Source organism: Nostoc sp. MS1, from assembly GCF_019976755.1.
Lineage (GTDB): Bacteria > Cyanobacteriota > Cyanobacteriia > Cyanobacteriales > Nostocaceae > Trichormus.
The window spans coordinates 3,991,347-4,049,017 of the sequence record NZ_AP023441.1; the positions used below are offsets into that span (position 1 = coordinate 3,991,347).

Sequence of the window (57,671 nt, forward strand, 5' to 3'; positions counted from 1 at the left end):
TGGAATTGGTGCGAGTAGATAGAGTCCGCTATGGTACTCCTCAGTTACAAATCAAGGTAAGCGATACAGGTATTGGTATTCCCACCGACGCATTACCAAAATTGTTTGACCGCTTTTACCGAGTTGATCCTGCACGCACTCATAAAAGTGGCAATGTAGGTAAAGATAGTACGACAGGTTCAGGATTAGGACTAGCGATCGCTCACGCTATAGTAGAACATCACCAGGGTAGCATTCAAGTCGAAAGCACTCTAGGCAAAGGTACTACCTTTATTGTCACATTACCAATAACTCTAGAGTCTTAATTTAGTAATTGCTATTTGTTTCCTGTGACAGATGAATTATCGTAATTTCTCATACTAATTTATCTAATAAAGCTTGCATTTTTTAAGCATAAATATCTAAAGCAAGCAGTTATTCGGCTAGTTATGAGCCTTATAGACTGCTGTTTTCCTGTTAGCGAAATGCAGTTATAACTAAACTTTTGGAGGGCTTGATGACAACTTCCATACCAGAGAAGAATCTACCTTTTTTAGAAAAAGTAAAAGAACAGAGTGGTCTAAGCGATATTTACGATGCTAGAGACATAACTGAAGTTGTTTATCGTGTTATGCGCGATTTGATGACAACGGAAGCTGCTGATAGAGTTGAAGGAGAATTACATAAACCCGCAGAACAAAGTGATGATAAATCTCTGCAAATGGAAATTGCGGATTTATGGCATGATAGCAATCCGCTTGTGAGATTTTTAAGTCGGGTTCGTCCACCCTGGCAAGGCCCTGGTATCTTTAAAATTGATAGCGATCGCTTCCTATTCCGGGTGGCTAATGAAGGGGGAATGCAGCCAAATGTAGACCGGGAAAGAGTGGTTAAGGCTGTCTTTGCTGCTACAAAAGATGAATTATCTCCAGAACGGATAGAAGAAATTGCTAGTTGGTTGCCAGATCACGTTCGTCAACTTTGGCAAGAAGCTTAATATATAGAAGGGGACAGTTATAAATACCCAGCTTATCAATAAAGTTGGGTATTTCGTTTATCAGGTATTTATTTGATTGAAGACAATTTCTATTAAACTTCTGGCTGACTTAAAGCTTTAATATATTTTATTATTTGATATACATCACACTAAAGATATAAATCTATAATAATATTTTTTTAGTTTATTTTCAAGCCTAAAGTTAGATAAAAAAGCGAAAAATAGTTGTTAAATTATAAATACTTTAATACGCTTTGTAATTGCTCAGTCTAGTTTTAATTTAATTAATTTAATAACCAAATACATAATATTTAAGCTTCTCTTAAGTTTGAGTTATCCCAGGAGTAAACAATGAGTAATTCTTCCAAGTTTCGCAAATCTGCTGAATTATTAAGTGCTGTTTGTGGCAGCTTATTGATGGGTGCATCAGTGATTCCACAAGCAGTCTTGGCACAACAACCAACTAATCAGCAACAAATTAATCAAACTACCTCTCAAGTCAATCCTTGTCCGAGAATTTTTTACGAAGCACCCCATAATAATCAGGTTGCAGTTCCACAAGGTTGCCCACCTAATGCCTATACTCAACAATTAATAGACCAAGGTCAACTTAATCAAAGTAATGTTCCCGCTAATCCAACAGCCGAACAAATAAGATTAGGTGTGGGTGGCGAAGCAGGTTCAGCAACCAACCCCAATCCCACCATTTTGAATGAAGCACCTTACAATCGCTCTCAAAGTGGATTGCAACCCCAAGGTTCTGTACAACCAGAAACTACGCAACCAAGTGTGACACCAGCAAGCCAGACTCCAACTGATCAAAGTGTGACACCTTATCCCAGCCAGCAGCAAAGTCCCAGCGCTCGGATTGCCACAGTAAACGGTAGAGTAAACATCAGATTGGTTAATGACACAGCCGCTACAGTAACCTATCAAGTAATTGGTGACACCGCACCGCGATCGCTCCCAGGCAAATCTAATGTTACACTCCAAGGTTTAGCCGCACCAGTTACAGTTACCTTCCAACGCGAAGACGGAGGATTGTTACAAGCAACCCCCCAAACTTCCAGCCAATCAGGACAGTTAGAAGTCAGATTAAAGGAAACTACTAGCCAAGGGCAAGATAGACGCGCCTTAAGGATTGAAAACAACGGTTCGGTATTTTTAAATTAGTCATTAGTCAACAGTCAATAATTTCTGGACTTTTGACTATGGACTGTGGACTATTGACTCTTCACTTTTTACTTCTTAACATTTGCGTCATGCGATCGCGTAGTAAGGCTTCCTCTTTGTTGTCTTCTAGGCTTTGAGAAAGGATAATGGCTCTTTCGTAGAAATTACGGGCAGTTGGGTAGTTACCTAGCTGCTCGTATAATTTTGCGTAGGAGGCGAAGGAATTTAATTCTTCTCGCGGATTTTGTAATTCTTGGGCGATGGTTAAACGCTCTTGGAGTAAGTCAAAGGCGCGTTCATAACGTCCGCCTGCGCTGTGCGCTGTGACTAAGCCGTCAATGGCTCGTAATTGATTAGAGCGATCACCTATACTTTTAGCCATCCTCATAGCTGCGCCATAGCTGCTAATCGTATCCTGATAATTACCAGCCGCTAAGTAAGCATCACCTAAATTATTTAAAGTATTTATCTCACCTTGCGTATCACCAGTACGACGGCGGAAAATTAAAGCTGTTTCATAAAGTTTAATCGCTTTGTTGTAATCACCTAGCCTGGCTGCTACAAGACCTAAATTACTTAAGGATAATCCTTCACCTTCGATATTCTTCACATTGTCGGCGATAGTATATGCGTCTTCGATAGTCTCGCCGGCGATTTTGGGTTCACCATATTGCAATAGTAAAGTACCCAAATTATTTAGGGCAAAAATTTGTGATTGAAAATCTTTGGTGTCACGGGCGATCGCTAAATGTCGGCGTAATGCGTCTTCACCTTCTTTATAACGCCCCAATTGTATATAAGCTTTAGCTAACAAATTGTAAGTTTGACCTTTTGCTTTGACATCGCCAACCAAGTGAAAAATATCCAGCGCCTGCAAACCAGCGTCAATAGCCTTTTCGGGATATCCCGCAGCATATTGTTGTTCAGCCACCCGTAATAGTGAATCAGCATCATCCCTAGATGGTTGTCTAAAAAAACCATTTTTAGGACGATGGAGTTGTTGAGTAATATCAGCCGCGCCTGCTGTTACAGGATACAGCAGGGAAATGAGAATTAATAAGTAAAAACCAAACAACTTGTAGTTTTTAGCTTTAGTGCTAGAGAATAAATGCTGTTGTGTCATAAAACTTACCCATGAAATCGCGGATTTAAGTGTAAGCTGGCAAAAAAGTTTTATTATGTCAGCATGAAGACTAGCATTATACGGATATATACTTAAGCTAAGACTTAACTAAATCTTCACCCAAGTATATAGCGCGGATGTCTGCGGGTAATTTGTCCTCTAGCATACGATAGCCTTCCTGGAGAAAATTGGCTACCTCAGCAGGTGTCACTTTTTCCCCTTCCGCTTGTAAGTAAGCTGCAATGCGAGTCTCGCTCCAGTGAAAGGTTTGCGCCATTAAAAGCATTAAACGTAACATTGGGGGTAGTTGGTCTAAAGCTTGTTCTACATAACACCAAAGCGGTGGTGAAGTTGCTTGCAGAGAATAATGAATTGCTTCGGTGGGTGGTAGCTGAATTTCGTTGATACAGAAAGCTGTGATGTTGATTAGCCAATTTTGCAAAGTTAAACCTTCATGACCAGGGGAGGGATTTTTTAAATTGAGTCCACCGAGTTCATAATAGATGTGCCGCCAAGTGAGGGCGAAAAGATAATCTGCCTGTACAGGCGATCGCGCCGAATGTTGAATCAAGGTGTAGACTATAGGGCTATAACGGCAGAAAATCACAGTGAAATATTTGCCAGCATCGGGATGATGCTGAAACAGATCCAGCAACTCTTGGTCAGTGTGGTGGAATAGCGACTTTACCAATGGATGATTAGCTTCTGAAAAATGGGGAATTTGCATAAGGTCGTCCGTTGATACTGGTTAAAATAAAGTGGGCAATAAAACTTTGGTATTGTGTATCTAATTTGTAGTTTTCGTGTTGACAGTCGCCTGTTAACAGGTAATTGTCAACAAGCTTAGTTTAGTCTTGTACACTAGAACAAAGACCTCTTAACTGAAGTCTTTATAGAGAAAAATAAAAGCGGCTCCCTTATATAATTTTTGATTTGTTCATGGTTATAGCAGTTAGTGTCTTATCTTTCCGGCTTACCCCCTTTTTAGGCTCCTTCTTGCCCTCGCTACCCCTGGATAGCCTATTTTCTACCCAAGGCATCATGGTGATGCTCTTAGCAGCATATGCTGGCGCTATGTGGTTATTTCTCACTAGCGCTCCTAAAGTGCATACCGTGATGGTGTCCGACTTAGAAATTGCCCGACAATTATACGAAGGGCTGCTAGATTTGCCAGCCGCAGAAGTACCGTTACATTACTACTACAACTACGAACAAACTATAGGCGCAACGGGGATAGATCCGCTATATATGTCCACAAGCCCTAATTGGTCGGGTAAGTCTATGACCAATGCCAGCGATGGGTTGTGGTATCAACTGAAGAAAAATACTCAACTGCACGTTATTACAGGCGCGAGTTTGGGCGTAAAAAATCAGCAACGTCACGTTTGCTTCGACCGTGATTGCTTGGAAATGATTTTAATGCGGGTGGAAACACGCGGCTTGAAATTAAAGATACGTAACAATAAACCCCTAAATTTTCTAGTTAAGGATTATGAGGGGCGGATTATTGAAATAGCGGAAGTGGCAAATTAGTTATAGAGCATTGAATAAAAATAAGGTGCGTTTAGGTTTTCCTAGACGCACTTTATTTATGTTTATTTACCAAAACTGATGACTAGATACAGTTACTATCTCAACTCAACTGTTCAGACTTAAATTTCCCTTTGATAGACTTGTTGAAATATTGACCCTTGGATGGTGCATTGTCCCATTCTTCCTTAATACTAGGAGGTACTTTGAAATACTCATAAACACTTCCACTATCAAATTCAACAGTCAATGTTTGAGTTTTGGAATCATAGCGAAATTCCTTAACAAAGCTGCTTTCCGGCTTGAGTAAGGGGAATGCGATCACATCCCTAATACTAGGAGAATCAGTTAATAACATCACTAACCGATCAATGCCGATGCCTAAACCGCCAGTGGGTGGCATCCCGTATTCCAAAGCAGTGAGGAAATCTTCATCTACGCCTTGGGCTTCTAAGTCACCAGCTGCTTTTTTCGCGGCTTGGGCTTCCAACCGTTCTCTTTGGTCAATGGGGTCGGTTAATTCTGAGAAACTATTCGCAGTTTCGCGCCCAACTATGAATAACTCAAACCTTTCCACTAACCCTGGTTGAGAACGGTGAGGTTTAGCCAATGGAGAAATTTCTACAGGATAATCAATCACAAAAGTAGGCTGAATTAGGCTAGTTTCTACCTTTTCTTCAAATGCTAAATTCAGTAATTTACCTATAGATTGGGCTTCATCCACGCCAGGAATGCCAGCATTTTTACTTGCTGCTTTCGCTTCATCCAAACTGGAGAAAGCATGGAAATCTAAGCCTGTATGTTCCTTCACCAAATCGTGCATTGTCACCCGCCGCCAAGGTGGTGTTAAATCTACGGTTGCACCTTGGTAGGTAATTTGCAATGTGCCGAGTACATCTTTGGCAACGGTGGTAATAATACCTTCCGTTAGCTCCATCATGTCATTGTAGTCGGCGTAGGCTTGGTAAATTTCAATTGAGGTAAATTCGGGGTTGTGTCTGGTAGAGATTCCCTCATTGCGGAAAATTCGCCCCAATTCAAACACCTTTTCAAAACCACCCACAATTAACCGCTTGAGATGGAGTTCTGTAGCTATTCGCAGATACAACTCCATTTCCAAGGTGTTGTGGTAGGTAATGAAGGGACGCGCATCAGCACCACCAGCTTCACTTTGTAGAACTGGAGTTTCAATTTCTAAAAAATCACGTTGTTCTAAATAACGGCGAATACCTGCGGTAATTTGAGCGCGACGGCGGAACGTTTGCCGGACTTCGGGGTTAACAATTAAGTCAACATAGCGTTGACGGTAGCGCTTGGCAACATCCGTTAACCCATGCCACTTGTCGGGTAGGGGCAAAAGAGATTTAGTGAGGATGGTGTATTGTTTGACGTAAACTGATAATTCGCCCTTTTCAGTCCGTTTTACTGTTCCCTTAGCTCCCAGGATATCGCCTACATCTGTGAGTTGTTTGAGATGATTAAAAGCATCGGCATCAATTTCTGCCATGCTTTCTTGGATACGATTTTTATCTAAATAAAGCTGAATTGTGCCTGTTTCATCTTCTAAGGTGAAGAAAGCCAGCTTACCAAAAACCCGACGCGCCATAATGCGTCCAGCAATGGCGACTTCTAAATCAACTTCTTCACCACTGGGTAAATCGACAAATTGTTCTTGCAATTCGGCTGCGTGATGGGTAGACTCCCAACGGTAGGCGTAGGGGTTAGTTCCTATCTGCCTGAGTTGTTCTACTTTCTCCAGCCTAGCGGCACGGATATCTTCTTCCGACATGGTAACGAACTAAATAGGGCAAGATTAATTATAAATAGGGATTAGGGATTGGAGACTAGGAATAAATTAATTTAAAATTATAGAACGCCTGAAAACAAAGGATTTCGGATTAAGAGTGGCGAATAATTTTTATGATTTGTTCAGATTTAGATTTGCAGTAAGCGATCGCTCTCATTATATCCCCAGAGGCGATCGCATTTTTTCCCATGAGAGGCAGACAGGTTTTAATTAATAAAGCTTGATGATGAGTATCGGGATAACAGCGCCCTCAGCTTTAAATTTGTTAACTGTTCTATAGCTTTAATCAGACGTTCTTGTTCTGGTTGCAGTTCCAGTGCAGTCAAAGCTTGGTTCAAGCTATCGCCAGAGTGTAGTCGATGCCTGAGTTCGTCACGTTGCGAAATATCTAAAACTACTTGAATTTCTCTATTTCTGCGTTGCAGCACGGCTTGTAATCGTTGACGCTGCAAAGGAGTCAAATCCAAATCAGCAAAAGAAGGATACGTAGTAACCAAATTAGCAGCAGAAGCATGAATTGCTATTGATGGAGTATTCAGCCCAAATGATGCTGCCACAACTACTGGCATAAACAGGTTCAGGGCAAGAATAGTGACTAATACAGCCAGCCACTTCGGAAAGTTAATTGCCATATTCAGCAGTGTCCAGACAGAGTTTATTTATTGCTTACCTGTTGTGCAGGTATTGAGGTTCACATTTGAAATTCTCCCACTCTCCAAGGGAGATTTTATCTAAAATGATCACTCTCATTCTGAGGCTACACCTAAGCTAAAAGCAACGAAGTCTCTTATATGACTTTTTTGCGCAAATGAGATGAAAGACGTGAAAAATCATGCGATCGCTATCAAGGGATGAGATTAAAATAGCTCAGTTGGAAAGTTCGATAGAACATAAATCTTGTTTTTGCTGGGAAACCTAGTTAATGTAGCGATCGCAATTGAGCAAATTCAGCAGCTAATCTTAAAAGCAGTTTTACGGATAAGTAGAACAAGGTGAAAAAACCAAAGTGTGTAAAGATAAGTAAATACATAAATGTGTCTACCAAGGTAACAGGGATATGGGCAGCCGTTTAAGGGTATTTCTGACTCCTAAGCAAGATAAAATTTTGTTCAACCTGAGAACGGCAGATGTACCCCAGAAAGTGAAAGACCGAGCCGAAGTGATCAGATTAAGCGCACATGGTTGGTACGTAGAGAAGATAGCAGATCACTTTGACTGGACTGCCCAAACAGTAAGAGAAGTTTTGCATAGATGGGAAAAACAAGGTCTAGAAGGACTGTGGGAGAAAGCAGGGCGGGGAGGAAAATCAAGGTGGGCAGAAGCTGACATGGCGTTCTTAGAAAAATGCTTGGAGCAAGAACCACGTACATATAATAGTGTTCAATTAGCCCAAAAATTAGAGCAAGAACGCTCCGTGAAATTGAGTCCTGACTGGTTAAGGCAGGTACTCAAAAAAAGGGGGTCATTTGGAAGCGAACTAGAAAAAGCCACAAAGGAAAGCAAGACAAAGTATTGCAGCAAATCAAACAGGCAGACTTAGAGATGTTGGAATTATCTGCTGCTGCTGGAGAAATCGATTTAAAGTATATGGATGAATCAGGGTTTTGTGCCTGGAGTGAACCCAGTTACAGTTACTACTTCCGAGGTCAGCAAAAACGCCTGGAGCAGAGTAAGCGTCGGGGTCGAAGGTTAAGTATTATTGGGTTTCTTCAACCCCTAATTAGTTTTGTGTACGGTCTAGTGATTGGTGGCGTTTCACGCAAATCCTATATTCAAATGATGGAGCTTGAAGCACTTGAAGCCCAAAAAGCAGGTCGTATCAGAGTCATCGTTCAGGACAACGGCCCGATACATCGGTGCAAAGAAGTTCAGCAATTATGGACAAAGTGGGAAGAGATGGGTTTGTACATCTTCTTTTTACCTAAATATTGCTCAGAGATGAATCCAATTGAATTGGAGTGGCAACACCTGAAAAAAAATGAACTAGCTTCTCAAAGTTTTGAGGATGAATTAGACCTTGCCTATGCTGTCATTGATGGAGTTCAAAATAGAGGAGAAAAGGGAAACTACAGTACGCAACGTGTAAAATTTAACTCTTATTCTTCTGCTTAATTCTTTGTTACATACTTATAAATTTTCTCCACGACTTACTTACTTACAGTTTGCATGGTTATACATAGGACTATGTGGTCGCCTATTATTCTTTGATGCTGATCGCTTATTGCTAGGATTATGGTTATTATTTACAATTGTTTTCGCCATTACTATTGGCTACCTCTATGGCGGAAAAACTTGGTGTAATTATTTCTGCCCAATGGCTCCCGTAGAAAAAATCTATAGTCCATTTGGTGGATTATTCAATAATGGGACTAATGCAAGTAATCAACTAATAATTACTCAGTCGATGTGCCGTATTGTTTCGCCAGAAGGTATAGAAAGGGTTGCTTGTGTGGGTTGCAAAAATTTATGTATTGATATAGATCCTGAACGAGCGTATTGGCATGAACTCAAGAAACCAGAAGAAACTTTTGTACGTTATGGCTACGTTGGTTTAGTCATTGGTTTTTTTGTTTACTACTAAGCTGCTACGCAGCTTAATTGTATAATATAAACTTAAGTAAAAACTATTATCGGCCATATATGCCAGCAAAAAACCATCTTTCTCAAGAGCAGAAGGAAAGGCTACTGAAAACACTAAAAGAGCATGAAAATCCTTATGTAAGAGAGAAGATTCTGATTATTCTGTTGATAAATGATGGAAAAACATATCAAGAAATTAGCAATTTTTTAGAGATTGCATATCCGACAGTCGCATATTGGGCAGTTCACGGCGACCCGGATAATTTAGAAAGCTTTTTAGATGGAAGAAGAGAAGGTAACTGCCGCAAAGTTACCAAAGAATATGAAAATTTGTTATTAGAAATAATTGAGAAAGACCCAGTAGAAAATGGATATGAATTTGGTCGATGGACGGCGGCAAGATTAGCAACATATCTTGAAGAAACAACAGGAATTAAGTTAAGCGGCTCTCAAGTTAGGAGAATATTAGAGCGAAAAAAGTACGTTTACCTCTGGGCAAAATACAGCCTAGAGGACAAACAGAATCCTGAAAAGCGTAAGGCATTTCAAGAAAAGCTATCAGAATATTTAAGAATAACCAAAAAAACTCCAGAGCGTTTACAAGTATGCTTTTGGGACGAAAGTGGATTTAGTTTAAGAGTGATAAGAAGAAAAAGTTGGGGTAAGAAAGGTACAAGGAAAAAAGTTACAGGGCAAAGGAGAAGAGGAAGAGTAAATATTATGGGAGGGTTACGTTATCATGACAAGAAAAGAATAAATTTTGTCATAAAAAAAGGAAATGCAGATGTATTCTATGAACAGATTAAATCTCTAAATAATTTTCTGTTACAAGAATGGGTAGAACAAGGGAAATCAGTTGAAGAATTTAAAGATGGTTCAGCGAAAATAGTTATCATACTAGATAATGCTAGTTTCCATAAAAGGAAAGATATTTTATCTAAAATTGAGTCAGAAATGCCAAATATTATTCTAGAATTTCTTCCACCTTATAGTCCAGATTATAATTTAATTGAATTGCTTTGGCATTCAGCTAAAGAATATATAGCTCATAGATTGTTTGAGTCTGTATCACAGCTAGAAGAATTGTTAAATAAATTGCTCAATCAAGGTGGACTTATTATTAAATGGGAACGCAAGATTAAAAATAAAGGTAATGCTGTTTATTAACTTTAGCTGCGTAACAGCTTACCTTTATGCAGGTAATTGGGAGTATTACTTTTCAGGTGCTTGGGTAAGACAATATAACCAGCCTGCATCATTATTCAGTCCTGGATTTTATCTATTTGGAGAAGCAATTCATATACCTAAATTATTTGCCGTACCAATGGTATTGGCAGGGGCTACAGTATTTACTTATCTTTTAGGACTATTTGTGGAAAAACAAGCAAAAGTCTACAGTAGATTACGTCACCTCAATTTGTCACCAAATATCATTCGCCATCGCATTTATACTGTTTCCACCTTTGGAGTTTTCAACTTCTTTTTTGTCTTTGGTGGTCGTCCTTTAGTTTTACTACTTCCACTGTGGATACAGTACATTTATAGTTCACTATTAGTTTTACTCAGTATGCTATGGCTTTACAAAACTTGGTTACGTAGCCCTAATATTCTTTTATACAAAAGTACTACCAATATCTGTTAGCGTTAAGTCTGGTGCAAATTCCTATTGATATACTTTAAAAGTAGGATATGAAAAATATAGCCATAATTGGTATTGCTTATTTGTAGTTTATGTGTGTCGAAGATTATGAAACTTTTTTGCCTTAATATGAAGCTGTTTTAAAAAATTTCTTAAATACCTGTAATAAAAATTAGCGAGATTTAAAGTGATTAGCAGGCTAAATGAAATAATTTCTATCTTAAACTCAAAATTATCTATCATGTAATTAGTCCAAAGCTACTAACTAAAGTTATAAATAAGATAAATTTTCGTATTATCCATATCAAAACCTTAATTTCCTTAATTTTAAAAATAGCTCATTATATATAGCTGATAGTTTATTAATGGATGACTGACTATATCTATCTTCTGGCTTTCTCCATTTATTTCATTTGGGAGAAACAATTGTAAAGCAGACTTAGTAACCTGGATACAGAAGCAAGTAAATTTTTCGAGGTCATTATGAATATAATTGCTTGGGTAATCTTAGGTCTATTAGCTGGTGCGATCGCCAAAGCTATTTATCCAGGTACACAAGGTGGCGGTATTCTCTCTACAATCATTCTAGGTATTATAGGTGCCTTTATTGGGGGTAGCTTATATAGCCTGTTCTCCACGGGAAGCTTACAATTTGCAGCTACTACATTAAGTCTTCCTGGTCTTTTGATTGCTGTTCTTGGTGCAATCGTTGCTATCTATCTTTGGGGACTACTCAGCAGAAGCAGAAGCGTTTAAACTTGCGTTACTACAATGCGTAAGACGTAAGAAGCCAGTTATTTTTATCTCGATAATTACAATACTGGCTTCTAAGAAAACATTCAGAAATAGCAGTGTTTTAATTTAAGAATCAATAGTCGTATTCTTTATCTATTGTAAGCGTTTAAAAATTAAATACTAAGCAAATGCTTAGTATTTAATTGTCGAACTTAATCGAAGAGGCAGTTCATGTTTTATCATAAGAAAGAGCCGATTCATGTTGTCAACATTGATGAAGCTAATCCTCGTTTTGCTCAATTACTTCTAGAGCAATTTGGCGGAGCAACAGGTGAATTATCGGCAGCATTACAATATTGGGTGCAATCATTCCATGTTGAAAATGCAGGAATTAAAGATATGCTGCAAGATATCGCCATCGAAGAGTTTAGCCATTTAGAGATGGTTGGTAAACTCATCGAAGCGCATACAAAGAACGTAGATCAAACAGAGGCTTATAAAAGTACCCTCTTCGCCGTAAGGGGTATGGGGCCTCACTTCTTAGATAGTCAAGGTAATGCCTGGACAGCAAATTATCTGAATGAAGGTGGAGATGTAGTTCGAGATTTAAGAGCTAACATTGCATCTGAGGCGGGAGCGCGGCAAACCTACGAAGCACTAATTAAGCTATCACCAGACGAAGGTACTAAGGAAACATTGGTTCATCTTCTCACACGTGAAATCTCTCATACCCAGATGTTTATGAAAGCTTTAGAGTCACTGGGTAAACTAACAGATCCCTTCTTTGGTAACATTCAACTTGACGAAACCGTAGCACTCTATTACAATTTATCAACTAATGGCAACGGTCATGATGAACGTGGCCCTTGGAACTCAGAGCCAACATTTGAATATGTGGCTAACCCCTTGGAAAAACACTCTTAATTCAAGATATTGGGGTTAAATCTCAGTTAGGTATTGTTTGCTGGAGCATCTATCAATTAGTTACCTAACAATGAGTCTGTTGGGTAACTAATTGGAGAAAAATTTAGAAGCAATTAATTATCTATCTTACCTATACAGTGTTGAAAGTTATTTTTTAATTCCTATGTTTGGTGGGCATTGCCCACCAATTAAATAATCAAATTAATTTTATTTTAGTAATTTATTTTAATAATCACAATTTAAAGCAGAGGAGATTAATTTGTGATTGTAAACGCAACATCAACGGGATGGGAAGTTATTTACCACCGCGCTCATGCCTTATTGGCAGCTCAATTAGCAGGACAATGGAAACGTAAAAACTCCCCGCCTAGAATCTATGAAACTTTAGCTGCAATTTCTCACCATGATGATTTAGAAAAAGAATGGGAAGAGGATAATCTGACAGAAGCTGGTGCGCCTAAAGACTTCTTAATGACTGATGATACTTTAACGAAAGATAGCTCAGAAGAATCATTTCAGAAACTAGCTGATTTGGCTAAGAACGCCCGTTATCGTGGGCGTTGGGTAGCTATGTTAATTTCTATGCACATTAGTCGTTTGAATGAGTCTAAAAGAGGACAATCACCCGCATTCGATAAATTTCTAGATGAACAACTAGAGAATCAAAAGCATTTTCGTCAAGAACTTGGCATAGAGAAGGATGATGCAGATGCAGCTTATGCTTTTATGCAGTGGTGCGATCGCTTATCTCTCATTCTCTGCCAACAAGAATTACCAGCTGATGAACGTTTTCTCGAAATCAGCAAAGGCCCAGATGGTAAACGTTATGACATTATGCAACGTAGCGATCGCCTAGTCACTGTCGAACCTTGGCCTTTTGAAGACGATAAATTTACTGTCAATGTCGAGGCTTGTGACTTACATCATGTTAAGTTTAAGAGTAATTCCGAACTTACTCAAGCACTACAAACCGCTCCAATTAAGGTACTAGAGTGGACTTTCATCAAAAGTTAACTGACTAGCCTATCCATATTTCACCATAAATAAAAAGCACCTGGGAGTGTTACCGTGTTTCCACCCCAGATGCTTTTTACGTTTCAACTTGCTCCTCACACACCAATAAAAAATAGCACTTTTGATTTTGAAAGGCAAGTATATTGTGTGACACTTCGCCAACTGTACAAAAAATACTACACTCAAATAAAAAGCGCCTGGGAGTGTTGCCGTGTTTCCACCCCAGACGCTTTTTATTTCTAACATTGCTCCTCACACACAAATATAAAATAGCACTTGTGACTATAAAAAGTAAATCTATCCTGTGACAGTTTGTTTTCTGCACAAAATAGAGTGATGTTTTCTCGAATCATAAAAAAACGCCTGGGAGTGTTACCGTGTTTCCACCCCAGACGTTTTTTATTTTTAACTTGCTCCTCACACACAAATGAAATATATCATTTACGCTATGAGATGACAAGTATAATCTATAACTCTTTATAAATTCTTTAAATAAAGTCTAAGAATCATTATTAGTAATTAACGTTTCTTAAAAAACTTAGGTAAGAGCTTGACTATTTATTTATAAATCTATAAAGCTATAATTTAAAAGCAATGCTCACTTGACAACAAAAATTTAGTCGAGGTATTAAGTTAGCGCTGCAAACTATACCAAACACTGAAGAACAAAAGTGCTATGTTGCCTCCGTCTCCCTTTCAATTAAAAAATAAAATTTTTTATAGCAATAAAATATATCTTTAGATTGTTGACTTTTATAAAAAGAAAACTATATGTCTTATAAACAGGTTACTGCAAAGGATTGAACGCAGTATGACATTTATCCAGCGCTCTCATCTACAGCGTTACTGTATTTCTATCATGTCGGTATTATTAGCGCTGTTACTAGGCATAATGCTGGAAAAATCTTCACAAATGGAAATTTCGTCCCTGTTATTGGCGGCTGTGGTTTTTAGTAGCTGGTATGGTGGATTAATAACTGGTTTAGTTGCTACAGTTTTAACTATTTTAGTTAAAGCTTACTTTTTTGTTGCGCCCTTTGACTCTCTATTAGTGAGTCAAGGGAATGAGGCACTAAATTTAATTGTTTTTACCTTAGTAGCACTATTTATTAGTTTATTAAAACTACAAACATATCCCAAGCTAACAACATCAAGCAAAGAAAAATCTCTCTTTCCCATACACCCTCAAACCTCTGGTACGCTTGCCATCTTCAATGACATTACACAACACAAGCAAGCCCAAGAACCAGCAAAAAGCCACCTCGAACACCAACACCTACGCGCCATCCTGGATATTTTGCCTGTAGGAGTAGTAATTTCTGATGCTAAAGGACAACTTTTGGAGATCAATCCAGCCGTCAAAGCAATTTGGGGTGAAGACCCTCCCTTGCTGGATAATGTCAATCAATACCATGAATATAAAGGATGGTGGGCAGATACAGGTAAGCCCTTGGCTGCCCAAGATTGGACACTAGCACGAACCTTAGCTACTGGTGAGGCCATCATTGGCGAAAAAATTGATATTGAAACATTTGATGGGCAGAGAAAAACTATCCTGAACTCGGCTATCCCTATCAAAGATGAAACCGGAGCAATTATCAATGCAATAGCCGTCAATATAGATATTAGCGAACAACAAGCCGCGTTACGCGATCGCCAACGGGTAGAATTGGCATTACGACAAAGTGAAGCCCTAGCTAAAGCACGAGCAGAAGAACTAGAAACCATTATGGAAACAGTGCCGGCTGCTGTCTGGATAGCACACGATCCTCAGTGCCATTCTATGAGCGTCAACCCGGCAGCATACGAAATGATGCGGTTGCCTCCCGGTTCAATTATGACAGCCACCCCTGCCAGTGGAGAATACCCATTTCCTTTTAAAATCAAAAAAAATGGTGAGGACGTTCCTGTCAATGAGCTAGCAATGCAGCAGGCCGGAATTACTGGCAAAGAAGTAGAAGCAGAGTTTGAATTTATCTTTAGTGAAGATGATGTACGGCATATTTACGGCAAAGCTGCTCCTTTACGTGATACAGATGGCAATGTCCGAGGTGTAATCGGAGCCTTTCTTGATGTCACCGAGCGTCAGCAATTGATGTCTCAACTACAACAAAAGCAAGAATGGCTGGATCTAGCACAAAAATCAGGAAAAATCGGCAGTTTTGACTGGAGGATATCTACTGATGTCAACTTTTGGTCACAAGAGTTAGAAGCTATCTATGGTTTGCAACCGGGTGAATTTGGTGGTACTTTCGCCGACTGGTCAAAATGGGTTCATCCCGATGATTTAGCTAAGGTAGAAGCCGAATTACACCAAGTGGTAACCACAGGCTTAAAGGAATTTATCACGGATTTTCGGATTATTCGTGCAGATAAAAGTGTTTGTTGGTTACAGGCAAGAGCTAGAATTTTTTATGATGATTGTGGTCAACCATTAAGAATGGTGGGAGTCAATATCGATGTGACTGAGCGCAAATTAGCAGAAGAAGCGCTACAGCAAAGTGAGGCTCGACTACAGCAGTTATTACAATCAAGTATTATTGGCATTATTGAGGCAGATGTAGAACGGATTCATTTTGCTAACGATGCCTTCCTGGAAATGGTTGGTTATACCCATGAGGACTTACTCAAAGGAAAGTTGCATTGGCAAGACATGACACCGCCAGAATATGCCCAAATTGACCAAGTTAAGGTACAGGAAGTATTAAACTCTGGATTCTGCACTCCTTTTGAGAAAGAGTATATTCGTAAAGACGGCTCGTCTGTTCCTATTTTATTGGGTGCTGCTCGATTAACTCACAATTCCTCAAGATGGGTTTGCTTCATTTTAGACTTAACAAAGCGTAAACAAGCAGAAGCCGCACTCCAACAAAGCGAACTAATGTTTCGCACCTTGGCGAATACAATGCCGCAAATGTTCTGGATTACACAACCAGATGGTTATCATGAGTATTTTAATCAACGCTGGTACGACTACACAGGAAAAACTCTAGAACAAGTTAAAGGTGAAGGATGGTTAAATATTCTACATCCTGATGATGTGCAACCAACAATAGAAAAATGGCAAGATAGCCTAGCAAATGGCAAAGATTACGAAACTGAGTATCGTTTACGTCGTGTAGATGGACAATACCGTTGGCATTTAGGACGAGCATTGCCATTAATGAATGAAGATGGTGAAATCATTAAATGGTTTGGTTCTTGCACAGACATTCATGACCAAAAATTAGCGGTTGAAGAACGCGCTCAAGCTTGGGAACGGGAACGTGCAGCGCGGATAGAATTAGAACAAGCCAACCGCATGAAAGACGATTTTTTAGCCATAGTCTCTCATGAATTGCGATCGCCACTTAATCCCATTTTAGGTTGGGCGAAACTCCTCAAAAGTCGCAAGTTAGATGCCATCAAAACTAATCAAGCCTTAGAAGTTATTGAACGCAATGCCAAATTACAAGCAAGGTTAATAGACGATTTACTTGATGTGTCACGGATTTTACGTGGCAAACTGAGTTTAAATGTCTGTACAGTTGACTTGGGAAATACCATTGAAGCAGCATTAGAAACTGTACGTCTCACAGCTGACAGTAAATCAATACACATAGAAACTTATTTGACTTCCTCTGTCTGTACAGTAGAGGGCGACCCCAATCGTTTACAGCAGGTAGTGTGGAATTTGCTTACTAATGCTGTGAAATTTACACCAGAAGGTGGTAAAGTAACAATCAGCCTAGAAAGAGTCGGTGCTATTGCTCAAATTAAAGTCAGCGATACAGGAAAAGGTATTAGTCCCGATTTTCTACCTTATGTATTTGAACGTTTCCGCCAAGCCGATGAGGTAACAACTAGAAAATTTGGTGGGTTAGGGTTAGGATTAGCAATAGTCCGCCATCTTGTAGAACTTCACGGTGGTTCTGTACAAGTAAACAGCTCTGGAGAAGGATTAGGCGCAACATTTACAGTCAAGCTACCCTTGATTGTTGCTTCTCCCATAGAGGACGAAGATTTGATTGCTGACATTACCCCAAATCTGCAAGGCTTGCGAATTGTAGTTGTAGATGATGATACCGATACTCTAGAATTACTGAATTTTGTTTTGGAACAGTATGGCGTAGATGTTCAAGCAGTGAGTTCAGCGAAGGAAGCATTAGAAGCGATCGCTCAAAGCAAACCAGACATATTATTAAGTGATATTGGTATGCCAGATGTCGATGGCTATATGCTGATTAAGCAAATTAGAGAAATGGAAGTATCATCAGGCACAATATTACCTGCGATCGCTCTCACTGCTTTTGCTGGGGAAGCGAACTCTCAAAAAATTATCTCTGCTGGTTTCCAAAGGCATCTCACCAAACCAGTAGAACCATCAGAATTAGCAACGGTAATAGCTAATGTCCTTCAAGATAAATAACTCAGCATCTAGTTCGTAGTAAAGACTTTAGCCCTATCATAAATTAAAAAGCGCTCAGAAGTGTTACCGTGTTTCCACTCCCAGCGCTTTTAATTTCAACTTGCTCCTCACACAATCAGAGAATATATCGCTTTCAAAGCAAGGCGAGTATTAGAAGTGACACTTTCCAAACTGCACCACATTCAAGCGTTCAGGAGTTCTAAGTAGCCAGTGAGAGATTTTTCTTGTTTCTCGGCTCTATTGCGTTATCTTAGTGTAAAAAATGACGTACACCAGTTAAAACCATTGCTAAACCAAGTTCATTAGCAGCTTTGATAGAATCTTGATCATTTCTACTTCCTCCAGGTTGGACAATGGCAGTAATACCTGTGGCGGCGGCGGCTCTGATAGTATCATCGAAAGGAAAAAAGCCATCACTAGCAAGAATTGCACCTTTAGCTTTTTCACCAGCTTGTTCCAAAGCAATTTTTGCAGAACCGACACGATTCATTTGTCCTGCACCTACACCCAAAGTAGCGCAATCGCGTGACACCACAATAGCGTTAGATTTTACGTGTTTGCAAACCTTCCACGCAAACAACAATTCTTCTAACTGATCATTTGTAGGTTTTACTTCAGTCACGACCTGCCATTGAGTTGTATCAGCAACAATATCATCCGCCGCTTGCACAAGAAAACCCCCAGCAATTTGTTTTACCAAAGTTTTAGGGCCACTACTCAAATCTGCCAATGTCAAAACTCGCACATTAGATTTCTTGGCGAGAATTTGCTGCGCTTCTGCATCACAGTCAGGCGCAACCACACATTCTAAAAACGTCTTAGTTAATTCCTTAGCTGTAGCCGCATCAATAGTACGGTTCAACGCGACAATTCCCCCAAACGCAGAAGTAGCATCAGCATTAAAAGCCTTTTGATAGGCCTCAACAATAGTATTCCCTAACGCCGTACCACAGGGATTGGTATGTTTAATAATAGTTGCGGCTGGTGAATCAGCGAACTCTGCAATAATTCTACGTGCAGCTTCCAAGTCAACCAGATTATTGTAACTCAGTTCTTTCCCTTGCAACTTCTTCGCTGCTGCCCATCCCGTTGGTGTAGTTCCAGTTTGATACCAAGCAGCACTTTGATGTGGGTTCTCACCATAACGCAGAGATTGTAATTCATTTCCGCTTAGGGTGTGTTGTTGCGTACCTGAGAGGTAAGATGCGATCGCGCGATCGTAATTTGCTGTGTGTAGAAATCCTTTTAAAGCCGCCTTTTGGCGAAATTCTAAAGAAGCTTCCCCATTATTTTGCCGTAACTCTTGCAGATATTCATCATACTGCGCCGGTTCACATAATACTGTTAGATGAGCAAAATTCTTTGATGATGCGCGTAACATCGCTGGGCCGCCGATATCAATTTGTTCAACAGCCTCCGCCAAAGTTACCCCTGGTTTAGCAATAGTCTCTTCAAACGGATAAAGATTCACCACCACTAAATCTATTGGACGAATTTGGTTAGTTTCTAAATCTGCCACATCTTGAGCAACATCGCGCCTAGCCAAAATCCCCCCATGAATGCGTGGATGTAAAGTCTTCACGCGCCCACCTAAAATCTCAGGCGAACCAGTATAATCTGCAACCTTTGTCACAGGCAAACCCGCATCCTTGAGGGCTTGAGCAGTTCCCCCACTACTGATTAAATCAAATTCAAATTCTTCAACCAACCTACGGGCTAGGTCAATTAAACCAGTTTTATTAGATACACTCAGCAGTGCTAGACGCGCCATGTCTCAATTCCTCAGATGCGAAAGACCCCAATTTTTACATAACCCTTGGATCACTTCAAGAGCATGATGGATAATATGAGTTAATCATTTCCTTCTTCCCAGAAATTGCAGACAATGAAAAACTCAACCTTCACCTGATGATTCTTTGCGTCTGTGCATGAGGAAAATAATCTCAACTAATCTTCATACTTAAATCCAACCACTTCGACTGAGTAATAGGCGCACTACTAGAAATATAATCAACACCAGTCTCAGCTACCGCCCGAATAGTTTCCAGGGTCACATTCCCAGAAGCCTCAATCTTTACTCTACTATCTTGCTGACGAATTAACTGCACTGCCTGACGCATCAAATCAACAGGCATATTGTCCAACATAATAATGTCAGCCTGATATTCCAAAGCCTCCTTCACCTGTTCAATCGTTTCCGTCTCTACTTCTATCGTTAACGTATAAGGAATCTGAGAGCGAATACGAGTAATAGCTTCACTAATTCCCCCGGCCGCCGCGATATGATTATCCTTAATCATCACCGCATCATCCAGCCCTATACGGTGATTAATCGCTCCACCTACGGCAGTCGCGTACTTTTCCAACAACCTCAAACCTGGCGTAGTCTTGCGCGTATCCACCAAACGGGCAGGTAAATCTGCAATTTGTTCTACATATTTATTAGTCAAAGTTGCAATTCCACTCAACCGCATAGCCAAATTGAGCGCTACCCGTTCCCCCATCAACAAAGCATCAAGCGAACCAGACATTTCCGCCACAACCTGTCCTGGCTCACAAAATGCACCTTCATCAGCAGTAGTTACAAAACTAACCTTCTCATTTAAAAGCTGAAACACTCTTGCTGCAACTGGTAAACCAGCAATTACCCCTGGTGCTTTCGCTACCCACTTCGCCGAGCCTAGAGTAACATCCGCAGCTAACAGACTATTCGTAGTGCGATCGCCCCGACCAACATCCTCCAACAACCAGCCCCGTAATAGCGGATCTAAAACCAACCAAGGCGGCAAAACACCAACTTTACTCACAACTTTATTACTTCCCTAATCACATTCAGGAATACTATAGCCTAAAACCTTTACCCTATAAGCCTTGTAGAGAAATTACAAAAAAAGGCGAAAAATTTTTGCCAAAACAGTTGACACTCTCTTATAGCTTGGTTATATTGGATAAGTGCCTGAGAGGCGGACGCGAAAGAGCGACGCTTCCAAGGGAACCGAACCTTGAAAATATTATAGTTTGAAAGCTAGTATACAACAATAGCCTGCGTCAAGAAAATAAAAAACACCAGGCTGAGGTGTAAAAAGAGCAGCCAATGAGCTAAAAACAAAATCTTCAAAACGGAGAGTTTGATCCTGGCTCAGGATGAACGCTGGCGGTATGCTTAACACATGCAAGTCGAACGGTCTCTTCGGAGATAGTGGCGGACGGGTGAGTAACGCGTGAGAATCTGGCTCCAGGTCGGGGACAACAGTTGGAAACGACTGCTAATACCGGATGTGCCGAGAGGTGAAAGATTTATTGCCTGGAGATGAGCTCGCGTCTGATTAGCTAGTTGGTGTGGTAAGAGCGCACCAAGGCGACGATCAGTAGCTGGTCTGAGAGGATGATCAGCCACACTGGGACTGAGACACGGCCCAGACTCCTACGGGAGGCAGCAGTGGGGAATTTTCCGCAATGGGCGAAAGCCTGACGGAGCAATACCGCGTGAGGGAGGAAGGCTCTTGGGTTGTAAACCTCTTTTCTCAGGGAATAAAAAAATGAAGGTACCTGAGGAATAAGCATCGGCTAACTCCGTGCCAGCAGCCGCGGTAATACGGAGGATGCAAGCGTTATCCGGAATGATTGGGCGTAAAGGGTCCGCAGGTGGCAATGTAAGTCTGCTGTCAAAGAATGAGGCTTAACCTCATCAAGGCAGTGGAAACTACATAGCTAGAGTACGGTCGGGGTAGAAGGAATTCCTGGTGTAGCGGTGAAATGCGTAGAGATCAGGAAGAACACCGGTGGCGAAAGCGTTCTGCTAGACCTGTACTGACACTGAGGGACGAAAGCTAGGGGAGCGAATGGGATTAGATACCCCAGTAGTCCTAGCCGTAAACGATGGATACTAGGCGTGGCTTGTATCGACCCGAGCCGTGCCGGAGCCAACGCGTTAAGTATCCCGCCTGGGGAGTACGCACGCAAGTGTGAAACTCAAAGGAATTGACGGGGGCCCGCACAAGCGGTGGAGTATGTGGTTTAATTCGATGCAACGCGAAGAACCTTACCAAGACTTGACATGTCGCGAACTTTTCTGAAAGGAAGAGGTGCCTTAGGGAGCGCGAACACAGGTGGTGCATGGCTGTCGTCAGCTCGTGTCGTGAGATGTTGGGTTAAGTCCCGCAACGAGCGCAACCCTCGTTTTTAGTTGCCAGCATTAAGTTGGGCACTCTAGAGAGACTGCCGGTGACAAACCGGAGGAAGGTGGGGATGACGTCAAGTCAGCATGCCCCTTACGTCTTGGGCTACACACGTACTACAATGCTACGGACAGAGGGCAGCTAAACAGCGATGTCAAGCAAATCCCGTAAACCGTAGCTCAGTTCAGATCGCAGGCTGCAACTCGCCTGCGTGAAGGAGGAATCGCTAGTAATTGCAGGTCAGCATACTGCAGTGAATTCGTTCCCGGGCCTTGTACACACCGCCCGTCACACCATGGAAGCTGGCAACGCCCGAAGTCATTACTCCAACTTTTCGGAGAGGAGGATGCCTAAGGCAGTGCTGGTGACTGGGGTGAAGTCGTAACAAGGTAGCCGTACCGGAAGGTGTGGCTGGATCACCTCCTTTTTAGGGAGACCTACCCAACTCAGTGACCGAAAGCACAAAGCAAATAGGAAGTGAGATGGTCTACTCTAGGTCGGTCGTAGATATTGTTGAAGCTTTCAAACTATGATTTGGTTCGATATGGGCTATTAGCTCAGGTGGTTAGAGCGCACCCCTGATAAGGGTGAGGTCCCTGGTTCGAGTCCAGGATGGCCCACCTGAAGAATTTTAGATTTTAAATTTTGGATTTTAGATTGTATTTTTAAATCTAAAATCGCAAATCCAAGATCCAAAATTCATGATGGGGGTTTAGCTCAGTTGGTAGAGCGCCTGCTTTGCAAGCAGGATGTCAGCGGTTCGAGTCCGCTAACCTCCACCTGAAGCGAGAAGCTAACAAAAAAAGAATTAGGAAAAAGTCAGCAACTAATAGAGAGAAACTCGTTAGACTGCTGGGTGAATGCCTAGCCAGAACCTTGAAAACTGCATAGAAACGCGATTTATAAGCAGGCAGACACAGACATCCAATGGGTGTTGAGTGGATGCAGGTGGAAACCAATGTATTGTGGTCAAGCTAATAAGGGCTAATGGTGGATACCTAGGCACACAGAGGCGAAGAAGGACGTGGTTACCGACGAAATACTCCGGGGAGTTGGAAGCAAACATTGAGCCGGAGGTGTCCGAATGGGGCAACCCTATGTACAGCCTGTTGAATATATAGACAGGTATGAGCCAACCCAGCGAACTGAAACATCTTAGTAGCTGGAGGAAAAGAAATCAATAGAGATTCCCCAAGTAGTGGTGAGCGAAAGGGGAAGAGCCTAAACCAAAGGGTTTACCTTTTGGGGTAGTGGGACAGCAATATCGAATCCAGCGATTAGACGAAGCAGCTAAATACTGCACCAGAGAAAGTGAAAGTCTTGTAGTCGAAAATTCAAGGATAGTAGCTGCATCCCGAGTAGCATGGGGCACGAGGAATCCCATGTGAATCAGCGAGGACCATCTCGTAAGGCTAAATACTACTGTGTGACCGATAGTGAACCAGTACCGCGAGGGAAAGGTGAAAAGAACCCCGCAAGGGGAGTGAAATAGAACATGAAACCATTAGCTTACAAGCAGTGGGAGTCCGATTAAACGGATGACCGCGTGCCTGTTGAAGAATGAGCCGGCGACTTATAGGCACTGGTAGGTTAAGACGAGAATGTCGCAGCCAAAGGGAAACCGAGTCTGAAAAGGGCGATAATCAGTGTTTATAGACCCGAACCCTGGTGATCTAACCATGGCCAGGATGAAGCTTGGGTAACACCAAGTGGAGGTCCGAACCGACCGATGTTGAAAAATCGGCGGATGAGTTGTGGTTAGGGGTGAAATGCCAATCGAACCAGGAGCTAGCTGGTTCTCCCCGAAATGTGTTGAGGCGCAGCGGTAATGATTATAGTCGGGGGGTAAAGCACTGTTTCGGTGCGGGCTGGGAGACCGGTACCAAATCGAGACAAACTCAGAATACCCGATGTACACATTGCCAGTGAGACGGTGGGGGATAAGCTTCATCGTCAAGAGGGAAACAGCCCAGACCACCAGCTAAGGTCCCCAAATCATCGCTAAGTGATAAAGGAGGTGAGACTGCACAGACAACTAGGAGGTTTGCCTAGAAGCAGCCACCCTTGAAAGAGTGCGTAATAGCTCACTAGTCAAGCGGTCTTGCGCCGAAAATGAACGGGGCTAAGCGATGTACCGAAGCTGTGGGATTAACTAAACATTAATCGGTAGGGGAGCGTTCCGTAGTAGGTAGAAGCAGTAGCGGCGAGCAGCTGTGGACGAGACGGAAGTGAGAATGTCGGCTTGAGTAGCGCAAACATTGGTGAGAATCCAATGCCCCGAAACCCTAAGGGTTCCAGAGCCAGGTTCGTCCACTCTGGGTTAGTCGGGACCTAAGGCGAGGCCGAAAGGCGTAGTCGATGGACACAGGGTCAACAATCCCTGACTAGTATACGGGAGCATTATTAGGGACGCATGAAAGATAGCCATACCCTGATTGGTTTGGGAGGAGTTTACGAACTCCGCGTGGCCAAGGATAGTGTCAAGAAAAGCTAGTAATGTGATGAACGTATGTTACCCGTACCCGAAACCGACACAGGTAGGGAGGTTGAGAATACCAAGGGGCGCGAGATAACTCTCTCTAAGGAACTCGGCAAAATGGCCCCGTAACTTCGGAAGAAGGGGTGCCCACCTCAGACGTGGGTCGCAGTGAAGAGATCCAGGCGACTGTTTACCAAAAACACAGGTCTCCGCAAACTCGTAAGAGGAAGTATGGGGGCTGACGCCTGCCCAGTGCCGGAAGGTTAAGGAAGTTGGTCAGTGGCAACATGAAGCTGACGACCGAAGCCCCGGTGAACGGCGGCCGTAACTATAACGGTCCTAAGGTAGCGAAATTCCTTGTCGGGTAAGTTCCGACCCGCACGAAAGGCGTAACGATCTGGATGGTGTCTCAGAGAGAGACTCGGCGAAATAGGAATGTCTGTGAAGATACGGACTGCCTGCACCTGGACAGAAAGACCCTATGAAGCTTTACTGTAGCCTGGAATTGTGTCCGGGCTTCGCTTGCGCAGGATAGGTGGGAAGCGTTGAAGCAGTCCTTGTGGGGACTGTGGAGCTAACGGTGAGATACCACTCTGGCGAAGCTAGGATTCTAACTTATTTCCATTATCTGGAAAAAGGACAGTTTCAGGTGGGCAGTTTGACTGGGGCGGTCGCCTCCTAAAAGGTAACGGAGGCGCGCAAAGGTTCCCTCAGCACGCTTGGAAACCGTGCGGCGAGTGTAAAGGCATAAAGGGAGCTTGACTGCAAGACCGACAAGTCGAGCAGGTACGAAAGTAGGCCTTAGTGATCCGACGGCGCAGAGTGGAATGGCCGTCGCTCAACGGATAAAAGTTACTCTAGGGATAACAGGCTGATCTCCCCCAAGAGTCCACATCGACGGGGAGGTTTGGCACCTCGATGTCGGCTCATCGCAACCTGGGGCGGAAGTACGTCCCAAGGGTTGGGCTGTTCGCCCATTAAAGCGGTACGTGAGCTGGGTTCAGAACGTCGTGAGACAGTTCGGTCCATATCCGGTGCAGGCGTAAGAGCATTGAGAGGAGCCTTCCTTAGTACGAGAGGACCGGGAAGGACGCACCGCTGGTGTACCAGTTATTGTACCAACAGTAAACGCTGGGTAGCCATGTGCGGAGCGGATAACCGCTGAAAGCATCTAAGTGGGAAGCCCACCTCAAGATGAGTGCTCTCACTACATTAAGTAGGTAAGGTCACGGGCAGAACACCCGTTGATAGGCTCTAAGTGGAAGTGCAGTAATGTATGTAGCTGAGGAGTCCTAACAGACCGAGGGCTTGACCTCATCATCATTGGCAAATATCGCGTTTCTGGCAGTCTTCAGGGTTTTGTACCCACTAAGTTTTCCTGGTGCCTATGGTGCAGTGGCACCACTCTGATCCCATCCCGAACTCAGTTGTGAAACGCTGCTACGGCTACGATAGTTGGAGGGTTGCCTCCCGCCACAATCGCTCGGTGCCAGGTTCTTTTTTTAACAAAAGGCGCTCTCAATTAATTACTGAGGGCGCTTTTTTGTTTGGCTAGGTACTGTTAAAGCAGGCGAATCTTATGACGATGAAACCCTTAGTTAGTACAACTGACTACTGACATTTCACTACAGAAAATGATAAGGATAAACCATGTTGAACTATAACCACCCTATTGCTGATGTTAAGAGTTTCAAAAGTTAAAAAGGTGGTTTGTCAGAAGTTAGGTATGGTATTGCTGGAAGCAGGCAATGTAATGATAAAGCCATGAAAAAAACGGTTGAAATCCTAGCGGATCAAACGGCGTTAATTGCGCGATCGCTCGATTTGATCTTGACCAAGTTAGATAATGCTATTAAACAACAAGGGCAATTCACTCTTGCCTTAGCTGGTGGTAGCACACCTAAGCCGTTGTATGAAGCGATTGCTACCCAAAAATTACCTTGGGATAAAATCCACGTTTTCTGGGGCGATGAACGATATGTTCCCCCAGATCATCCTGATAGTAATGAACGGATGGCGCGTCTTGCATGGCTAGACCAGGTGAATATTCCCACTACAAATATTCACGCTGTCCCTACCTTAGATAATGATCCGGCTGTGTCGGCTGCTAAATATGAACAGCACCTACAAACATTTTTTAGCTCTAAACCCGGAGAGTTTCCTGCTTTAGATGTAGTGTTGTTAGGAATGGGTGATGATGCTCATACTGCATCTTTATTTCCCCACACAGAAGCTTTACAAGTACGCGATCGCTTAATTACTGTGGGTAATAAAGACGGTAATCCCCGTATAACCTTCACATATCCGTTCATTAACGCCGCCAAGAGCGTAATTTTTTTAGTTGCGGGTGCTAACAAGCGGCCAGCCCTAGCACAAGTCTTTGCAGACAGTGCAGATGACTTAGCTTATCCATGCCGATTAATTAAGCCTCAGAGTGAACTGTACTGGTTATTAGATGCAGCCGCAGGTGCGGAACTCTCAGCTTGATTTTCCCATCACGAGTAATTGTTAAAATCGGAAGCTAGAGTCACCTCCTTGCTGCATTTTTCATGAAGACAAACCTAACCTTTGGGTTTCTCACCCAAGCAAGACTTAGCGATGAGAATGGAAAATCGCAGTTTTGGGTAGGAAATGTCAGGGTGTAGTGGTGTAGGTATTTAATATCCCTTAACACACGCCAGTTTGCTCAAGTCGGGAAACCCTTTCGGCAGTTCCTCCTGGGGGAAACCCCAGGAGGAACTGCCTCACCCCGCAACTGGCTCCCCTACACCTCAAAAAACGAAAACTTTCGTTGCACAAGACCAACTCCAAAATTCATTATTCAGAACCAAACTCAAAAACTCTGGTTAAATCTGGATTTGGGAATTTTGAACTGGTATAAGTCCTGCTAAAGTTAGTTTTCTTGTTAGCACTATATTTTAGGATGCTCTTGAACAAAGGCTTAAATCAATGATCGTCTGCCCAAATTGCAATCACCCTAACCCAGATGGCGCTGTCCAATGTGAAGCTTGTTACACGCCGTTACCAGCTACTAGCAACTGTCCTAACTGTGGCGCTACTGTACAATCTGATGCTGCTTTCTGTGGTCAGTGTGGCTTTAACCTACACTCAACCGCCGCACCTGCTGCTACTGTCGCTACAGTCGCCCCTGATGTTCCAGTAGAAGTACCACCTCTAGTTGCTCCCGATCCACTTTTAGAGTTACTACAACCCAATGCGTTAGGTATTGATCCTGTTGCTAACCAAAGTCCACCTACGCCCTCACCCTTACCACCAACAGTAGTGGCCGCATCACAAACACCCCCAGCAGTAGTAGAAATTACCCCTGCACCACCACCAGTTGTTGAAGCTCAACTTGTAGCACCTCCACTAAGTATTCCGACTCCTCCACCTGAACCTGTAACACCACCTGAACCTGAACCTGCGCCGATGCAAGCAGTAGAACCTCCGCCACTACCTGCACCGGAACCTGCACCTGTAGCCCCACCTCCATCTCCTGCTAGAACACAGCTACAGCAAATTACAGCACGGTTAGTTCACGTTCAAAGCGATCGCGAAATAGAATTACCCCCCAGCCTGTCTGTGATTCATATTGGCAAGCCCAATGATCGCATTCCTCCAGATATCGATGTTTCCGGCTTTTCCAATTCCGAGATTGTTTCACGGATACATGCTGATATTCGCCTTGAAGGCGATGCACACTACATAGAAGATGTGGGAAGTTCCAACGGTACTTACATTAACAATTTGCCCCTATTACCGGGCAATAGACACCGCCTCAGACCAGGCGATCGCATCAGTTTAGGTAAGGGAGATTTGGTAACATTTCTGTTTAAACTCGCTTAGAGTATAGGGGTGTAAGGTAATAGACGTTTCACACCTTACACCCTTATTTCTTGATATAAGTACACAATAGTAATAATTACGAATTACGAACTACAAATTAATATGAGTCAGCCAGGGAAAGATTTTGAAACCTTACTTCACCGAGAAGCCCCTCCAGAAGTAGAGCGTATGGGACTAACTTGGTTAGTAGGAGCTGCGATCGCTACAGCCTTACTATGGCAGATTCCAGGTGGAGATTATATTTTATACCCCTTTACTATCCTTGCTACTTGGTTTCATGAAATGGGTCACGGCTTAATGGCTTTGCTTTTGGGTGGTGAATTTCAGAAATTAGAGATTTTTAGTAATGGTTCCGGTAGAGCAACTTATGCCATCAGAACATTACTAGGCCCCATTGGCCCTGGTTTAGTCGCCGCAGCCGGGCCGATGGGGCCACCACTTGCTGGTGCGGCTTTGATTTTAGCTTCCCGTAGTTTTACAACCGCCTCCCTCAGTCTCAAAATCTTAGGAAGTTTTTTACTACTTTCTACATTAATTTGGGTACGTTCCTGGTTTGGACTGGTGGCAATTCCCCTATTGGGTTTATTTATCTTGGGAATCTCTCTGAAAGCTCCTCGATGGATGCAGGGAATCGCTATTCAATTTTTGGGTGTACAAGCCTGTGTCAGTACCTATCATCAATTAGATTATTTATTTAGTTATACGGCTGGCCCTTTAGGATTGTCTGATACAGCCCAGATACAAAGATATTTGTTATTACCTTACTGGTTTTGGGGTGGATTGATGGCGATCGCATCCTTAATTATTCTTGTACAAAGCCTCCGGCTTGCTTATCGTGAAGAGTAATGCTAATTTAAAATCCTCCTGGCTAATTACTTATAATATGGTTGATTTAATTGGTAATGGGTAATAGGTAATCAGTAATTGTTTGTTACCATTACCAATTACCAACCCTCAAAATAAGATAAGTGTTTAAGCGGACATGATATTAATTTAAGATAGAGAATTTTTCTCGTTTATCTCTCTCTAGGTGATCAAATCCTACCAAAGTTTAACTGTTCTTCAGAAACCCATGTACTATGAAAACCGTAGGGTACTCGCTGGGGAATTAAAACCCGCGCTACAGGTTCATTATTGACATCTTGGGCGTTGACTACAACTAATTCAGAAGTATCTTCAGCCGTGTCATGAACGTAAGTGAGTAACCAGCCGTCATCTTCTGCTGTTGTATGAGGACGGGGTACGAAGACAGGTTCACCACCGTAACGTTCCCTACCGTATTCATGGGTTTGAGATTTACCATTGTTGAAATCGCATTTAATAACCCCATCAAACAAAGGTAAAAGACTTTTTGCTGCCTTACCAGCATAGCCATATTGGGTTTTTCTACCCAAAAGGTTCTCATTTACGCGGGGAAATTCGGCGGCGACATCATCTAGCATTTCCTCATGTACTTTTCCTGTGTTGAGGTTAAAGCGCCAGCGATGTAAGCGAGGGATGTCTGCATCAGAGTCAGTATCTTTAGATCCTAGAATAGTAGTGGAACTCATGCGACAGGCAATAAGCACTACTTCGTCTTTGTCTTCATAAGCGTTGAAGGTATGGAAGACGTAGCAGGAGGGAGCTTCAAACCAACGAATCTGACTATTATCACCATGACGGGGTACTATACCGAAGCGACTGGAGCGATCGCGCTCAAACATCAGCATGGGTTCTCCCCGTTTCATTCGTTCTACACTAAAAGTTAAGGGTAAATCCATGAAAATAGTGTAGTTTTCGGTGATAGCGAAGTCGTGCATTATCACACCTACAGGCAATTCTATCGGTACTGTCCGCAGGAGTTCCCCGACTGCGGAAACTACGCTGTAATGCAGATAAGGTGGTGCAAATGAGTAGCCGAAAAACATCATTTCTCCAGTTACCGGATCTACTTTAGGATGAGCGGTAAAAGCAGAACTCAGCTTGCCATTATATGTGTACTCACCAATAGTTGCTAACTCAGGAACCTGAATGGCGTGGGGTGCGCCGCCTTCCCATAGTGCTAGTAGTTGTCCGGCGTGCCAAATTAGAGCAGTGTTAGCAGTATTCTTACTGGGTAGGTCTGCTTGTGGTGGTTCCAAAAATCCAGACCAGACAGCCTTACCTGCTTCATTTTCAATTTGCCATCCTTTGGTGCTGACGTAGCGATTGCAATAAGTAGCTTTACCATTCTGGAGTCTGACACCATGTAACATCCCATCACCATCAAACCAGTGATACTTACCAATGGGTGTCCATTGGGGGTTGGGGCCGTTGCGGACAAACATCCCCGATAAGTCGGGTGGTAGTTCTCCAATAACTTTTAAGGTATCAGTAGTAATTTCTTTACGGACAGGTGCAAAGTTCCCATCTAAATAAGGATTGACTGCTGTGGTCGTCATGGTGTTGGATGAAAGGCGAGTAAATCTATTTACCATCTTAGCGATCGCATTCACTCGACTTTGCACAACACCCAACAAGTCTGCTTTAAGATACAGATACTTTTCCTGACTTGGACAACTTACCCTTCAGGAAAAGTATGTAAGTGCTGATAATGCCTAAAGCGGCAATGTTTGTAGGTTCAGGAACGGTTTTTAAGTTTTCTAATTGAGAACAATCAGCTAGACTACCGTCATCAATACTACCTAAAGAAGCACTAGCATCTAAACAGATATCAACTTTAGCCAAATTTGCCAATGCTGCCTTTAAGTCGGCTCCTGCATTGACTTTAACACCGTTTTGATTAATTTCTACCCCCAGCGTAACTTGACCCGTTTTTTGAATAAGTTCTGTGGGGTTACTTAAAGAGGGTAGTTGAGCTTGAGTTGGATTTATCACCGTTGCATTTGTCTGAGAATCAGTAGAAGCACCTGCTATTGAGCCAACGGCGGTGCTAGTTGTTTCTTGGAGTTGAGCAGTAACATCATTTGTTAGTTTAACGACTGCTGTAGCATCAGTCATATTTTGAACTATTTGTGTAGTGTTATTCAGTATTGGTAGTGTAGATTGAACTGGCTGTGTCACCAGTGTATTTGTTTGGGAAGTTGTAGCGATACCACTAGTAGAGTTGGTTATCTGTTGGATCTGGGAAACTGGTAGTGTAGATTGAACTGGCTGTGTCACCAGTGTATTTATTTGGGAAGTTGTAGCGCTACCAATAGTAGAGTTGGTTGTCTGTTGGATCTGGGAAACGGTAGGTTGGACATTTCCTAAAGAACTCAAAACATTGCTGGTAGTAGGTGTTACTGAAGAAATAGCACTACTAGTAGTTGGTATTGACAGAGGATTGGTATTGCTTGTAGTTGAAGTTAGCAGAGAACCAGTGTTGTTGGTAGTTGATTTAAGTGAAGGAGAAGAAGTTGTAAGCAGTCCTTTTGTTGATTTTAATTGAGCTGAGGCAGGTGTAGTTACAAAACAAATGCCCATCAGGCTGACGGCGATAGCAAGAATATTTGAAGTGGATTGCTGATTCATTGAAACTGTTCTCAATAATATACAACTTAGTGATAGGCAAAACCTATCCAAATTTATTTCTTAGAACCAGATAACCGCAAGTTATGAAATCTAGGATACTTATATGAGTTTTCTGAAAACTTTTACTCAATTAATCAAAAATCTTGGTATATACACTTTAATCATAAAATTACTTTTTACAAAAAAACTTTTAAAATGTCCTTTAAAGTAATGAATTAATTATTGTTTGCAGTATTTTTTCTGAAATTATTTATTTCTTAACTCTTAAACTTTTTATTTATCAGCTTATTGGTCGATTATATGAGTCTAGATTCAGATATAATTATTCTGTGTAGTTTGCTGGAAATTGATGTCGGACGCTTTCGTTATCGTTTAAACTGTCTAGTTGGTTTTGTGAGTCATGTGTAGTTTACTGCACACAGCCCTCTTTTAAAAACTTTAGGAGATCACACGCATTTAGACAAGAATTTACGTAATTTACCTGGAACTTGAATTAGTCATTAGTTAAGAACTAGATTTTATTGTTATGTTTCCTCACATTGAAACTATATTTTTGCGGCAGATGGCTTCGGGCGATCGCTTAAATTTACAAATCTACAAATTCATCGGCGCTCAACCTGGAAAAAAGGTTTATATACAATCAAATCTCCACGGTGCAGAAATTGTTGGTAATGCTGTTATTCATCAATTAATTGAGTATTTGGTATCAATCAATGACACTGATTTGATTGGGGAAATCTGGCTAGTTCCTGTATGTAATCCGATGGGAACTAATGAACGCGCTCAACATTTTTCTCCAGGACGATATTGTCCTTATGAGTCTAAGGATTGGAATCGGATATTTTGGGATTACGAAAAGGAAACTGATGATTTATTGGGTTTTGCCAAGTCTCAAGTTGATTCGAGCTTAGAGGAAATTCGCCAAAATTATTTGCATCTGATTCAAAAAAAGTTTACTAGGAATTTGACACAAATTAACTCTGCTGCTAGTGTACCTTATACTGAAAGATTTCGCCATCAACTACAATCACTCAGTTTAAATGCAGATTATTTGATTGATATTCACAGTTCTAATAATCAAGGTTTAGACTATATTTATTACTTCCGTCATCGAGAAGGAAGCGCGAGGTATTTCTTACTAGAATTTGGAATTTTATTAAATAAATATGATGGTGATGCTTTTGATGAAGCATTCATTAAACCTTGGTTGGCATTAGAAGATTGTTTTGCACAACTGGGTAAAGAAATTAAATTTGATATAGAAGCTTGGACTTTAGAATTAGGTGCAGGAATGCAAATGAATCCTGATTCGGTTAGTAAAGGTGTTCAAGGGATAAAAAATTATTTAGCTGAGAAAGGAGTTTTACAAGTTGATAGTTTACCTTTATCAGAAAGCCAATCTCACCAAATGTATTTTGTTCAAAGTCGGAATAGGACAAAATATTATGCGATCGCAGGTGGAATGATTCAATCTAGAGTAAAATTAGGTTCGCAAGTAAAAGTAGGGGAAAGACTATATCAAATCCTTAGTTTTAATAAAGAAAATCATCTACCTACTGTTATTGATGTTTTTGCGGCTGACACTGGATTAGTGTATGATGTTTCCACTAACCAAGCTGTAAATCAAGGTGAGTTTGTTTTAGGAATTATTTACTAACTCAAGCCTAAATATTTGATTTGCATCACACCTTTATCAATCCATGCTCATCTATAACCACACAATTAAATGATTTGACATAGCCATAAATTAAATATATTAAAAAGTTTTATAATATATCTAAAAAAATTTTACTTAAATCTCATCAACAAAGAAGCATAGAAGCTGCATTATCTCAATCCCCTTAAAGAAAGATAATTATTATTTATATTATGTATTCATATCTAATTTTCTTGAGATTAGAGCAAAATGTATTTAGTAGTAGATTAAACTGAAACAAGACAGTTCCCCCGAAATCCAGGGTGAATTTATGTGGGTTATGTGTCTGACGAAAAAATTAACTTATCCCAGCTAGAAAATATGACGGCGGAACTAACAGTGGCTAGTATTGATAATTACATCTCTCCTTTTTCGGGCGAAGTATCAATCCCCCAAGCTCCACCTGAATTTAAGTCTGGTTTTATTGGCATTATTGGCCGTCCTAATGTTGGTAAATCTACTTTGATGAATCAATTAGTAGGTCAAAAAATTGCTATTACATCACCAGTAGCTCAAACAACACGCAATCGTTTAAGAGGAATTGTTACTACACCAGAGGCGCAATTAATTTTCGTTGATACACCAGGGATTCACAAACCCCATCATCAATTAGGTGAAGTGCTGGTACAAAATGCGAAAATCGCTATCGAATCTGTAGATGTAGTGCTGTTTGTCGTTGATGGTAGCGTAGCTTGTGGTGCTGGCGATCGCTTTATTGCTGATTTACTCACCCGCAGCCAAACCCCCGTCATATTGGGTATCAACAAAGTAGACCAACAACCCGCAAATTTTCAACCTATAGATGATAGCTACCAGCAGTTAGCAGGTACTTATCAATGGCCGATAGTCAAATTCTCCGCTAAGACTGGTGCAGAATTACCTCAATTACAGCAAGTATTAATAGAACATGTAGATAACGGGCCGTACTACTATCCCCCAGATTTGGTAACAGACCAGCCAGAAAGGTTTATTATGGGGGAATTAATTCGTGAGCAGATTTTGCTACTTACTCGTGAAGAAGTACCCCATTCAGTGGCGATCGCTATAGACTTAGTAGAAGAAACACCAAGCATTACCCGCGTCCTGGCGACAATTCACGTTGAGCGTGATTCCCAAAAAGGTATCCTCATCGGTAAAGGTGGCTCAATGCTCAAATCAATTGGTAGCACCGCCCGTGAACAAATTCAAAAGCTAATTTCTGGTAAAGTCTACTTAGAATTATTTGTCAAAGTCCAACCAAAGTGGCGACACTCCCGCATCAGATTAGCAGAGTTAGGCTATCGGGTGGAAGAATAAATTTGGTCATTAGTCATTAGTCTTTAGTCTTTAGTTATTAAATTAAGAACTGTTGACTGTTAACTGTTGACCGTTGACCGTTGACTCAATAACACAATGTCACCAAATATTAGCTATCGTTTAAATCTACCTAATGATACTGCTCGGTTGCGAGTTTTGATTGTAGAAGATGATCCGATGATGCAACTGGGGTTGGAACAGTCGTTGATGGCGCATCCTCAACTTGAAATTGTGGGACAAGCGGAAGATGGTTATTTGGGTGTACAAGCTGCACTCAAACTTAAACCTGATTTGGTGGTGATGGATATTGGCTTACCGCGACTTGATGGTATTGCAGCCACACAACAAATCAAAGCTGCATTACCAGAAACTCATGTGGTGATGTTGACATCACACAAAACAGAAACAGAAATTATTGCTGCACTTTCTAGTGGCGCAGATGCTTATTGTATCAAAGGTGCGAGTGTTGATAGATTATTGAATGCGATCGCCTCTGCTGTTGATGGTGCAGCTTATCTCGATCCCCAAATTGCGCGTCAAGTGATTGAAAATCTCAAACCCCCAACAGCTAAGGGAAACACCGCAAATTTATCAGGACGCGAGTTAGAAGTATTAAAACTCATGGTAGAAGGATTGAGTAACCCAGAAATAGCTGAAAAACTTTATCTTAGTCCCAATACAGTTAAAACCCACGTTCGAGGCATTATGAATAAGTTAGCAGTTGATGACCGAGTACAGGCTGCTGTTGTTGCCTTGCGTTCTGGGTTAGTTTGAATTGGTCAGTTGTCAGTCATCAGGTTATTTCCATTCTCAACTCCCCACTATCACAAATTCCTCAACTTTGTAGTTTAAGCTCAAGCTGTAATCTTCCTTGTTGCAAACCATCTGTGAACCAACAAAAACCTTTTTGGAACATTCCAGTAGCAGAACTACTCCAGCAATTTCAAACTACACCTCAAGGTTTAACCACTGCAACAGCAAAACAACGTCTAGAAAAATACGGTGCAAATCGCCTCAAGCCCAAAAAGAAATCAGATACATTAACTTTATTATTAGCGCAATTTCAAAGTCCAATTATTCTTATCCTCATCTCCGCAGCAATTCTTTCTATTTTTCTGAATGATAGAACAGATGCGTTTATCATCTTTGCCATTGTTTTGATAAGCGGGTTGCTGGGTTTTTGGCAGGAAAGAGGTGCAGCAGATGCAATTGAGAAATTGCTTTTAATTGTGCAAATTAAGACTAATGTTCTGCGAGATGGGAAAAGTCAAGAAGTTTCCGCAGAAGATATTGTACCTGGGGATGTGGTGTGTTTATCAGCAGGGGATAATATCCCTGGAGACTGCATAATTCTTGACTCGAAAAATTTATTTATCAATGAAGCCGCTTTAACTGGTGAAACTTACCCAGTCGCTAAAGTAGAGGGTTTAGTACCACTGCAAACATCCTTAAGTCAGCGCACAAATGTCTTATTTATGGGGACATATGTAGTTAGTGGGACAGTGAAGGCTTTAGTAGTGGCTACAGGTAAGGCAACAGAATTTGGTAAGGTATCAGAACGACTAAAATTTCGACCCCCAGAAACAGAATTTGAACAAGGAGTCCGCAAATTTGGCTACTTCTTAATGGAAGTCACATTGCTGTTAGTCCTTGGTATTTTTGCTGGGAATGTTTTACTCAAGCGTCCAGTTTTAGACTCGTTTCTTTTTTCTCTAGCACTAGCTGTAGGACTGACACCCCAACTATTACCTGCAATTATCAGTATTAACTTAGCTCACGGCGCAAAACAAATGGCAGGTAAAAGCGTAATTGTTAAGCGACTAGCAGCAATTGAGAACTTCGGCAGTATGAATGTGCTGTGTTCTGATAAGACGGGTACGCTGACTGAAGGAGTGGTTAAAATTCACTCTGCTGTGGATTATGAGGGTAAACAGAGCGATCGCTTACTTTTTTTAGCTTATCTTAACGCCAGTTTTGAAACCGGATTTGTTAACCCAATTGATCAAGCTATTCGTGGTGCTTGTACCTTCGATATTTCAGCTTATGAAAAGCTAGATGAAGTTCCCTACGATTTTATCCGCAAGCGTTTGAGTATTTTAGTCCGTAAAGATGATACTCAAATGATGATTTCTAAGGGAGCATTACAAAGTATTCTCAACATTTGCTCTTTTGTAGAAACTGGCGAGCAGACAATTATCGACATAGATAGTCTACAGCCGCAAATCCAGCAGTATTTTGAAGGTTTAGGACAACAAGGGTTTCGAGTTTTAGGCGTTGCTTACCGTAATTTGGATACTACCACACTCAGTAAACAAGATGAAAATAATATGACCTTTTTGGGTTGTTTAGTCTTTTTTGACCCACCCAAACCCGGCATTATTCACACCGTTACCGAACTCAAACAAACAGGAGTCTCTCTAAAAATTATTACAGGTGATAGTCATGCCGTTGCCGCTAGTTTAAGTCAACAAATCGGACTATCCCAACCTAAAATTCTCACAGGAGCAGATTTGCATCAAATCAGCGATGAAGCGTTGATGCACCAAGTAAATTTAATAGACGTGTTTGCAGAAGTTGAGCCTAACCAGAAAGAAGATATTATTCTGGCGTTAAAGAAAGCTGGTAATGTAGTCGGTTATATGGGAGATGGAATTAATGATGCTTCCGCTCTCCATGCAGCCGATGTGGGTATTTCTGTTAATAGCGCGGTTGATGTCGCCAAAGATGCAGCTGATATTGTTTTGCTAGAGCAAGATTTAGATGTGCTACTGCAAGGAATTAAAGAAGGACGCACCACCTTTGCTAACACACTCAAGTATGTATTTATGGCAACTAGCGCCAATTTTGGCAATATGTTCAGCATGGCAGGAGCTTCATTACTCTTACCATTTTTACCTCTATTACCAAAGCAAATTCTTCTCACCAATTTAATGACCGACTTTCCCGAAATGACCATTGCTACAGATAGAGTAGACCGGGAAATGGTTGATAAACCTCATCGTTGGGATATCAACTTTATCCGCAATTTTATGTTAGTTTTTGGCACACTCAGTTCCATATTTGATTATCTTACCTTTGCTATATTAATATTCGTTTTACATGCCACACCTGACCAGTTTCGTACAGGCTGGTTTATGGAGTCTGTTATTTCCGCTTCGATGATTGTCTTAGTCATCCGCACTCGCCAACCGCTTTTCCAAAGTAAACCAGGCAAGTATTTGTCAATCGCTACAATTGCCATTGTGATTGTGACATTATTATTGCCCTTTACTCCTGTAGCAGCATTATTTGGATTTCAACCACTGCCAATTACATTCATGCTAGCTTTGGCAGGAATTATGGCTTTGTATATCACTGCCGCAGAAAAAATAAAACAAATCTTCTATGAAAAAACCAACTTTTAATATATGATGAGTCATCATCCTCGTAGGAACGCTGTCGGCTAATACTATTTATTACTACTGCGTTCTAGTTCCAAATCATTCCAGGATGCGGGGTCTTCTAAAGGTTCGAGGTGAGTAGTAACATTACTTCCATGTAAGGCGTGAATGATTTTTAACTCAATAGCTTCACACAAATCATGTCCTTGCAATACTGTCCAAGCGCCTGGGACTAAAACGTGAAAGGAGATAAAACGCCGTGTACCTGCAAGCCGAGTACGCAAGGCGTGAAACTGGATGCCTTGGTCAGCATATTCATCTAGTATTCTCCGAATTATCTCCATTTCTTCTTGTGGTAAAGACGTATCCAGGAGTCCAAAAAAGGTTTCTTTCAACAGCTTAAATCCAGCCCAAACAATATTTACTGCCACCAACAAAGCAATAACTGGGTCAAGTATTAACCAACCAGTTACCTTCACAAGAAAAATTCCTAGAATTACGCCGCCAGAAGTCCAAACATCAGTTAATAAATGGTGAGCATCTGCCCGTAAGGTAATAGAACGTAAGCGTCTTCCTGCTTTGAGTAGAACATAAGCCACTGCACCGTTAACGGCTGTCGCCACTACTGATAATACTAGACCTAACCCCAGTTGAGTCAGTGGTTCGGGATGCTGTAAACGTCCCCAAGCTTCTACGGCAATACTAATTGCTGCGACTACAATTAACCCCCCTTCAGCCCCACTGGAAAAATATTCTGCTTTAGAATGTCCAAAAGTATGCTCTGCATCGGCTGGTTTGGCAGCATAGGTTAATGCCCAAAGTGCCACAATTGCCGCCACAAGATTTACACATGATTCAATTGCATCAGAAAGCAAACCTACCGACCCCGTTAGCAGATAAGCCCCAAATTTTAAGCCAATAGTCACGATTGCTGCGACAATTGATAGGTAAGCGTAGGAACGTGCTGTTTGACTACTCATCAAAACTACTCAAAGCCATTTATAAATAACAGTATCTAATTTATCTTCTCTCTTAATCTGCCTGAAGATTTTTACATTTTGAAAAAAATATCAAAGTGAACCCTATTCAGCTTGATCCATCTTGCATTAGTCAAGCTAACTTAAAAAAAGTTCATTATTCAAAGACTTCGGCTCTTTCAATGATGAACCATTCATGATACAAAATTGCTAAGAAAAATTCCTCATCTTTGAGGCGATCGCATACTGCCATAAATCCAGCGAAAAATGGATCATCCTCATAGGTAGTATCGGAAAGAAACAGCGTAACTGAGTTATGATCAACACTCCAAATTGAGCGCAATATACTTATATGGGGATGATTTGACTTATCTACAGGCAATAGTATTGAGTACCCGTCTACTTCTATAAATTCTGGCTCCATATATCTGAGAACCGATTCCCATCTTTCTGGGCCTTCATGTTTCTCAATAATCCTATCCCACTTGACTAACTTAATTTTTGCTAGAGTTTCTGCCGATAAATCTGATAATTTCATGACTGCTTAATGTATTAAATAGTTTTTCCAAACTAACTTAAAAATAGTAATTAATACCCAAAGCAATTGATAACAAAATTTGCTGAACTTTAAGATTCATGTAATTTACCAAGTATTAAATTGTTTCTCTTACAAGCTGAATCATAATCAGGAAGTAGTTTTGAGCGAAGCGCCACACCTAAACACCCCAAACACCCCACTTCATGGCAGTTGCAAGTTTTGGGACAATCAGCATCAACTCATCAAGTATTTATAGTTCCCCATAGCTCGTTATTTAACTTAACAAGGGAGTAAAACATAATGAAATTGGCTTACTGGATGTATGCAGGCCCAGCCCATATTGGCACTTTGCGAGTCGCTACTTCATTTAAAAACGTCCATGCTATCATGCACGCGCCTTTGGGCGATGATTACTTTAACGTCATGCGCTCAATGTTATCGCGGGAGCGTGACTTTACACCTGTCACCACCAGCGTTGTTGACCGCCATGTTTTATCCCGTGGTTCACAAGAAAAGGTAGTTGATAATATCACCCGTAAAGATGCTGAGGAACATCCAGATTTAATAGTTTTAACTCCCACCTGTACCTCTAGTATTCTGCAAGAAGACTTACACAACTTTGTAGAACGCGCCCAGTTGGAAGCTAAAGGGGATGTGATACTGGCGGATGTAAACCATTATCGGGCGAATGAACTGCAAGCAGGCGATCGCACGCTCCACCAAATTGTGCAATTCTACATCGAGAAAGCCCGGAAAAAAGGCGAACTCCCCACAAGCAAAACCGAAAAACCATCAGTTAACATCATTGGTATTTCCACTCTCGGTTTCCACAACAACCACGACTGCACCGAACTCAAACGCCTCATGGCTGATTTGGGAATTGAGGTTAACGCCGTCATTCCTGAAGGCGCGTCTGTCCACGAATTGAAAAATTTACCCAAGGCTTGGTTTAACCTCGCTCCTTATCGGGAATTGGGTTTAATGACGGCTAATTACTTAGAAGCAGAATTTGGGACACCTTGCATAGATATTGCCCCTATGGGTGTAGTAGAAACTGCTAGATGTATCCGTAAAATTCAGGAAGTAATTAACGCTCAAGGTGCTGATGTAAATTACGAAGAATACATCAACGAGCAAACCCTGTATGTATCACAGGCTGCTTGGTTTTCCCGTTCCATCGACTGTCAAAACCTCACAGGTAAAAAAGCCGTAGTCTTTGGCGACAACACCCACGCAGCAGCCCTAACCAAAATCCTTTCCCGCGAAATGGGGATTCATGTTGTGTGGGCAGGAACTTATTGCAAATATGATGCAGAATGGTTCCGTGAACAGGTGCAAGACTATTGTGATGAAGTCCTAATTACCGATGATCATGGCGCAATTGGTGATGCGATCGCCCGTGTTGAACCCTCCGCCATCTTCGGTACGCAAATGGAACGCCACGTTGGCAAACGTTTAGATATTCCCTGTGGTGTAATTGCTGCACCCATCCATGTCCAAAACTTCCCCATCGGTTACAAACCATTCTTAGGTTATGAAGGGACAAATCAAATTACAGATTTAATTTATAACTCCTTCACCTTGGGGATGGAAGACCACTTATTAGAAATATTTGGTGGACACGATACCAAAGAAGTAATTACCAAAGGAATTTCGGCTGAATCTGACCTAAACTGGACAAAAGATGGTCTAGCAGAATTAAACAAAATTCCTGGTTTTGTGCGCGGAAAAGTGAAGAGAAATACCGAGAAATTTGCCCGCGATCGCGGTTTCAAAGACATCTCCGCCGAAGTGCTATATGCTGCAAAAGAAGCAGTAGGAGCATAATAAAAGTGGGGGGAGATAGGAGAGAACAAGTCTAACTTCTCCCTCATCCCCCTCATCCCCTATCCTTTAGGAAGCAAGCTGAATAACTATCTTGTCACCTATCCCCCTATCTAAAGCTGGATGACAATAGTGAATACTCACCTTTAGGTATATTTCTAAGAGTTAACTTCTCTATATCTTAAGAGAGATTGCTTTGTGAATTGAAAAAATCCATACTCAATCAGATTTCAGGGAGTGCATACTACAAGTTATATACTCTCAATTGCGAGTTGTTTGCCCAATGCTAAACGTCGATCAAGTTAACTATAAACTTGCTGATGAAGTAACAGCTCTACGGCAGCGTGTAGCCGAGTTAGAGCGCATGGAAAGATATTATCAGCACAGACAAGTCGAACTTGAGCAGCAAATAGGAGACTTAGAGGCAAAACTAGCAAAGGCACAGATAGCTGATGTTCCCGTCAACACTGAGATAGAAACAAATCAGCAATTAGATATATCAATTACCTTAAAGCGACTCCAGCAAGAAATTTTTCAAAGACAACAGATTGATGCAGCGTTAGGAGAAAGTGAAGAACGCTTGAGGCTGGCTTTGAATGCAGCCCATTTGGGTTTTTGGGATTGGAATATTTTGACTAAAAAAGTTGTTTGGTCAGAAAACCATGAATTATTATTTGGTCTTGTGCCTGGTAGCTTTAATGGCACTTATGAAACGTTTTTATCCTGTATTCATCCCGAAGATAAGGAATCAGTCACTCAAGTAATTAATGCTTGCTTAGAAAATAAAACTGAATATTACGATGAATTTCGGGTTGTTTGGCCAGACAAAAGCGCACATTGGATTGCAGCCAAGGGTAAATTTTTCTATGGCGACCAAGGACAGCCTGTGCGGATGATAGGGGTTTGCATGGATATTACCCAAAGCAAACATTTAGAAGAAAATACTCGACAATTAGCAAGCCAAGTTCAAGAACAAGCAAATGTCCTCAATGCCATCCTCGCTACATCTGTAGACCACATTTATATTCTCAATCGTACAGGCCGCTATCAATATGTGAGTCATGGTGGTGCGTCTGTATTAGGTCTTCATCCACAGCAGATGATTGGTAAGACTGTACAAGAACTTGATTTACCCCCAGATTTGATAGATAAGGTAAATGGTCAATTTCTAGCCGTGATGGCAGGCGGGAAACCGATTAGAGATGAATGTGCATATGTAGCAGCAGATGGCATTCATTATTATGAATATATCCTCACACCTTTACGCAACGTTAATCAGGAAATTGAGGGTGTAATTACAGTCTCACGAGATATTACCAAACACAAACATGCTGAACAATCTATCCGTGATAGTGAAAGCAGATTTCGCCGTTTGTTTGAGTCTAACTTAATTGGCGTAGCTTTTTGGAACATCAATGGTTTCATCACCGATGCCAACGATGCCTATTTACAAACAGTTGGTTATACTCGTGAGGAGTTTGACCGCTTAGGTAAAATCAATTGGTTAGAACTTACTCCCCCAGAGTATCATCAGTTAGACGATCGCGCGATCGCTGAAGTTAAAGCCAACGGTATTTCTCGAATTTACGAAAAGCAATATATCCACCGCAATGGTAGGCGAGTGTCTATTGTATTGGGAATAGCCTTGCTCAACGACTGTGATGACCAAGGAGTAGCCTTTGTACTCGATATTAGCGAACGTAAATTAGTAGAACAGCAACGCGATCGCTTACTGTGTGCCGAAAGAATAGCACGTAAAGAAGCCGAAATCGCCAACCGCATTAAAGATGAGTTTTTGGCGGTTCTCTCCCATGAACTACGTACCCCACTTAACCCGATTTTAGGCTGGTCAAAATTACTGCGATCGCGTCAGTTTGATGCTGCTACAACTGACCGCGCTTTAGAAACTATTGAACGTAACGCTAGATTACAAACTCAATTAATTGAAGATTTATTAGATGTCTCGCGTATCCTGCAAGGGAAATTAAGCCTGAATGTTTCTCCTGTGAGTTTACCAATGGTAATTGAAGCCGCAATTGACACCGTGCGACTAGCAGCAGAAGCAAAAAATATTAAAATTCAGACTGTATTCGACCCTCATGTGGGTCAACTGATGGGTGATGCCAATCGCCTACAACAAGTAGTCTGGAATTTGCTTTCTAATGCAGTGAAGTTTACACCCACAGGTGGTAAAGTAGAAATCCACCTCAAAGAATTTAATCAGCAAGCACAGATTCAAGTCATTGATACAGGTAAAGGAATTACACTAGAGTTTCTCCCTTATGTGTTCGATTACTTCCGTCAGGCTGATGGAACCACTACCCGCAAATTTGGTGGCTTAGGTTTAGGGTTAGCAATTGTGCGTCAAGTTGTAGAACTGCACGGTGGGACAGTGGTAGCTCAAAGTGCTGGCGAAGGTTTGGGGGCTACCTTTACCGTTAATTTACCGCTTTCACTCAAAAACGAAACAATGAACCATGAGGAGCAAACTCCCGGATCAAATAACTCTCAACCTCTAAACCTGTCTGGTGTGCGAGTTTTGATAGTAGATGATGAACCAGATATCCGCGACTTAGTTAGCTTTATTTTGGAAGATTACGAAGTAGAAGTTACAGCCGTATCATCTGCACAAGAAGCATTAGAAGCATTATCTCAATCCCTACCAGATGTTCTAGTCAGCGACATTGGTATGCCAGATGTCGATGGTTATATGCTCATACGTCAAATAAGAGAGCGATCGCCACAAGAGGGTGGAGATATACCCGCGATCGCCCTAACCGCCTACGCTGGCGAAATCAATCAACAACAAGCATTAGCGTCTGGTTTTCACCTGCACATATCCAAACCTGTAGATCCTGATGCGTTAATTGAGGCGATCGGTAGTTTGATTAAGGTAGCAAGGAAATAAGTAAACAGCCATTAATCAAAATATGATCAGTTTGATGGGTATGGGCATAAGTGTAGGAGAGAATAACTATGGACTAATGACTAATGACTAATGACTAATGACTAATGACTCTTTTAAAAATATCAATCAACTTTGGGCTTATGTCTTCACGGAAACACTAAAGCGTTTAGGATTGACTTGTGCGGTAATTTGTCCTGGTTCTCGTTCTACACCCTTAGCAGTCGCCTTTGCCCAACAAGCACCTGATATTGAAGCTATTTCTATACTTGATGAACGTTCAGCAGCCTTTTTTGCTTTAGGAGTAGCCAAAGCTACTGGTCGTCCTGTGGCTGTTGTTTGCACATCTGGAACTGCGGGAGCAAACTTTTATCCAGCCGTTATTGAAGCAAAAGAAAGCCGCGTACCACTATTATTATTAACTACAGATAGACCCCCAGAGTTAAGAGAATGTCACTCTGGACAAACTATAGATCAGGTAAAACTCTACGGAAATTATCCAAACTGGCAAGCAGAGTTAGCATTACCCGTACCAGAAATAGAAATGCTAGCGTATCTGCGCCAAACCTTAATTCATACTTGGCACAGAACGCAAGCACCAACACAAGGGCCAGTACACCTAAATATCCCCTTTCGTGACCCCCTAGCGCCTATTCCCGACGGCACAGACTTAAGCCATTTACTATCACAATTCCATCCAGAAGAATTTTTTGCAGCAATAACTCCAACCCAACTCCCAACTCCCAACTCCCAACTCCCCATCCCTTCAGAATGGTCACAATCTCAACGAGGAGTAATTATTGCTGGTGTCGCTCAACCACAGCAACCACAGGAATATTGTAGAGCGATCGCTAAACTTTCCCTAACTCTCAAATGGCCTGTCTTAGCCGAGGGACTTTCCCCGCTCAGAAATTATGCTGACCTCAACCCCTATTTAATTTCCACCTACGACCTGATTTTACGCAATCAAGAATTAGCGAAACAGTTAGCACCCGACATGGTAATTCAGGTAGGTGATATGCCAACCAGTAAAGAATTACGTAATTGGATAAATGATCACCAACCTAGACGATGGGTAATTGATCCCAGTTACGAAAACCTCGACCCTCTGCATGGGAGGACGGCGCATTTGAGGATGAGGGTGGAAAATGTGGGAGTAGGGGGAGAGGGGGGAGTAAATTATCTTCCTGATTATTTGCGGTTGTGGTGTGATGCTGAAAGTAAGGTTAGGGTAAATGTTGATGATACTTTCAGTAAAATGGAGGATTTGGTTGAATGTAAGGCTGCTTGGTTAATTTCTCAGGCATTACCGCCAGGAACGCCTTTATTTATTTCTAATAGTATGCCTGTGCGAGATGTGGAATTTTTCTGGAAACCGAATAATTTAGGAGTGCGATCGCATTTTAACCGAGGTGCAAACGGTATTGACGGCACATTATCCACCGCTTTAGGAATTTCCCACCGTCATCAAAGTAGTGTCATGCTCACAGGAGATTTAGCTTTATTACATGACACCAACGGTTTTTTAATTAGAAATAAGTTTGTTGGACATCTGACAATTATCTTAATTAATAACAATGGTGGGGGAATTTTTGAAATGTTACCCATCGCCAAATTCGACCCACCCTTTGAAGAATTTTTCGGCACGCCACAGGATATTGATTTCGCTCAGTTATGCGCTACCTATGCTGTCCAGCATGAGTTAATTACTTCTTGGCAACTGTTACAACAAAAATTAAACCCACTTCCAACTCAAGGTATTAGAGTCTTAGAAATACAGACAAATCGTAAACTAGACGCTAAATGGCGACAAGATAACTTGCGAAACTTTGCCGCAGATACTCTCATTTAACCATTCTATTAATATTCTAAGTTTACTTAGTAAATACTCTGCGTTACTCCGCGCTAACCTCTGCGATCCTTTGCGTTTAAACATCTCCAAACTGAGAACCTCTTCCCTTCCTCCTCTCTATGAGACTGATCACAGTGATTTTTTTAAACTCAACATCACGTTTTCAGCATCCATTGAGCATAATAAAAATAGTGTATGGGAACTGACTACATATGCTCAAAACCAACAAACGACAATTGTGAATATTACTTGTGCTTGGAAAATGAATTAGAGATAAAAAGCCTTGGCATACCGTTCTTCTGGGGTTCACTGCATAAATCCTGACTGTAAACGTCCCTATCCCCAACCTTGGGGTAACAAATTTTGTAACAGCTGTGGCGCAGTGCTAGAGTTGTTAGATCGTTATGTGCCTCTACAAACCTTGGGTGCAGGGGGGTTTGCCCAAATTTATACAGTTTTGGATGAGAGAACCCAAACTGAAAAAGTGCTAAAGGTGTTGATAGAAGATTCTCCAAAAGCACTGGAATTATTTACCCAAGAAGCAGAAGTTTTAGTCAGGTTGCGTCATCCTGGAGTTCCCAAAGTCGAGCCTGATGGTCATTTTCAAGTTAATCTCACCAACCCCAAGTCACGCCAGTTACCTTGTTTGGTAATGGAAAAAATTAACGGGCCTACGCTGGAGGAAATTTTGAATAAATATCCTCAAGGATGCCCGGAAGATATGGTATTAAACTGGTTAACCCAAGCAATAAAAATTTTACAAGAATTACATAAGCATCAGATTATACATCGTGATATTAAACCTTCTAATTTAATGTTACGTACTCCCTCACCTAGCTTCATTACATCTCAAGGCGGGTCAGGTTGGGAACAATTAGTTTTAATTGATTTCGGCGGGGCAAAACAATTTAATCTAGGAAGACAGCGCCAAGAGTCCAGTTCTACAAGATTATTTTCTTCTGGTTACAGTCCACCAGAACAAGTTACAGGAGGACAAATAGGCCCCAGTGCCGATTTTTATGCCCTCGGTCGGACGATGATTGAATTACTCACAGGGAAGTATCCACCAGATTTGGAAGATCCCCAGACAGGGGTTTTGCGATGGCGTAATCAAGTTAATATCAGACCTGAGTTAGCAGATTTGCTAGATGAAATGGTACAAGAGGATGTGCGATCGCGTCCGGCTAATGCTGGTATTATCCAAAAACGGTTAGCGAAAATTAATCAACCCACTCCAGGACAAAACAGTTTACAGCCTGCTTTAACACAAATTGCCCAACAACTCAGGCTATTAGGTCAAGCTACAGACCAAGCTTTCAGCAACTTGGGGCAAACCATAGGTAAAATCTTGCGCTGGATTTTACAAACAATCTTCCAAATTATCAAAGCTTGTTCTTTAACAATTTGGGCAATGCTGTTAACTGGTCTGGGTGCTAGTGCTGGTACAGTAATCGGATTTATTTTGGCATATCGAACCAACTTAGGCGATCGCTTAAGTGAATTTCTCACTACTCAAGTACCAGGATTAATACCAAACCCTGAAGCCGGGTTCGGTGCAGAAATAATAGTATTTGCCGCCGCCGGCTTAGGTACAGCTTGGGGTTTGACAGCATCGGGTTCTTTTGCCCAAAGACGGCGGTTTTTAGTCGCCTCCTTAATGGGCGTAATTAGCTACGCTTTCGGTTGGTTATTGTGGCAAATCATTACATCAAGCACATCTAGCGGTGAAGGTTTGGTAGCAGCAACCGCCATAGCTGTGTTTTTACTAGCCTTAAGTATGGGTTTCCGTAGTCACCACATAGTTTATGCCATGATTGGCTCATTCGGCACAGCGATTATCGTTGCAATTCTCGTGGTTTTAGGCTTTCCCGCTAATCTTTCACAAGCTTCTACTCCTCAAATTTGGTCAGAATTACCCTTATCTATTACCTTCTTTAGCTCTATAGGTATTTTAATGAGCTTCTGGTTAGGCGTAAGCTACTACATCATTGTGCCAGGATTACGTTTTTTGGGTTGGCGCTAATGTCATAGAAATAGACAGATGTAAACGTTGTAGTTTGACGTTCTCATTAAAATACGTCAAAATCAACGTACGTTAAAAATGACGTACGTTGATTTTGACTTATAAATTATGGCAGTACAACAAAGATTAAGGGCTAACCCTGGCGGAGAAATAGCTCCTGCTGAAGTATTTGGGCGGGATACATTAATACAAAATTTATGGCGGGTACTGGAAAGGCAGAGTCTTGTTTTAAGTGCAGAAAGACGGATGGGTAAAACTTGTGTTGTCAAAAAGATGACCAAGGAAGGTAAGAGAATTATTTGACTGTATATCGTGATTTGGAAGGAGTGCGATCGCCGATAGAATTTGTAGAAATAATCTTCCAAGATGTAGAGCGTCACTTAAGCAGTATTAAGCGATTAGCAACGGGGACAAGAAAATTAGCAATGGAACTTGGTGGTACAGAAATTGCAGGGATGATCAAGTTCCCCGAAGTGGATGCACCACATTGGAAAAAGTTATTAATGACGATGGCGGAAGATTTGGTTAAGCAGCTAGAAAACCAAAAGCTGACGGTGGTATTTTTTTGGGATGAAATGCCCCTGATGCTGTACAACATTAAAAACAGACAGGGTGAAGAAGCAGCAATGGAAGTATTGGACGCTTTGCGTTCACTACGGCAGATGTTTCCACAGTTGCGGATGGTGTTTACTGGTTCTATTGGACTGCATAATGTTCTGACTTCGTTGAAACGCGCCGGTTATGCGAACGATCCCACCAACGACATGAAAACTCAGGATGTCCCACCGTTAGCACTGGCTGATGCGGAAGATTTAGCTTATCACTTACTGGCGGGGGAAGGTATTGTAACTATAGATGGTAAGGAAACAGCAAAGGCGATCGCAAAAAGTGTCGATGGTATGCCTTACTTTATTCATCATATTATTGACCAATTGGTCATGCAAAACACTGATGCCAGTGCGGAAAAAGTAGAGGAAATTGTCAACAGCTATCTTATTGATCCTCAAGACCCTTGGCATTTAAGATATACCGTGAACGCATAGATGCTTATTACTTAGATGAGGAAAAAACCCTAGCGTTATCTATATTAGATATTTTGGCTGTTACCCAGCAGCCTTGACCATTTGAGGATTTATTTAATCAGTTACACACCCATATTGCTAATCCTGACAAAGAACAAACACGTAACGTTTTAACCCTACTGGAGTGCGACCATTATATTATTCGCAAACTTGAGGGTGTGTTATGTTTCCGCTTCCCCTTAATTCAGCGTTCCTGGCGACTCCATAGAGGTTTAACAGCGTGAAAGATACCTTCCTCTCTCGCTTCACTCCTAGCTTGATGACACCGCAAGCGTTGGAAGATATTTTTGTGCAGCGTCAGGAGTTAGCACAGTATATAGTTGAACTCATCCGTGAAAGTGTTCTGACATCATCCAAGCACTATACTTTGCTAATTGGGCCTCGTGGTATTGGTAAAACTCACTTTGTTTCTTTGGTCTACCATCGTATTAGTAAGATGGATGATTTACAGCCAGATTTATTAATAGCTTGGCTGAGAGAAGAAGAATGGGGTGTAACATCATTTTTAGATTTACTGTTGCGAATTTTTCGAGCTTTATTAGAAGAGTATAGAGACGACAAAAAGCTGATACCTGAACTTGCACAAAAGGTAGAAGCACTATATCAAATGTCGCCAGAGATAGCCCAAAAAACAGCAGCAGCTATTTTAAAAGAGGTGATAGGAAACCGCACCCTGTTTTTATTGATGGAAAATCTAGATGAAATATTTGCTGGGTTAGGAGAAGAGGGACAATCACAACTGCGTAGTTTCTTACAAGAGAATAGTTGCTGTACGATTTTGGCAACATCTCAAAGTTTGTTCAACGGTGTCAAACTTCAGACATCACCGTTTTATGGTTTCTTCCGCATCCGCTATTTAATGGACTTAACAGCAGAGGAAGCAACCGAACTATTAGCGAATATTGCCAAACTGGAAGGAAAAACCGACTTAGAAGATTTTATCCACACTTCTAGAGGATGCGATCGCATTCGCGCAGTTCATCACCTAGCAGGTGGTAGTCCCCGCCTATATGTGATTTTCTCAGAATTTCTCACCCGCCAGTCTTTAGAAGAACTGCAAGACCCCTTCATGGGGATGCTAGATGATTTGACACCATACTATCAAGCTAGGATGCAGTGGCTATCACCGCAGCAAAGAAAAATAGTAGAGATTTTATCAGACTGTCGTTATGCGCTGTCGGTAAAAGAGATAGCCCAACGCTCTTTTATTAGTCACCAGACAGCATCCAGTCAACTCAAAGATTTACGAGAGAAGGGTTATGTTAATTCTGAAGCGGTAGGGCGTGAGTCATTTTACGAACTGCGAGAACCACTCATGCGTTTTTGCTTGGAAGTGAAAAAGCAGCGAGGTAAACCGATACGCTTATTTGTAGACTTTCTGCGGTTGTGGTACACGCGAGAAGAATTACAGCAAAAACTAGGATTGGGATTTGATGATCCTAGAAAAAATGAAATAGGGAATGCGGCTGATTCAAATTTCAGTCAAGCATTCATTAATGATTTTTCACAGGATAAAAATGATAGAAAATACCAACAAATATTAGAACCACTGCCGCCTGAGGCCATAGTAGATAGACAATACATACTTAAAGCGTTGGAGGTGATGGAAGAAGATGACGAAGAAAATCCTTTGTTTGCAGCATATTGGCGAGAATGTGAAAAATTAACAGGCAATAAAAACTACGAAAATGCTTTGAAATATGCAGAAAAACTAATAAACAAGCGTGGTCAGGTACAAGATTGGCTTTTAAAAGGGCTTTGTTTAAGTGAACTTGAACGCCATGAGGAAGCTTTAGAATCCTGGAATAAAGCCATTGAACTTGACATTAATAATACATTGGCATGGGCAAGTCGAGGAAATACACTAAACAATCTCAAATGTTATGAGGAAGCTTTAGTATCCTGGAATAAAGCCATTGAACTTGACATTAATAATACATTGGCATGGACAAGCCGAGGATATGCACTAAACAATCTCAAATGTTATGAGGAAGCTTTAGTATCTTTTGATAAAGCTATTGAACTTGACCCCAGTTATGCTTGGGTATGGGTCAGTCGAGCAAGGGTACTGGACAATCTCAAACGCTATGAGGATGCTTTAGCATCCTGGGATAAAGTCCTTGAACTTGACCTCAGTTATGCTTGGGTATGGGTTAGTCGAGCAAGGGTACTGGACAATCTCAAACGCTATGAGGATGCTTTAGCATCCTGGGATAAAGTCCTTGAACTTGACCCTAATGATCCTGTGGCATGGGCAAGTCGAGCAATGGTACTGGACAATCTCAATCTTTATGAGGAAGCTTTATCATCCTGGGATAAAGTTATTGAACTTGAGCCTAATTATGCTAGGGCATGGGGAAATCGAGCAATTTTATTGGACAATCTCAATCGTTATGAAGAAGCTCTAGTATCCTGGGATAAAGTCCTTGAACTTGACCCTAATAATCATTTGGTATGGGGAAGTCGAGGAAATGTGCTTGGCAGTCTCAAACGTTATGAGGAAGCTTTAGCATCCTGGGACAAAGCTATTGAAATTGACCCTAATAATCCTGTGGCTTGGGCTGCGCGAGGAATGGCACTTAATAATATCAAACGTTATAAGGAAGCTTTAGTCGCTTATAACAAAGCTATTAAACTTGATACTAATGATGAATTGGCTTGGCTAGACCGAAGTTGGACATTAATCAACCTCGGACGCTATCAACAAGCCTTAGAATCCAGCAACAAAGCCATCTCTCTTGGAGAAAAAGAATATTATGTTTTAGCCAACCGCGCTATTTCGCTCATGGGGTTGCAACGTTGGGAAGAAGGGGTAACAGCTATGGAGGATGCCCTGCAAAGTCTTCAAGAATGGGAGGAAGCATCTACAGACGACACAGAAATCATCTGCCGCATTCTGTTTACCAATACTCAGGATGCACTGACATGGAAAACTCGGATTAAAATTCTGCTAGAACTATTTAGCAAGTATCAAGTTATTCCCGCATTATCTCAGGGTCTAGTACGCAGCATCCCCGCCTTAATGCTAGATAAAGTGAGCGATGAAGTTGTGCAATTATGGCTGGAAGTGTGGCAAGAGTTGGTGGGAGGGCTTGCAGATTTCCAAATAGCAATAGGTTTGCTAAATGTGGCTGTGCGCTATCGGTTGACAAAAGGCGATCGCCGTACTCTACTAGAACTGCCCATTGAACAACGCAATCTGTTAAAACCCTTACTTGGATTAGAATAATCACCCAATCCCTATTTCCCAAATTAATACCCCCTGACGGGTAATAATTACCTAGTCAGGGGGCGTTTATAGGTGGTAGACTATAATTGGTTCTGTATATTTACTTTACGCTTTGATTCTAGAACCTAGACACCCGTTTGACTACTGTAATTCCCACGATTAATAGTAATTTCATAGGTTCTTCATCGCCGCTTCATTCACGTTGATTTACTGAGAAAATCACAAAGTCAGAAGTGAAAATTAACTGAGCCTCGACTTTTAACACTCAACAGGACTCAACATTAATTTCGGATTCGTCCTCAAACTTATATTGCAATCAACAACAGAAGAAACACACCTGGCCGTAGACTGACATTTAGATTGCATTCTCAAATAGAATATGTCACTAACTTCCATTCCCTCGCTACGTGAGCAACAACATCCCCTCATTCGCCAACTAGCGGACTGTATAGAAGCAGTTTGGCATCAGCATCTGGATTTGTCGCCTTACCATTTGCCTGCTGAGTTGGGGTATGTGGAAGGGAGACTAGAGGGTGAGAAACTGATAATTGAAAACCGTTGCTATCAAACACCCCAGTTTCGGAAAATGCACTTGGAATTAGCCAAGGTGGGAAATATGCTGGACATCCTCCACTGTGTGATGTTTCCCCGTCCAGAATATGACATACCCATGTTTGGCTGTGACTTAGTTGGGGGTAGGGGTCAAATTAGTGCGGCGATCGCAGACCTTTCTCCAGTACACTTAGACCGTACCCTACCTGAGTCTTATAATTCTGCGTTGTCAAATCTCCAGCCAATAGATTTTTCCCAACCGCGAGAATTACCAGAATGGGGTCATATCTTTTCTGAGTTTTGTATTTTTGTCCGTCCCAGTTCCCAGGAAGAAGAAACCTTGTTTTTGGGAAGGGTGCGGGAATTTTTGGAAGTACATTGTCAAAATGCGATCGCCGCTAGTCCCGTTTCCCCAGAACAAACACAGCAAATTCTAGCTGGACAACACAACTACTGTACCCAACAGCAACAAAACGATAAAACCCGCAGAGTACTAGAAAAAGCTTTTGGTGCAGAATGGGCAGAATATTACATGACTACAGTGTTGTTTGACCTACCAGAATAATTTTGATGGTAGAAAGCTAATTGGATATTGTTTGTGTTGGTTGTTGACGGTTGACAGTTGACTGTCAGCAGCCAACACAAGTTTATACTAATCCGTAATTCGTAATTCGTTATTAATACATATAGTAAATCTTTTGTCTTGTGCTACCACAATTAACCGCAACCTCTCTTTTGATAGAGGTTAACTACTTTTACCTATCTATAAGGTGGTTGTAAGTGTAAAGTTAATAAATTAACCAAATATCATGCCTAACATTGTGGAAACTGCTGTTAATGCAGGAAAATTCAAAAATTTGTTACAGGCGGCTGAAGCGGCACAAATTTTAGATGTTCTTAAGGGTGATGAAATTTTTACTTTATTTGCGCCTACTGATGAGGCTTTTGCAAAGTTACCACAGGGAACTTTAGATTCATTGCTGCAAGACATCCCCAAGTTAAAAAAGATTTTGGCATATCACGTAGCTTATGGTGATGTCCGATCTGATGATTTGGTGCAAATAGAAGAAGCAGAAACCCTAGAAGGTTCTGTTGTGGCGATTGAATCTAAAGATGGTAAAGTCAAGGTCAATGATGCCATAGTTTTGCAAACAGATATCCTTGCTGATAATGGCGTAATTCACGTTATTGACTCTGTTTTGATGCCAGCGATGGTGGCGGGGAGATAGGGGATGGGGGAGATGTGGTATGGCTAAACGCCACGCTTCGCGTAGCTTGCTTCCACGGAGTGGTACGGCTACGCTCACCAAGTGGGAGATGAGGGAGATGAGGGAGATGAGGAAGACATGATAGTAATAATTCCTTTCCATTTTTCATTACTCCCCCCACTCCCCCTACTCCCCACTCCCCACTCCCCACTCCCTACTCCCCTAATGCAATGATGCAACCACTACGTGAGGGGAGATTTAAAGAAAGTTGTTTTGTTTGTCCTGAGTTATCCCAGTTAATTTCAGCTTGTCCGTATAGTAGCTTGTTGGGTTGAGTTTGCAAGCTAGCAGTATCTACGTTAGCGTGGGCAGAAGCTGTACCGACATTCAAGGCAATAATTAACTCTTCTTTACCCAAGGTACGGGCAAAAACATACACTGCACCTTGCGCCGACAAGACTTGATAGTCGCCTGTGCGTAAGGCTGGGTAAGCGCGGCGTAGGGCTATTAATTGGCGGTGAGTGTGGTAAATTTCTCGATCCCAGTTGGCTTCTAAGGGGAAGCCACGGCGAGAGTCAGGATCTATTGCCCCTGGTAAACCAACTTCATCGCCATAGTAGATACTCGGCGCACCAGGAAATGTCAGCAGTAATAAAGTGGCTAACTCTATACTTGGTTTATCTCCGCCAGCAATGCTTAAGAGTCTGGCTGTGTCATGGCTGGCTAACAAGTTAAGTTGGGTTAGCTGAATTTCCCAAGGATAAAATTGTAGTAATTCCTGAATTTTGGCGGCGTATTCGGCGGCGAATAGGGGTGGATAGGGTTGATAATCACGGCTTTGGACTTGTTCTAAGACTACGCGATCGCCTGCGGTAAAGGCAATTGTTGGCCCAGCAAATAAGTAGTTCATTACGCCGTCAAATTGTGTCCCATCTAGCCACTCGCGGGAGTCTCCCCACACTTCCCCCACAATATAAGCTTCGGGGTTGATGGCTTTGACGCGATCGCGAAATTCTTGCCAAAAACCCGGAGTCGTAATTTCAAATGGTACATCCAATCGCCAGCCATCAATGCCGAATTTAATCCAATATTCGGCAATTTCCATGATGTATTCCCGCACTTCTGGGTTGTCGTGGTTAAATACAGGCAAAGCGCGGTTATCAGCCCAGCCTACATAGTTTGCAGGAAACTCACCATTATAGGGTGAGAGAGGCCAGGCTTCGATTTTGAACCAATTTACCCAAGGAGATTGGGGGCCATTTTCTAAAACGTCGTGAAAAAAGAAAAATCCTCGGCTGGAATGATTAAATACTCCATCAAGGACAACTTTTATATTCCGCTCATGGGCTGCGTCTAATAATTCCTTAAAGGCTGAATTACCCCCCAACATTGGGTCTACTTGATAATAGTCGTGGGTATGATAGCGGTGATTGCTGGCAGATTGAAAGATGGGTGTAAAGTAGATGGCATCTATGCCCAAATCTTGAATGTAGTCCAACTGCTCCATAATGCCCCATAAATCACCGCCTTTGTAACCTTGTAGTGTGGGCATTGCATCCCAGTCTTCCCAACGCGCATCACGTAGTAGACGCTTTCGGGGCTGTTTGCTTCTAGCAAAGCGGTCTGGAAAGATTTGGTAGAATACAGCGTGCTTCACCCAGTCTGGTGTTTGAATTTGCATGATTTCCCCTTGATACCTTCAGGTGCGATCGTTACAAATACTTACCCATTTGCGATTCTCACCTGTGGTAGAAAATTTACAGTCATTAGTCATTAGTCATTAATTATTCTCCCTTACTCCCCTGCCACCTTATCCCTCTTAAAGGCAGGTTTTTAATCAAGTAATTAAGTGAGGAGTGTAAGATTCACGAAATTATTAAAGTTTCATCTACCCCTACACCCCTATAACACCACTTGCTTTAAGCCTGAAAACCCGTCTAATGCAGGGATGCCCTTGATACTTTTACATTCTAAAACTAGGCTAGAACCCTTGATTTAACAATAAAAAACTATAAAAATGAGTAACTTGGTCACGCCTCTTTTTACTTTGACCGGGGCTGTGCGTAAGTGGGCGAGCTACGATAGTACCAAGCTTCAGGAATCAAATCATACTCACCGGCTTGTTGTGCAGGGAAATCGCCAGCTTCAATTCTGGCAATAATGTTTGGTAAGGCTGCAAGAAATGCCGGACTTCTATCTTTAGGGTGTAGTGTCCATGCAGCAGGATTAGTTAGATTTGCCCTAAAATAGTCTGTCTGTTGTAGTTTGAGAGTTACCATAATTTCCCAGGAATCTAACTTACCTTTACCAGTAAGATTATTTAGAACAGTTTTTAATGGGGTGGGTAAGCTATTTATCCATGTTGTTTTGTAGTCACGCCAAAGCACAGGCATGGGAAGAAACTTATCAAAACGTTTGCAATTTATTAAATAAGCTCTACTGCCAAAGGTTTTAAAAACATCATAAGGCTCTGTCTTTTTCTTATTTGTTGGTGGGCCTGCTAGTGGTCTAACAAACATCATTTGTGGATTTTCTTCCATTAATTTAACGGCTTCGGCAATCCAATTATGATTGGGTTTTTGATACATCAACATATCACTATCGAAGTGCAACATATAATCGCTTTTACACTCTTCGATGCTAAAAATAGACCCTAAAATTGGATAACCTTTATAGTTATGAGTAAAGCGAATTGGTGTACCGAAATGTTTCTTGTAAACTTGGTTATGATAATCGGCATCGTAATTTATATCGACGACACGATCCACAACACCTGCTCGCAATAACTTTTCTGTACATTCGCGCAATTCTTCCATTGTGCCGATAAAAGGACGAGTTACCTTATCTCCCATCAATGGTGCTGTGTCAACTGCTAGAACTACCTCTTCAAAAGGGAAATTATTCACTTTCACTAAATGAGGAATTGTGTGTAACAGGAAAGTTGTATCTGGACGCGCTACAAAAATCCATAGTGAACAAGTGGGATTTGTCACAATAAAAATTCTCCTGTGCATATTTGTACTTATTTTACAGGATATTACGAGAAGTCACTTAAGTAACTTCCTTTATGTACAAAATCCTTTTAAATAAGAGGTTATTTATAAAGTAAAAATAAAATTACTGTAGGGTGTGTTAGGCGCACATTGGAAGATGATGTCTCACGAAAAGAATAACTTAAGAGCCTAACGCACCGCTAAATCATACG

At 41.6% G+C, this 57,671-nt stretch carries 40 protein-coding genes, 2 tRNA genes, 3 rRNA genes and 1 pseudogene (1 of these 46 only partly in view); 34 read left to right on the forward strand and 12 right to left on the reverse strand.

Translation table 11 applies throughout. The features are described 5' to 3' along the window. The 3 genes from NSMS1_RS17265 to NSMS1_RS17275 form a co-directional block, all read left to right on the forward strand. A protein-coding gene (locus NSMS1_RS17265) for a sensor histidine kinase (RefSeq protein ID WP_224085947.1) crosses the window boundary here: on the forward strand, window positions 1-305 show its 3' end. Its footprint begins 1,156 nt before the window's first position; only the last 305 of its 1,461 coding nucleotides appear in the window; its start codon lies off the left edge, out of view; its stop codon occupies window positions 303-305. Window positions 306-496: 191 nt separating this feature from the next. Next, on the forward strand, window positions 497-976 hold the full coding sequence (locus tag NSMS1_RS17270) for a DUF2267 domain-containing protein (protein WP_224085949.1): 480 nt from the start codon (window positions 497-499) through the stop codon (window positions 974-976). A gap of 351 nt (window positions 977-1,327) precedes the next feature. Then, entirely contained in the window at window positions 1,328-2,149 is an 822-nt protein-coding gene (locus NSMS1_RS17275) for a hypothetical protein (protein WP_224085951.1), read from the forward strand. 61 nt (window positions 2,150-2,210) lie between these two features. Here the strand turns inward: NSMS1_RS17275 and NSMS1_RS17280 are convergent, their stop codons facing one another. Next, on the reverse strand, window positions 2,211-3,272 hold the full coding sequence (locus NSMS1_RS17280; RefSeq protein WP_224085954.1) for a tetratricopeptide repeat protein: 1,062 nt from the start codon (window positions 3,270-3,272) through the stop codon (window positions 2,211-2,213). A gap of 97 nt (window positions 3,273-3,369) precedes the next feature. Beyond that, window positions 3,370-3,999, reverse strand: a complete 630-nt coding sequence (locus NSMS1_RS17285; RefSeq protein WP_224085955.1) for a sigma-70 family RNA polymerase sigma factor — start codon at window positions 3,997-3,999, stop codon at window positions 3,370-3,372. Between the two features lie 212 nt (window positions 4,000-4,211). Here NSMS1_RS17285 and NSMS1_RS17290 point away from each other — a divergent pair, with 212 nt between their 5' ends. After that, window positions 4,212-4,805 (forward strand): glyoxalase-like domain protein, encoded by a 594-nt coding sequence (locus NSMS1_RS17290; protein ID WP_224085958.1) that lies wholly within the window; start codon window positions 4,212-4,214, stop codon window positions 4,803-4,805. A gap of 100 nt (window positions 4,806-4,905) precedes the next feature. On the opposite strand, the gene lysS is transcribed toward NSMS1_RS17290, so the two are convergent. Together lysS and NSMS1_RS17300 are read right to left on the reverse strand one after the other, a co-directional pair. Then, on the reverse strand, window positions 4,906-6,591 hold the full coding sequence (lysS, locus tag NSMS1_RS17295; RefSeq protein ID WP_224085961.1) for a lysine--tRNA ligase: 1,686 nt from the start codon (window positions 6,589-6,591) through the stop codon (window positions 4,906-4,908). A 224-nt stretch (window positions 6,592-6,815) separates the two neighbouring features. Beyond that, window positions 6,816-7,241 carry a hypothetical protein gene (locus NSMS1_RS17300; protein ID WP_224085964.1) on the reverse strand — a complete coding sequence of 142 codons (426 nt, stop codon included), beginning with the start codon at window positions 7,239-7,241 and terminating at the stop codon, window positions 6,816-6,818. 425 nt (window positions 7,242-7,666) lie between these two features. Between NSMS1_RS17300 and NSMS1_RS17305 the strand changes: the two genes are divergently transcribed. From NSMS1_RS17305 to NSMS1_RS17340, 8 genes are all read left to right on the forward strand, one after another. Further along, window positions 7,667-8,721 (forward strand): IS630 family transposase gene (locus NSMS1_RS17305; RefSeq protein WP_224085966.1). Its coding sequence is split into 2 segments (ribosomal slippage): window positions 7,667-8,059 and window positions 8,062-8,721, totalling 1,053 coding nucleotides; the frame shifts between segments, so codons are not numbered across the junction. Between the two features lie 4 nt (window positions 8,722-8,725). Continuing rightward, window positions 8,726-9,190, forward strand: a complete 465-nt coding sequence (locus NSMS1_RS17310; RefSeq protein ID WP_224085967.1) for a 4Fe-4S binding protein — start codon at window positions 8,726-8,728, stop codon at window positions 9,188-9,190. Window positions 9,191-9,249: 59 nt separating this feature from the next. Next, on the forward strand, window positions 9,250-10,356 hold the full coding sequence (locus tag NSMS1_RS17315; RefSeq protein WP_224085968.1) for an IS630 family transposase: 1,107 nt from the start codon (window positions 9,250-9,252) through the stop codon (window positions 10,354-10,356). Further along, complete coding sequence (locus NSMS1_RS17320) at window positions 10,343-10,831, forward strand: hypothetical protein (RefSeq protein WP_224085969.1); 489 nt, start codon at window positions 10,343-10,345, stop codon at window positions 10,829-10,831. Before NSMS1_RS17315 ends, NSMS1_RS17320 begins: the two co-directional genes overlap by 14 nt. Window positions 10,832-11,311: 480 nt before the next feature. Beyond that, a complete protein-coding gene (locus NSMS1_RS17325; protein WP_224085970.1) occupies window positions 11,312-11,584 on the forward strand; it encodes a GlsB/YeaQ/YmgE family stress response membrane protein in 273 nt (90 codons plus the stop codon). A 210-nt stretch (window positions 11,585-11,794) separates the two neighbouring features. Then, on the forward strand, window positions 11,795-12,487 hold the full coding sequence (locus tag NSMS1_RS17330) for a manganese catalase family protein (protein ID WP_224085971.1): 693 nt from the start codon (window positions 11,795-11,797) through the stop codon (window positions 12,485-12,487). A gap of 261 nt (window positions 12,488-12,748) precedes the next feature. Beyond that, window positions 12,749-13,501, forward strand: coding sequence for a DUF3891 family protein (locus NSMS1_RS17335; RefSeq protein WP_224085972.1), 753 nt, complete (start codon window positions 12,749-12,751; stop codon window positions 13,499-13,501). 811 nt (window positions 13,502-14,312) lie between these two features. Beyond that, window positions 14,313-17,909, forward strand: a complete 3,597-nt coding sequence (locus tag NSMS1_RS17340) for a PAS domain S-box protein (RefSeq protein WP_224085973.1) — start codon at window positions 14,313-14,315, stop codon at window positions 17,907-17,909. A 250-nt stretch (window positions 17,910-18,159) separates the two neighbouring features. Here the strand turns inward: NSMS1_RS17340 and purH are convergent, their stop codons facing one another. Beyond that, window positions 18,160-19,680: a bifunctional phosphoribosylaminoimidazolecarboxamide formyltransferase/IMP cyclohydrolase gene (gene purH / locus NSMS1_RS17345; protein WP_224085974.1), complete on the reverse strand. Its 1,521-nt coding sequence runs from the start codon at window positions 19,678-19,680 to the stop codon at window positions 18,160-18,162. A 172-nt stretch (window positions 19,681-19,852) separates the two neighbouring features. Further along, on the reverse strand, window positions 19,853-20,716 hold the full coding sequence (nadC, locus tag NSMS1_RS17350; RefSeq protein ID WP_224085976.1) for a carboxylating nicotinate-nucleotide diphosphorylase: 864 nt from the start codon (window positions 20,714-20,716) through the stop codon (window positions 19,853-19,855). Window positions 20,717-21,025: 309 nt separating this feature from the next. Between nadC and NSMS1_RS17355 the strand changes: the two genes are divergently transcribed. From NSMS1_RS17355 to NSMS1_RS17390, 8 genes are all read left to right on the forward strand, one after another. Next, window positions 21,026-22,514: ribosomal RNA gene (locus NSMS1_RS17355) — 16S ribosomal RNA — on the forward strand. A gap of 119 nt (window positions 22,515-22,633) precedes the next feature. Further along, window positions 22,634-22,707 (forward strand) — tRNA-Ile (locus tag NSMS1_RS17360). 86 nt (window positions 22,708-22,793) lie between these two features. Then, window positions 22,794-22,866 (forward strand) — tRNA-Ala (locus NSMS1_RS17365). Between the two features lie 188 nt (window positions 22,867-23,054). Next, a 23S ribosomal RNA gene (locus tag NSMS1_RS17370) occupies window positions 23,055-25,882 on the forward strand. Between the two features lie 61 nt (window positions 25,883-25,943). Continuing rightward, window positions 25,944-26,061: ribosomal RNA gene (gene rrf / locus NSMS1_RS17375) — 5S ribosomal RNA — on the forward strand. The 16S, 23S and 5S rRNA genes sit together here with 2 tRNA genes alongside, the layout of an rRNA operon. A gap of 269 nt (window positions 26,062-26,330) precedes the next feature. Next, complete coding sequence (pgl, locus tag NSMS1_RS17380; protein WP_224085977.1) at window positions 26,331-27,053, forward strand: 6-phosphogluconolactonase; 723 nt, start codon at window positions 26,331-26,333, stop codon at window positions 27,051-27,053. 462 nt (window positions 27,054-27,515) lie between these two features. Then, complete coding sequence (locus NSMS1_RS17385; RefSeq protein ID WP_224085979.1) at window positions 27,516-28,412, forward strand: FHA domain-containing protein; 897 nt, start codon at window positions 27,516-27,518, stop codon at window positions 28,410-28,412. Between the two features lie 102 nt (window positions 28,413-28,514). Continuing rightward, entirely contained in the window at window positions 28,515-29,258 is a 744-nt protein-coding gene (locus NSMS1_RS17390) for a M50 family metallopeptidase (protein WP_224085981.1), read from the forward strand. 188 nt (window positions 29,259-29,446) lie between these two features. Here the strand turns inward: NSMS1_RS17390 and NSMS1_RS17395 are convergent, their stop codons facing one another. Then, window positions 29,447-30,832 carry a carotenoid oxygenase family protein gene (locus tag NSMS1_RS17395; RefSeq protein WP_224095261.1) on the reverse strand — a complete coding sequence of 462 codons (1,386 nt, stop codon included), beginning with the start codon at window positions 30,830-30,832 and terminating at the stop codon, window positions 29,447-29,449. An 85-nt stretch (window positions 30,833-30,917) separates the two neighbouring features. Next, a complete protein-coding gene (locus tag NSMS1_RS17400; protein ID WP_224085983.1) occupies window positions 30,918-31,904 on the reverse strand; it encodes a hypothetical protein in 987 nt (328 codons plus the stop codon). Window positions 31,905-32,225: 321 nt separating this feature from the next. Here NSMS1_RS17400 and NSMS1_RS17405 point away from each other — a divergent pair. The 5 genes and pseudogenes from NSMS1_RS17405 to mgtA all read left to right on the forward strand — a co-directional run. Further along, window positions 32,226-32,396 (forward strand): annotated as a pseudogene (locus NSMS1_RS17405) (histidine phosphatase family protein); the annotation flags it as partial. Between the two features lie 34 nt (window positions 32,397-32,430). After that, the gene (locus NSMS1_RS17410; protein ID WP_224085985.1) at window positions 32,431-33,561 is read left to right on the forward strand and encodes a succinylglutamate desuccinylase/aspartoacylase family protein; all 1,131 of its coding nucleotides are present in this window, start codon (window positions 32,431-32,433) and stop codon (window positions 33,559-33,561) included. Window positions 33,562-33,921: 360 nt separating this feature from the next. Continuing rightward, window positions 33,922-34,896: a GTPase Era gene (gene era / locus NSMS1_RS17415; protein WP_224095262.1), complete on the forward strand. Its 975-nt coding sequence runs from the start codon at window positions 33,922-33,924 to the stop codon at window positions 34,894-34,896. Between the two features lie 96 nt (window positions 34,897-34,992). After that, entirely contained in the window at window positions 34,993-35,670 is a 678-nt protein-coding gene (locus NSMS1_RS17420) for a response regulator (protein WP_224085987.1), read from the forward strand. 113 nt (window positions 35,671-35,783) lie between these two features. After that, window positions 35,784-38,300: a magnesium-translocating P-type ATPase gene (mgtA, locus tag NSMS1_RS17425; protein WP_224085989.1), complete on the forward strand. Its 2,517-nt coding sequence runs from the start codon at window positions 35,784-35,786 to the stop codon at window positions 38,298-38,300. A 44-nt stretch (window positions 38,301-38,344) separates the two neighbouring features. Here mgtA and NSMS1_RS17430 read toward each other — a convergent pair whose 3' ends face one another. Together NSMS1_RS17430 and NSMS1_RS17435 are read right to left on the reverse strand one after the other, a co-directional pair. Continuing rightward, complete coding sequence (locus NSMS1_RS17430; protein WP_224085991.1) at window positions 38,345-39,256, reverse strand: cation diffusion facilitator family transporter; 912 nt, start codon at window positions 39,254-39,256, stop codon at window positions 38,345-38,347. Between the two features lie 154 nt (window positions 39,257-39,410). After that, window positions 39,411-39,791: a hypothetical protein gene (locus NSMS1_RS17435; RefSeq protein ID WP_224085992.1), complete on the reverse strand. Its 381-nt coding sequence runs from the start codon at window positions 39,789-39,791 to the stop codon at window positions 39,411-39,413. A 300-nt stretch (window positions 39,792-40,091) separates the two neighbouring features. Between NSMS1_RS17435 and bchB the strand changes: the two genes are divergently transcribed. From bchB to NSMS1_RS17480, 9 genes are all read left to right on the forward strand, one after another. Further along, complete coding sequence (bchB, locus tag NSMS1_RS17440; RefSeq protein WP_224085993.1) at window positions 40,092-41,618, forward strand: ferredoxin:protochlorophyllide reductase (ATP-dependent) subunit B; 1,527 nt, start codon at window positions 40,092-40,094, stop codon at window positions 41,616-41,618. A gap of 280 nt (window positions 41,619-41,898) precedes the next feature. Beyond that, window positions 41,899-44,523, forward strand: coding sequence for a PAS domain S-box protein (locus tag NSMS1_RS17445; RefSeq protein WP_224085994.1), 2,625 nt, complete (start codon window positions 41,899-41,901; stop codon window positions 44,521-44,523). Between the two features lie 97 nt (window positions 44,524-44,620). Further along, window positions 44,621-46,372: a 2-succinyl-5-enolpyruvyl-6-hydroxy-3-cyclohexene-1-carboxylic-acid synthase gene (gene menD, locus NSMS1_RS17450; RefSeq protein ID WP_224085995.1), complete on the forward strand. Its 1,752-nt coding sequence runs from the start codon at window positions 44,621-44,623 to the stop codon at window positions 46,370-46,372. A 283-nt stretch (window positions 46,373-46,655) separates the two neighbouring features. Continuing rightward, entirely contained in the window at window positions 46,656-48,395 is a 1,740-nt protein-coding gene (locus NSMS1_RS17455; protein WP_224085996.1) for a serine/threonine protein kinase, read from the forward strand. Window positions 48,396-48,503: 108 nt separating this feature from the next. After that, window positions 48,504-48,698 (forward strand): hypothetical protein, encoded by a 195-nt coding sequence (locus tag NSMS1_RS17460; RefSeq protein ID WP_224085997.1) that lies wholly within the window; start codon window positions 48,504-48,506, stop codon window positions 48,696-48,698. Further along, window positions 48,695-49,438 (forward strand): hypothetical protein, encoded by a 744-nt coding sequence (locus NSMS1_RS17465; protein WP_224085998.1) that lies wholly within the window; start codon window positions 48,695-48,697, stop codon window positions 49,436-49,438. The genes NSMS1_RS17460 and NSMS1_RS17465 overlap by 4 nt, the downstream gene beginning before the upstream one ends. Window positions 49,439-49,697: 259 nt before the next feature. Continuing rightward, window positions 49,698-52,706: a tetratricopeptide repeat protein gene (locus NSMS1_RS17470; RefSeq protein WP_224086000.1), complete on the forward strand. Its 3,009-nt coding sequence runs from the start codon at window positions 49,698-49,700 to the stop codon at window positions 52,704-52,706. A 379-nt stretch (window positions 52,707-53,085) separates the two neighbouring features. Further along, window positions 53,086-53,823, forward strand: coding sequence for a phycocyanobilin:ferredoxin oxidoreductase (locus NSMS1_RS17475; protein WP_224086002.1), 738 nt, complete (start codon window positions 53,086-53,088; stop codon window positions 53,821-53,823). Window positions 53,824-54,067: 244 nt separating this feature from the next. Beyond that, window positions 54,068-54,487: a fasciclin domain-containing protein gene (locus NSMS1_RS17480; protein ID WP_224086003.1), complete on the forward strand. Its 420-nt coding sequence runs from the start codon at window positions 54,068-54,070 to the stop codon at window positions 54,485-54,487. 193 nt (window positions 54,488-54,680) lie between these two features. Here the strand turns inward: NSMS1_RS17480 and NSMS1_RS17485 are convergent, their stop codons facing one another. Then, a complete protein-coding gene (locus tag NSMS1_RS17485) occupies window positions 54,681-56,147 on the reverse strand; it encodes a glycoside hydrolase family 13 protein (RefSeq protein ID WP_224086004.1) in 1,467 nt (488 codons plus the stop codon). Between the two features lie 361 nt (window positions 56,148-56,508). Next, complete coding sequence (locus NSMS1_RS17490) at window positions 56,509-57,459, reverse strand: hypothetical protein (RefSeq protein ID WP_224086005.1); 951 nt, start codon at window positions 57,457-57,459, stop codon at window positions 56,509-56,511. Window positions 57,460-57,671 lie beyond the last annotated feature (212 nt).

What these genes read in the sequence shown, in the direction of transcription:
- NSMS1_RS17315 (WP_224085968.1), top strand. Translation starts at nt 9,250, where the DNA reads ATGCCAGCAAAAAACCATCTTTCTCAAGAGCAGAAGGAAAGGCTACTG.
- NSMS1_RS17445 (WP_224085994.1), top strand. Translation starts at nt 41,899, where the DNA reads ATGCTAAACGTCGATCAAGTTAACTATAAACTTGCTGATGAAGTAACA.
- NSMS1_RS17285 (WP_224085955.1), bottom strand. Translation starts at nt 3,999, where the DNA reads ATGCAAATTCCCCATTTTTCAGAAGCTAATCATCCATTGGTAAAGTCG.
- NSMS1_RS17460 (WP_224085997.1), top strand. Translation starts at nt 48,504, where the DNA reads ATGGCAGTACAACAAAGATTAAGGGCTAACCCTGGCGGAGAAATAGCT.
- bchB (WP_224085993.1), top strand. Translation starts at nt 40,092, where the DNA reads ATGAAATTGGCTTACTGGATGTATGCAGGCCCAGCCCATATTGGCACT.
- NSMS1_RS17275 (WP_224085951.1), top strand. Translation starts at nt 1,328, where the DNA reads ATGAGTAATTCTTCCAAGTTTCGCAAATCTGCTGAATTATTAAGTGCT.
- NSMS1_RS17280 (WP_224085954.1), bottom strand. Translation starts at nt 3,272, where the DNA reads ATGACACAACAGCATTTATTCTCTAGCACTAAAGCTAAAAACTACAAG.
- NSMS1_RS17485 (WP_224086004.1), bottom strand. Translation starts at nt 56,147, where the DNA reads ATGCAAATTCAAACACCAGACTGGGTGAAGCACGCTGTATTCTACCAA.
- NSMS1_RS17430 (WP_224085991.1), bottom strand. Translation starts at nt 39,256, where the DNA reads ATGAGTAGTCAAACAGCACGTTCCTACGCTTACCTATCAATTGTCGCA.
- NSMS1_RS17290 (WP_224085958.1), top strand. Translation starts at nt 4,212, where the DNA reads ATGGTTATAGCAGTTAGTGTCTTATCTTTCCGGCTTACCCCCTTTTTA.
- purH (WP_224085974.1), bottom strand. Translation starts at nt 19,680, where the DNA reads ATGGCGCGTCTAGCACTGCTGAGTGTATCTAATAAAACTGGTTTAATT.
- NSMS1_RS17300 (WP_224085964.1), bottom strand. Translation starts at nt 7,241, where the DNA reads ATGGCAATTAACTTTCCGAAGTGGCTGGCTGTATTAGTCACTATTCTT.
- NSMS1_RS17420 (WP_224085987.1), top strand. Translation starts at nt 34,993, where the DNA reads ATGTCACCAAATATTAGCTATCGTTTAAATCTACCTAATGATACTGCT.
- pgl (WP_224085977.1), top strand. Translation starts at nt 26,331, where the DNA reads ATGAAAAAAACGGTTGAAATCCTAGCGGATCAAACGGCGTTAATTGCG.
- NSMS1_RS17385 (WP_224085979.1), top strand. Translation starts at nt 27,516, where the DNA reads ATGATCGTCTGCCCAAATTGCAATCACCCTAACCCAGATGGCGCTGTC.
- menD (WP_224085995.1), top strand. Translation starts at nt 44,621, where the DNA reads ATGACTAATGACTCTTTTAAAAATATCAATCAACTTTGGGCTTATGTC.
- NSMS1_RS17330 (WP_224085971.1), top strand. Translation starts at nt 11,795, where the DNA reads ATGTTTTATCATAAGAAAGAGCCGATTCATGTTGTCAACATTGATGAA.
- NSMS1_RS17325 (WP_224085970.1), top strand. Translation starts at nt 11,312, where the DNA reads ATGAATATAATTGCTTGGGTAATCTTAGGTCTATTAGCTGGTGCGATC.
- NSMS1_RS17320 (WP_224085969.1), top strand. Translation starts at nt 10,343, where the DNA reads ATGCTGTTTATTAACTTTAGCTGCGTAACAGCTTACCTTTATGCAGGT.
- NSMS1_RS17475 (WP_224086002.1), top strand. Translation starts at nt 53,086, where the DNA reads ATGTCACTAACTTCCATTCCCTCGCTACGTGAGCAACAACATCCCCTC.
- lysS (WP_224085961.1), bottom strand. Translation starts at nt 6,591, where the DNA reads ATGTCGGAAGAAGATATCCGTGCCGCTAGGCTGGAGAAAGTAGAACAA.
- NSMS1_RS17410 (WP_224085985.1), top strand. Translation starts at nt 32,431, where the DNA reads ATGTTTCCTCACATTGAAACTATATTTTTGCGGCAGATGGCTTCGGGC.
- NSMS1_RS17390 (WP_224085981.1), top strand. Translation starts at nt 28,515, where the DNA reads ATGAGTCAGCCAGGGAAAGATTTTGAAACCTTACTTCACCGAGAAGCC.
- NSMS1_RS17435 (WP_224085992.1), bottom strand. Translation starts at nt 39,791, where the DNA reads ATGAAATTATCAGATTTATCGGCAGAAACTCTAGCAAAAATTAAGTTA.
- NSMS1_RS17395 (WP_224095261.1), bottom strand. Translation starts at nt 30,832, where the DNA reads ATGACGACCACAGCAGTCAATCCTTATTTAGATGGGAACTTTGCACCT.
- NSMS1_RS17340 (WP_224085973.1), top strand. Translation starts at nt 14,313, where the DNA reads ATGACATTTATCCAGCGCTCTCATCTACAGCGTTACTGTATTTCTATC.
- NSMS1_RS17480 (WP_224086003.1), top strand. Translation starts at nt 54,068, where the DNA reads ATGCCTAACATTGTGGAAACTGCTGTTAATGCAGGAAAATTCAAAAAT.
- NSMS1_RS17400 (WP_224085983.1), bottom strand. Translation starts at nt 31,904, where the DNA reads ATGAATCAGCAATCCACTTCAAATATTCTTGCTATCGCCGTCAGCCTG.
- era (WP_224095262.1), top strand. Translation starts at nt 33,922, where the DNA reads ATGACGGCGGAACTAACAGTGGCTAGTATTGATAATTACATCTCTCCT.
- NSMS1_RS17270 (WP_224085949.1), top strand. Translation starts at nt 497, where the DNA reads ATGACAACTTCCATACCAGAGAAGAATCTACCTTTTTTAGAAAAAGTA.